Here is a 55317-nt window from a genome sequence, read left to right as displayed (position 1 = left end):
CCAGCGCACCGCGGGCCAGTTCGTCCCACAGGAACCAGAAGCGGTCCTGGCCGGGCGTGCCGAACAGGTAGAGCACCAGGTTCTGGTCGATGGTGATACGACCGAAGTCCAGCGCCACCGTGGTGGTGGTCTTGCCCTCGACGCCGCGCAGATCGTCGACGCCGGCGGACAATTCGGTAATGAGTTCTTCGGTGCGGAGCGGAGTGATCTCACTGATCGCCCCCACCATCGTTGTCTTACCCACGCCGAAGCCGCCCGCGATGAGGATTTTCACCGAGGCGGCCATGGGCTGGGCGGTATCAGAGTTTTCGAATGCCATCGAGTACCGCTCGCAGAATGTTGAGGTCACCGGGCGCGGCCTCGGGGGAGGCCGGGGCCCGGAAGTTGAGGATGTTGTCTGAAATCAGGTCCCCCACCAGGATTTTGGTCACCGCCAGCGGCAGCCGCAGGGCGGCCGAGACCTCGGCCACCGACAGCGGCAGCCGGCACAACCGGACGATTTCCGCGTACTCCGGTTCGACACGACGCAGCGGTGGGGCGGCATTGGGTACCACCACCACCGTGAGCATGTCCAGATCGTGCCCCGCACCCATGGTTCGGCCACCGGTCCGTGCGTAGGGACGCACGAGCGGACCGGCCGCGTCATCGAACCACTGTTCCCCCGGCCCCGGCCTCATGACAGTCGGGGATTGCCTTGTCCGGCCAGATTGTGGCGCGGGGTGGTGGACAGGTAGTTGCCTACGCGCTGCACGGTCAGGTTCATCTCGTAGGCGACCATGCCGAGGTTGGCCTGTTCGGTGGCCTGCAGCGCGAGGCAGGCATGGCTGCCGGCGGCGGTCACGAACAGCACCGCGCGCTCGAGTTCGATGACCGCCTGGCGGACGCCGCCGCCATCGAATCTGCCTCCGGCGCTGCGCGCCAGGCCGTAGAGGGTGGAGGACATGGCACCGAAGTGCTCCGCGTCCTCGCGGCTCATGGCGGAGGAGCGGCCCAGCAGCAGCCCGTCGGTGGAGTGCACCACCGCGTGACGGACGCCTGCGAGCCGGTCGACCAGATCATCGAGTAGCCAGTTGAGATCACCAGCGTTTGAGGTGGTCACCGTCGCCTTCCTGTCGTTCCGACTGTGTGCCTTCAAAGAAGGCCTGGGACTCAGGCCCGAACGAACCGGGGTCGGCCTGGCGGCCCTGCCTGGTTCCGTTTTCGATGGCGGAGAAAAGGTCTCGGGCCTGCTCGGCCGTGCGGGTGGCCTGGACCGCCGACTCGGGGGCCGACTGCTCCTGCGCCAATTCCGGTGCGAGACTTGCCTGCCGGCGCCTACGCGGGAGCGCGGGCCGGGCGTCGGAGCCAGTGTAATGGGAGCGCCCGAATTCGCGAGACCGGAAACCGTTTTCCACCGGCGGGATGGGTTCGGCCGGTGGATTCGGATTCTGCCGCGGGTTGGTCGGCGGGTCGAACGGCGTTGCGGCTCCGAAGGACATGACCGGCGGTACCAGCGAGCCGGTGGACGGCCCGAACGGCTCGCGCTGGGGCGTGACCGGGGCCGCCGGCGCGCTGGGCGCGACGGGCGGTTCCGGTGCGGCCGGGGGCGTATAGGCCTCGTAGCCGACGATGGGCAGCTCGTAGCTCGAGATCGTCGACGCGGGGACCGCCGGCGCCGCGGGCAGCTGGGGCAGCGCGGCCACCGCCAGCGAGGCCGCGGACGGCTCGGCGGCGTCCAGCTGCCGCGGCACGACCGGGATCTCGCCGGTGCGGCCCGAGGGCTGCACGACCACGCTGTTGGGCACCAGCACGATGGCCCGGACGCCGCCGTAGTCGGATTCGGTGAGTCGCACCGAAATACCGTTGCGGGCCGCCAGCTGGGCGACCACGAAGCGGCCGAGGCGGAAGTCGTCGGGCAGCATGGCGACACCGAAATCGGGTGCGTCGCGCAGGATCTCGTTGATCCGCGCCAGCTCCTCCTCGGGCATGCCCATACCCTGGTCGATCACCTCGATGGCGACGCCCTTGCCGACCACGTTGCCGCGTACCTCGACCTGCGACTGGGGCGGCGAGAAGTGGGCGGCGTTGTCGACGAGTTCGGCGAGCAGGTGCACGAGGTCGGCGACCGCGCTGCCCGCGATGGACACGTCGGGCAGCCGCGCGATCTTGACGCGGGTGTAGTCGATGGTCTCGCCAACGGCCGAGCGCACGATCTCGAGCAGCTGCACGGGATTACGCCACTGCCGGCCGGGCTGACCGCCAGCGAGAATGATGAGGTTCTCGGCGTTGCGGCGTTCGCGGGTGGCCAGGTGGTCGAGGCGGAAGTAGATGTCCAGCAGCGCCGGATCCTCCTGCGACGACTCCGCGGCGTCGAGGATCTCCAGCTGGCGGTGCACGATGACCTGGCTGCGGTGGGCGATATTGAGGAACATCGCCTTGACGCCCTCACGGGTGCGGGCCTCGGTGACGGCGGCGCTCACGGCGGCGGCGTGGGCGTGGGTGAACGCCTTTGCCACCTGGCCGATCTCGTCGTGGCCGAAGTCCAGCACCGCGGCCTCGGCGGCGATGTCGACCGGCTGACCCGTGCGCAGCTTGGCCATGATCTCGGGCAGCCGCTCGTCGGCCAGCACCAGCGTCTCGTTGCGCAGGCCCTTGAGGCGGCGGATGATCCGGTTCGCGAGCACCAGCGACACCAGGAAGGCGAGCCCGGACACCGCCAGCATGCCGCCACCGGCCAGCGCGGAGTTGCGGGAATTGCTGTCGGCCACATCGGCGGCCATCTTCTCGTTGTGGCGGCTCATCTTCTCCCACAGGTGCAGGATCTGGGTGTTGAGCCGGGCAACGGTGTCGCGCCACTCCTGCGCGGTGAAGGTCAGCGGTGCGACCTGCGGAGCGGCACCGGGTTTCGCGGGCGGCACGGTCATGGGATCGAGTGCCCGCGAGAGCAGCACGTTCTCCATCATGACGATCTTCGTCCAGTCCGGATCGTTCATGAGGGCCTGCATATCGACGTCACCGTTGGTACCGTCGCCGCCGGCCAGCACGCCCAGGTTCACCCGGTAGGTGCCTGCCACGCGGGAGAATTCGATGGCCAGCTCGGGCGGCAGGGTGCCGCCGGCGAGCAGGACCTCGCCGACCGCGGCCTCACGGGAGAGCATCTCGGCGGCCTGCACGACCTGCAGGCCGTTGGCGACCTCCAGGGCCACTTCGGAACTGGGCGCGGTGTCGGCGACGACGCGGGTGCCGATCCAGACGAACTCGAGCAGCTTGCCGTAGAAGTAGTAGACATCGGAGATCGACACCGCGTTGGTGTCGATCTGGGTGCGCAGACCTGCCAGCTGGCGGGTCAGGGTGAGCAGCCCGCCGACGTCCCCGGTGACGGATTTCGGGCCGAGGTTCTCCATGGCGGCACTGACCGGGGCCATGCCCTGCAATGCGCTGTCGAGACGGGTGCGCGCCTGCGCCAACGACTTCGGACTCGCGTCATCGCCGCCACCCATCTGGGCGAGGGAGAGCTGGCGCTCCTGCTCCACCGCGGCGATCACTTCTCCGGTGGGCGGTCCCGCGGCGGACAACGCATCCGCCCAATCCCGCGCGTGCTTGCCCTCGACCACCAGGTACCCCGCGCCACCCACGCCGATCACGAGCAGCGCCAGGCTCGGGACGAGTGCGATGGCGAGCACGCGGGTCCGGACCCCGAGCCTCGCTCTGAACATCGGGCAAAGGTAACGGGGCGTAAGTCACATATACCCCACCGATCCCGTTGAGCGGGACTAAGATTGACTTTATCATTCATGCATGCTTGTACATCGCAAATAATGCCATCATTCAGCTATCTTCTGGCAATCGGATTCCGGGGAAGCACAGCACAATTCGCGACCCTCAAGCACGCTGGCGCGGTGCGGCGGAGAGGAAGGATCCGACCCGCTGCACGGTCAGGTTCATCTCGTAGGCGACCATGCCGAGGTTCGCGTCGGCCGCGGCCTGCAGCGCCAGGCAGGCATTGGCACCCGCCGCGGTGACGAACAGGACAGCGCGGTCGAGTTCGATCACGGCCTGCCGCACCCCGCCCGCGTCGAATCGGCGCCCGGCACCGCGGGGCAGCCCGAACAGGGTCGAGGACATGGCACAGAAGTGCTCCGCGTCCTCCCGGCTCATCCGCTCCGACCGGCCGAGCAGCAAGCCGTCGGTGGAATGCACCACCGCATGCCGCACGCCCGCGAGTTTGTCGACGAGATCGTCGAGGAGCCAGTCGAGATCACCAGCGGGGGAGGTGTTCACCATCGCCTTCCTGTCGGGGGGCGGGCGGCGGGCCGGGATCGGTCTGCCGCCCCTGTCGGGTGCCGTTCTCGATGGCCGAGAACAACTCTCGCGCCTGCTCGGCGCTGCGTTCGCCCGGCGCCGGGGCGGGTGAGTGTTCGGGCACCGGGTGCTCGGCCAGCTCGGGCGCGAGATGCTCCTGGCGGCGGCGCCGCGGCAGCTCGGGCCGGAGATCGGCGGTGACCTGCGTATCCGGTGCGGAGAAGTCCGGTTCGGGCTGGCCCGGATGCCACGCATCGAATGATGCTGCCGCCGCCCGGAATTCCGGCGACGCGGTCGCCGCCTGCGCGAGTTCGGCGCGGCGCTGCGGGGGCATGGCCTCCGGCCGTGGTTCCGCAGCGCCCAGCTCGCCCTCGATCAGCCCGGACGGGATGAGGACGATGGCGCGCGTGCCGCCGTAATCGGAATCGGACAGGCGCACCGAGATGCCGTGCCGGGCGGTCAGCCGCGACACCACGAACAGGCCCAGGCGGGAATCCGAGGACAGGCTGGTGACGGCGAAATCCGGTGGCCCGGCCAGCAGCTCGTTGAGCCGGGCCAGGTCGGGCTCGGGAATACCCATGCCCTGATCGCTGATCTCGACCGCCGCCCCGCGGCCCACCGAGACGCCGGAGATCTCGACGCGGGACTGCGGCGGGGAGAAGGAGGCGGCGTTGTCGATCAGCTCGGCCAGCAGGTGGATGAGGTCGGCGACGGACCGGCCGGCAATGAAAGCCGCAGGCAGGCGGCCGGTCTGGACCCGGGTGTAGTCGGCGGTCTCGCCGACCGCGGACCGCACCAGTTCCAGTAGCGGGACCGGATTGCGCCACTGTTCAGCTGCCGTTCGGCCTGCACGGCCTCGATCAGCTCGCGGGTGGGCACGATGCCCGCCCGCATCTCGTCGGCCCAGGTGCGGGCCTGGTGTGAGCGGTCGATCAGGGTGCCGGCGACGCCGAGGCCGATGGCCGCCAACGCCACGCTCGGTACCAGCGCGATGGCCAGGATCCGGGTGCGGACCCCGAGCGTCGGAAAGCGCATCGCTGCAACGTAACTGCGCGGCGATGCGCTCGGCGGGTCGAGTCCTTTGTGCGGGACGGGATTTGACACTGGCGAGACGAGTCCCGTAAGCCGGGAGGTTGCCGAACCCGCTGCAATTTCTTTGGAATTCGTTTACCTTCGAGCCAGCTGTGAGCTTCCCGTGAGACCAGAGTGGGCAAACTTTCAGCACTAGCTTCGTCCGCGCCCGGGACAGCGGGCCGCGCCCGGGACAGCGGGCCGCGCCCGGGACAGCGGGCCGCGCCCGGGACAGCGGGCCGCGCCCGGTGATGCGGGCGCGCGGACGGAGGAGACGAAGTGCAGCACAGGAAGCGCGGATGGCCGGTCGCCATCGCGGCCGCCACGGCCACGGTGTCGGCGGCGACAGTCATCGCCGCATGCGGATCGGACAGCAAGGCCGACAACGAAGTCCACAACATCATCTATCTGCTCGGCGACGGCATCGACGACCCGGCCGAGGTGAAGGACGGCTCTCCCGAGGCGAGCCTGTGGCTGACCTACCTGTCCGGCAACCACACCGGCGCGGACGTGCAGATCTACGCCTACGGCCCCGGCACGCAGGTGTTCGCGGCGAATCAGGACAACACCTCGCTGTACACCAAGATGCACAGGGCGCTGCTGCCGTGAGGCGGCGACCGGGTCTCCTGATGATGGGTCTGCTGATGGCGGCCGCGAGCGCGGGTTGTTCGACCGCTCCGCACGCCGCCGACCCGGCACCTGCATTCGCCCCGAGGGCGGCACCGAAGCCCGCTTCAGCGCCTGTCTCGGCGGTCACGGTCTCGCCCGGTGAGGTGCGGCTGAGCCCGGGCCCCTTCACCGATCGGGTCCAGCTGAATGGGATTCGGCTCGAAGGTGCTTCGGTGCGCGGCACTCTCGCCATCACCGCCGATATCAGTGATGTGCTGGCACTGGAGGTGCACGCGGCCTTCTACGACGCGACCGGTCATGTGGTGGGTGCGGGGGCCTTCCGGCACGCCGACGCGGAACCCGGCGGTGGCGCGCACGCACCGAACCCGGAGGGCATCCCCTTCACGGTCACCGCGTCCCCGGCCGATGCGCCGATCTCCGCCGCGGTGCTCTCGATTCCGGTATTGGTCAACGAATAGCCCGTTCCCGCATCGCTTTTCATGATCCCGCGCACGCACCTCTCGTGCGTGCGCGGGATCGGGCCCAATAGCCGGTGCTGCCTCACCGGCGATGGATCCCTGCCCGGATACTGCTGGCTGTTTGTTCGTTCCGCGTTCATGGTCGGTTACAGATTTCGCAGGTAGCAGCCAAAATCGGGGCAATCACGACATTTCAGCCCGGCTGACCATCCGGCCGGAACCCGATCCGAGCGGGCGGAATCCCGCAGTCCCGACCGGGCGCGGGAGTGGCGGAGTAGATTGTGCGTATCCGCAAGTTACTCGCAAGTAGGAGGCAATGATGCCGGTACCGGCTGCCGCGGTGTTCGAACGGTTGCGTACGTTCGCGGCCGTGGATACCACCCGGGACCATGCGACCCGAGCGATCACCGAGGTGTTCACCGGCGAGACCCTGGGCTCGGTGCCGGTCGGGACCGCCGCCGATGTCACGGCCGCCATCGCCAAAGCGCGCATCGCGCAGGCCGAATGGGCCGCGCGCACGCCCAAGCAGCGAGCCGAGGTGCTGGATCGCTACCGGGCGCTCGTGGTCGAGAACCGCGATTATCTGATGGACATCATCCAGGCCGAGACCGGCAAGGCGCGGTGGGCGGCTCAGGAGGAGGTCATCGGGCTGATGTTCGCGGCCCGCTACTTCTCCCGCGTGGCTCCGCAGTTGCTCGCCCCGCACCGTGCGGCCGGCGCGTTCCCGGTGCTGAACCGAGCCTCGGTGCGCGCGGTGCCCAAGGGCGTGGTCGGGGTGATCGCGCCCTGGAACTACCCGATGCTGCTCTCGGTGGGCGACTCGATTCCGGCGCTGCTGGCCGGTAATGCCGTGGTGGTCAAGCCCGACAGCCAGACCCCGTACTCCTCGCTGGTCAACGCCGAGCTGTTCGCGCGCGCCGGGCTGCCGCGCGATCTGTTCGCGGTGGTCCCGGGACCCGGCACGGTGGTCGGCACGGCCATCGTCGAGGACTGCGACTACCTGATGTTCACCGGTTCCTCCGCCACCGGCCGCACCCTGGCCGAGCAGTGCGGTCGCCGCCTCATCGGCTTCTCGGCCGAGCTCGGGGGCAAGAACCCGATGATCGTCACCCGCGGCGCCGATCTGAACAAGGCCGCCAAGGCCGCGGTCCGCGCCTGCTTCTCCAATGCGGGCCAGTTGTGCATTTCCATAGAGCGGCTCTATGTAGAGCGTGAGGTCGCCGACCAGTTCACCGCGAAGTTCGTCGCGGCGGTGCGGGCGGCGAAACTCGGTGCCACGTACGACTTCTCGCAGGACATCGGCAGCCTCATCTCCGAGGCCCAGCTGGAGACGGTCACCAAGCATGTGGCCGACGCGGTGTCCAAGGGGGCGAAGGTGCTCGCCGGCGGCAATGCCCGCCCGGACCTGGGCCCGCTGTTCTTCGAACCGACCGTCCTGTCCGACGTCACCGACGCGATGGAGTGCGGCCGCAACGAGACCTTCGGCCCGCTGGTGTCGATCTACCCGGTCGACTCGGTGCAGGAGGCCATCACCCGCGCCAATGACACCGAGTACGGCCTGAATGCCAGCGTGTGGGCGGGCAGCAAGGCCGAGGGCGAGCACATCGCGGAGCAGTTGCACGCGGGCACGGTGAACGTCGACGAGGGCTATGCCCCGGCCTGGGGCACCACCGGTGCGCCGATGGGCGGCATGGGTATCTCCGGCGTCGGCCGCCGCCACGGTCCCGACGGTCTGCTCAAGTTCACCGAACCCCAGTCCATCGTGGTCACGCGGTTCCTGAACCTGGACGCCCCGCCCTTCATCCCGCAGAACAGGTGGCAGCCGTTCCTCATGGCCATCGCCCGCGGCATCCGGTTCCTGCCGGGTCGCTGATCCTCCCGCTGGACCACCCGTCCGGCGTGCGTACACTGTACCCGTCGGAAGGGTGGTCGAATGCCGGAGAATCCGCTTGCCGCGCCGGGCGCGTGGGACCAGGTCGCTGAGAGTTACGACGACGTCGTATCGGACATGATGCGGCCGTTCGCGATTCGCGCATTGGAATCGGCCGAACTGAGCGGCCGGTCCCGGGTCATCGATGTGGCCACCGGGCCCGGCGTGCTGGCGTTGCTGGCCGCGCCGCGGGTCGCGGAGGTGGTCGCGGTCGACTTCTCCGAGGCCATGATCCGGCGGCTACGGCGCACCATCATGCAGGCCGGGGTCGGCAATGTGCTCACCGGCGTCGGCGACGGGCAGGATTTGCGCTACGCCAGTAACACTTTCGACGCCGCGTTCTCGATGTTCGGGCTCATGTTCTTCCCGGACCGGGCCAGCGGGTTCGCCGAGCTGCACCGGGTGCTGCGGCCGGGCGGCATCGCGGTGGTGTCGAGCTGGGCCCCGATCACGGACTCGCCACTGATGACATTGCTCTTCGAGGCGTTCCAGGCCGGGATTCCGGGATTCCCCGCGCCCCAGCCGAATCCGGAGAGCCTGGAGAATCCGAATCTGTTCGAGAAGGAGCTGCTCGCGGCCGGTTTCACCGAGGTGGTGCTGCGGCCGCACGCGGAATCGTTCAGCTACGACAGCGCCGAGCAGATGTGGGACCGGCTGACCCGGGGCAGCGCACCACTGCAGGTGACCCGCCGGCGCACCGACAAGGCCACCTGGGCAGCCCAGGAAAAGGTCATGATCGACTATCTGCGCGAGCACTACGTGCCGGGCACACCGCTGTCGACGACCGCGTGGCTGGGCACCGGTCGCGTTCCGCGATAAGGACTTTCCGGTTCGGAGCTGTCCGAAGGCTCTGGAGGTTTACGATGGCGCGGCCGACCCGGAGAAACCGGCCGCGCCACCTTCCTTCATCCGGCCAGCTCGTTGCCGCGCAGCGGAGCGGGCGCCGCTTCCAACGCCGCTGTCTCGGCATCGGTGAACAGGCGTGACCGGATGACGAATCGGACTCCCTCGGGGGCCTCGAGGGAGAAACCACCGCCGCGGCCGGGGACCACGTCGACGGTCAGATGGGTGTGGCGCCAGTACTCGTACTGGTCGGCGCTGATCCAGAACGCCGTGTCCGGGAAGACGCGGCCGAGCAGCACATCGGCCGCGCCCACCCGGAATTCGCCCAGGGGGTAACACATCGGGGAGCTGCCGTCGCAGCAGCCGCCCGACTGGTGGAACATCACCGGACCATGGTGATCGATGAGGTCCTGCAGCACGTGTGCGGCGGCCTCGGTGATGGTCACCCGGGATACGGAACCTGCTTTCATCACGCTCCTCGCAGACCGTCCGGCCCGTCCGACTCCGAATTACCGACAAGTTCCCAATGAACCGAATTGCTTGCGGTTCAGAAGAATCCGAGCTTGTTCGGGGAGTAGGAGACGAGCAGGTTCTTGGTCTGCTGATAGTGGTCGAGCATCATACGGTGGTTTTCCCGGCCGATGCCGGACTTCTTGTAGCCGCCGAACGCCGCGTGTGCGGGATAGGCGTGGTAGCAGTTGGTCCACACCCGGCCGGCCTTGACGGCACGGCCCACCCGGTACGCGGTGCTGCCGTCACGGGTCCACAGGCCCGCGCCGAGGCCGTAGAGCGTGTCATTGGCGATGGTTACCGCTTCGACCTCGTTGTCGAAGCGGGCCACCGCTACCACCGGACCGAAGATTTCCTCCTGGAAGATCCGCATGTCATTGCGGCCCTCGAAGATCGTCGGTTCGATGTAGTACCCATTGGGGAAGCCCTCCACCTTGCGCATCTCGCCGCCGGTGAGGACCGTCGCGCCCTCTTTGCGGCCGATGTCGATGTAGGACAGTATCTTTTCGTACTGGTCGTTACTGGCCTGCGCGCCGATCATGGTCGTGTCGTCGAGCGGATTGCCGCCCTTGATGGCCTTGGTGCGTTCGAGGCAGCGGGCCATGAACTCGTCGTAGATCGACGAGTGGATCAGCGCCCGCGACGGGCAGGTGCACACCTCGCCCTGGTTGAGCGCGAACATCACGAAGCCCTCGACGGCCTTGTCCAGGAAGGCGTCGTCGGCGGCCATGACATCGGGAAAGAAGATGTTGGGGCTCTTGCCTCCGAGTTCCAGGGTGACCGGGATGATGTTCTCGCTGGCGTACTGCATGATGAGCCGGCCCGTGGTGGTCTCGCCGGTGAAGGCGACCTTGGCGACGCGCGGGCTGGAAGCCAGCGGCTTGCCCGCCTCGACGCCGAAACCGTTGACCACGTTGACGACTCCGGGCGGCAACAGGTCGGCGATGAGCTCGATGACCAGCAGCAGCGAGGCCGGGGTCTGCTCGGCGGGCTTGATGACCACGCAGTTGCCGGCCGCGAGTGCGGGGGCCAGCTTCCAGGCGGCCATGAGGATCGGGAAGTTCCACGGAATGATCTGCCCGACCACACCCAGCGGTTCCTGGAAGTGATAGGCGACGGTGTCGGCGTCGATCTGGGAGAGATGGCCCTCCTGCGCGCGCACCGCGCCAGCGAAGTAACGGAAGTGGTCGACCGTCAAAGGCAGGTCGGCGGCGAGGGTTTCGCGGACCGGCTTGCCGTTCTCCCAGGTTTCGGCGACAGCGAGCCGCTCCAGGTTCGCCTCGATCCGGTCGGCGATCCTGTTGAGGATGTTGGCACGATCCGTCACCGACGTGGCACCCCAGGCGTCGGCCGCCCGGTGCGCCGCCTCCAGGGCCATATCGATGTCCGCGGCACTCGAACGTGCCACCTGGCAGAAGGTTTCACCGTCGATCGGGGAGGGATTGTCGAAGTATCTGCCCTCGATCGGGGCTTTCCACTCGCCGCCGATGAAGTTGTCATAGCGGCGGTTGAAGCTGACGATGCTCCCGTCGGTGCCGGGTTTTGCGTAGATCATGGCGCGGCTCCTGATCCCGTATCTGCGGTGACGGGGGCCACTATGAACCGCGAAGGTTGGCGGGAGGTTGGCGTGGGGTTGGCGAAACGTTGCTGAGTCACTGCCGTCGAATACAACTGCGGTGACGGACATTCCGGACAAGGCCGACATACTCGTGGCACGGCGCGCACCTGTGCACGCGCTGCGACATCGACTACGCGCGCAAGGCGGTGTGTAGGCGTGCGGTCGCCAGCGCGCGGCGGCTGTCGCCGTGCGGGAGCAGGTGCAGGGCGTGCTCGTGGATCTCGATGTCGTCCGGGCAGCGCTGGCCGAAACGCAGGGCGTGCTCGGGGTTGTGGTCGGCCAGCACGGCGGTGCGTAGGCAGACGTCGAGGTGTTCGCGCCACTGCACGATGCCCGGAACGTCCGAGTCGGGCAGCAGCGGACCGCGATACAGCCGGACGGCAGTGGTGAGGTCACCCGCTTCGAGGGCGGCGAGCAGCTCGACCGCGTCGCAGGCGAGGGGTTCGGTGAGCATGTACCGACGGTCGGCGATGCGGCCGTCGGTGGCGGCGCGCAGGCGGGAGACGTCGGCCTTGAGGGTGCTGGAGGACACCAACCGGTCGCCATAGACGGCCTCGTGCAAGCGTTCCGGCGTGAATCCCTCGGGCTCCAGGGCGAGCAGGGTCAGGATCTCCAGCTGCCGGGGTCGCATCGCCATCTGCTTGCCCTGCTTGTAGAGGCGCGGTACCCCCAGCGACTCCAGCCGGGTATCACCGGCGGGGCGGGACTGTTCGGCATGCACTCGGGCTTCGATGGCTGTCACCAGGGCTCGGACCGTTGTGAGGATGAGCGGATGTGAGCGATCCCAATACGTCGACAAATCCAGCACGCCGAGCTGACGACCGTCGGCGGCGCGGATGGGCGCACAGTAACAGACCCAGCCGTGCAGCGCCTCCACCAGATGCTCGGCGGCCCAGACCGAGGTGGGTCGGCCGGTGTGCAGCGACAGCGCGACACCGCTGGTGCCCATGTACGGCTCGTCCCAGCAGCCGCCCGGCGCGAGATTGACAGATTCCGCCCGCCGCCGGACCGAGCGATCGCCACAGCTGAAGAGCACGGTCCCCGTGTCGTCGGTGACCACCGCGACCATGCCCGAATCCTCCGACAGCGCCCGGAGCTCACCGGCCATCTCGGTGATGGGCGTGCGCAACGGCGATTCGGCCCAGCGCGAACCCAATTCGTCCCGATCGGTTCCGGGCGCCACCGCGCGCGTCGGATCCACGGTGCGCAGCGACCGCGCCCACGACTCCGCCACCTCGTTGCGCAACACCACCTCGGTGCCGGGCGGGCGGCCCGAGGAGGCCGTGGTCCACCGCACCCATGCCTTCTCCAACTCCGCACGCTGGTGCGAAGCGACTGGCAGCTGTGTCATGGCGCAAACTCCTCGCGGTGCGACCGGACCGAGCGATATCCCATGATGGCGCGCGGTCGCATCGCGCGGGCCGCATTCACCGCAGTCCGTGCGCTAGTTCGTTCCGGGCGGCTTCGCAGCCTTCGCCGCCCCGGTTCCGCGCCCTCGAACGGTTCCGGATTCCACTGGTAGACAAGAAGTCATGGTCCTCCCTTTCCGCTTCGGCGTGAACCTGCTGACCCCCGTATCCCGCCCCGAATGGATCGAGAAGTGCCGTCGCGCCGAGGGACTCGGCTACGACGTCATCGGCGTGCCCGACCATCTCGGGCTGCCCGCGCCGTTCCCGGCGCTCATGCTGGCCGCGGATGTCACCGAACGGCCGCGGCTGAACACCTTCGTGCTCAATACGCCCTTCTACAACCCGGTTCTGCTGGCCCGGGACGTGGCCGGTCTGGATCAGCTCACCGGAGGGCGGTTCGAGCTGGGGTTGGGGGCCGGGTACGTGCGCGCCGAATTCGAGGCCGCCGGAATGCCGTTCCCGTCGGCGGGCCGCCGCGTCGCACACCTCGAGGAGACGGTCACGACGCTGCGCCGCCTCTACGCCGATCCGGCGTATCAGCCCCGTCCGGCGCAGCCTTCCGGGCCGCCGCTGCTCGTGGCCGGCTGGGGTGAGCGGGCGCTGCGGCTGGCCGCCGAGTACGCCGACATCGTCGCCTTCACCGGCGCGAGCTCGGCCGACAGCGGGCTGCTCACGCTCGCGGACGCCGACTCGACCGCGAAGAAGACGGACTATGTGCGCGGGCTGCTCGGAAACCGCGCCGGCGCCGTCGAATTCAACCTGCTCGTCCAGGGCATCGCCGCACCCGCCGATCGCGAGGCCACGGTCGCCTACCTCACCGAGCACCTGCCCTTCGGCTACACCGGCGCGCTCGAGGACCTGCCCGTGCTGCTGGTCGGCACCGCCGCGCAGATGGCCGAGGCCCTGCGTGAACGCCGGGAACGCTTCGGGTTCAACTACATCACCGTGCTCGAGCACAACATGGACCGGTTCGCGCCGCTCATCGAGCTGCTGAAGGGGGAGTGATCCCCGCAGGACTCAGGTGCCCGGGACCGCGTCGGGGGCGATGAACATGTAGCTCCGCTCCTCCACCCGCTGCTTGATGCGCCATTCGCCGTCCACGCGCACGAAGGTGTCGTGATACCAGAGCCCGCACAGCATGAGCTGCCGCGTGCCGTCGGCGGCGGTGACCAGCATGGGGTTGTGGCACATGGTGCGGGCGGTGGCGTTATCGCCCTCCACGCGGATGGAGGAGTTACTGATCATGTGCTGGAAGGCTGAGAAATTCGGCATGACGGTGGCGAGGAACTTCTTGGTGGATTCGACGTCACCGGCCGGGCCGCCCATGGCGGTGTAGTCGATGTGCGCGTCGGGGGTGAAGATTTCGTCCAGCAGCTCCCATTGGTGGGTGTCCACGGCGTGGGAATAGCGGACCATGAGGTCCTCTATTTCCAGACGGTCCGAAATCTCCTGCAGGGACAGCATGGTGCCTCCGAGTGGTGCCGATAACTGTTCAGGGACGGTGGGCCAGCGTACGGCGAGGCGGACGTCGATCTTGCCGTTTCCGAAAGATATTGCAGGCGAATGGGAACCGTCGAGGCCAGCGGCCCGGCAATGGTCCGGAGCAGCGGGTTTGCTCACCGCTGACCTACCGGTCGCTACCGCGAACTACCGGCGTCTACCGATTTCTGCCCCTCAAAAGAGGAGGCAATCGTGGAGCGCATCTACCGCGAACTACCGCCCACTACTGCCGCTTTCGGCCCGACCCTCGACCACCAGCAGCGCTTGTGCAGGTGGCGAACTCGGTCGGCTGACCATATCTCGAGCGGCCCGTATCTGGCGTTTGCAGAACAGCGTCGCTGGCGTGTCGCCGGTCCGACGCGCCAGCAAGATTCCCGGGTTAGCAATCAGACAGCAACCCCATCGAGTTGGAGTGCGTCGATGGGAGGACGGAACTCGTGAGCGCCCGGTGCACGCGCGATGCCGATGGTGCGGTGACCGATTCCGGGTCGAGTCCCCGGACTCGCTGGCCCCGTACTGCAAACGCACCCACAATGCGCCGCCGGATCTCTCGCCGCGGTGTCGGTACTGGTCGCGCCAGATTCAGCGCGGCTGGCTGCCCAATCGGTCGATTTCGCCGCTGGGCTACCACATCTCCACCCTCTGGTTCGGGGTTTACATCTGGGAGTGCGTGAACGTGCTGTACCCGCTCATCGAGGAGCGCCGGCGGGCGCTGGGAGGCGCGGCATGACGATCACTGAGGGCTCCCTGCTGCTGTGGTTCGCCAAGTTCGGCCACCTCACGTTTCAGCAATGCGAGAAGTGCATCCGCGCTCAAGACGAACGCGACCCTCTCGGCACACGCCATCGTGCCCTAGGGCGGATACTCGCCGCCCGCATCAAACCGCTCTGGCCTGTACCGGACGACGATGGGGACCTACCGCGCTGGGTGTGTATCGACTGCCCCGCCTGCGGCCAACACGTGCGTGCGGATGACGGCGAGGAGTGGTGTTTCATTTGCCGCTGGCAGTTGAAACAGGTTGAGGATCATGTGGGCCCACCAGTGGAGACCGGGTTCAAGATCGACGACAGACTCAACAGCCGATCGCTGCTGCTACACCACGCTATTGGACGCAACCGGGCGAACGGTATTCGAAGCGGACGCATTGGCCCAGGCTCTTGAAATCCAACCCCTTCCTTTTCGGAAGTTCTCCATCCTCGGCTACTTTGGCCACTTGGACAACATCTTTCGTGATGGTTACGGCATCGAGGTCACACTGCGGGGAGGATGGCTGGACCAGATCGACGCCGCACGTCGTGTGATTCATCGGCAATGCAATGGGTACCGCATTCGCGGGCTTGAGATGAGGTTCCCTGGAATAGCCGGAGGACGCGTCGCCTCTGCCCGCCCACGGCGCGACGCCGCCGGTCCGAGCTAGACGCGGAATAACCGTCGCCCCTCCGAAAACGAAGCTGCCCCAGCCAAGTTCGGCTGGGGCAGCTTTCGGCGTTTGAGGGAGCCTACATATTCACGACCAGCATGATCAGGATCCCGATGAGGAACCCGATCAGCGCAATAAGCATCGTTGCGTAGATGATTCCGCGCATGACGGCAGTAGCGATCTGATCCATCGGCACCCGAACCACATAACCGGTTGCACGGTTGGAGGCAGGTGCGCTTTGCGCCTCCCGGGATTATTGCTGCACGTTCGCAGTACAGGCCGACTTGCCGACTTGCGGAAGGTCGAGCGGGCCCAGAATGTCGTGGCTGGGGCCCAGGGTGGTCACGGCGTTGCGTTCGGCATCGGCGCGGGTGGGGCCGACCGCCCACACCGACGGATATCCCTGATACCTGGCGACAGCGGCACATTCATCCTGGAACCGCAGCACGACCACGCAGTTCGAGGACCCACAATCGTTCAACGCGGAGGCATCCGCGTTGCCCTGGTCGGAAGCGACTCCCCACCCGTACCGCACCATTTGACCAGTCGCTCTGTCGATGGAGGCCGCCAGGGCGCCGAACGACGTCGGCGCCGGACCCGGCCCCTCCTCGTCCGCGTGTGCGATCGTGACAGTGCTCGCTGCGAGCCCCGCGAATGCGACTACTCCGAATCCGATCCTGTGCGACAAAGACATTCGATAACTCCCTGGTATTACTTTCCTGCACCGGCAACCCAGCACCGGACCCTCGGCTGATATCGGTCCGCAGCGAAACCCTCTGCTCGCCACGAAAATTGGCACAAGCAACGTGCCGGTCGAATTTGTACCATCTGGATGGGATCAGCCGAACCCATCCGAATAGGTCGCCGAATCGGTCGTTGCCCGGACGCGACATCGCGTCCGCCGCAGGCGAATCAGGTCAGTTCTTGGGGAAGTTCAGTTTGCTGAGCTCGATACGGTACCGCCCCGGCGGGATGGCCGCCTTCAACCCGTGTGACGGAGCGGTGCTGACGCTGCAAACGCCCGTGCCGCCTCACGAACGCGCGCCAGGCATCGGAGCGACGGTGCCGTGCGCTGCGGTGGTGGTCGCAGGAACAAGCCCCGCCATCGGTGCCAGAGTTGTGACCGGAGCCGACGCAATCGACGTTGTCGCCGCGGTGTTCTTGGTCCCGGCACCGAGCGCGCTACCGAGCACTCCGACCGCGAGAAGTCCTCCGACTACGAACACCCAGACGGGGATCTTCTTCTTCGGCGGAACCGGCGGCATGGGCGTGCCGTGCAGACTGGGCACGAAAGGCCGCTGCGGTTACTGCTGCGGCGGATACTGTTGCTGCGGAGGCTGATACGCCATCGGCGACCTTCGATGTTTGTGGGCGCGCGGTGTGCGCGGCCCCTTGGTAGGTTGAATCGGCGCGCTGCTCCCCGCGCGCCGTGGCGCAGATGCTGCCCGAGAGTCAGCGACTTCGCAGCAATGGCACGCAGATTGGCACGATACGTCTGTTTGGACCTGCGCCGCGGCGCGGATTGTCGGCCCGCGGCAACAGTTCGTGGCAACGTCGTGGCCGCGCTTATTCCGGCCGGCGTCCGGCCCGACTGTAGGCTCGATAGCTTCGTCGAATTTGGACGAAGCTATTTGCCCACGGCCGTGTTCCTTACGACGCCCTAGTAGCCCATTCTCCGGGTCCATGCGATCGCTGCGCCGTTATCACCTGAAGCGACTGAACGGGTGTAACGCAGCGGCGGAGCCCACCGGTGGCGGCGGATTCCGATCCGGGGCCGGATGACCCAGCCGCCGTACTCCTGCCGCGTCACGGTCCCGCTGCCGTTGTCTCCGGGTTCACGCCGCTGGGGAGTGAGCACGCGGACCAGGTGATAGCGGGTCCAGAACAGGCGGTGGTTCACGGGTGTTGTCGCTCTCACTCGCAGCTGCGTATTCATGGGACACAAGCGAGGGGTCGGTGCGCTACTGCGGGTCGACGATGTTGGTGCCGTCGGCGAGATGGATTACGACGACGGGTCTTTCGGGGTCTTCGTCTTTCTTACCGAGCCGGGCGCGGACAGCGGCCAGGACGAGACCGTCGGCGGCGACCTCGACGCGGTCGGTACCCAAGCTGGAGGCTACGGTGACGGCGATTGCGTCCTCGGCGGCGTATCCGGTCAGCCCGAACCAGCCGATCTCGGTGTCGGTCCGTCCGGAGTGCTTGGTGCGTTTACCGTCGAGTGGACGGCCGGGCGCGGTAGTCGTCGCACGTGCGGGTTGCCGGTAGGTCGACCCGTTCATGACGCCGGGCAACCGCCATTCCTCACCGTCGTGTTCGACGAACACAAGCACGCGGGCTTCGCTGTCGCTGTCGAACGGGCTGGCGGTGGCGATCAACACGGCCACAGTGTCGTCGCGATCGATGGCGGCGACCAGGCGGGCCGCCTTGCCGTCCGCGGAGAACGCACCGACGGCGAGGTCGATGGCCGGGTGCGGCAAGGTTTCCATATCGGCCTTTCGTCAGTGTGGTTGCTCGGCACCGGAACTTGGGTGGCGAGCAACCACACGTCGCCTGCGCGTATTCCGGTCGGCCCTCTAGTAGCCCATTCTCCGGGTCCATGCGATCGCTGCGCCATCGTCACCTGGTGCGACTGAACGGGTGTAGCGCAGCGGGGGAGCCCACCGGTGCCGGCGGATTCCGCTCCGGGGCCGGATGACCCAGCCGCGGTACTCGCGCCGCGTCACGGTCCCGGTGCCTTTGTCCTCGGGGTCACGCCGCTGGGGGGTGAGCACGCGGGTCAGGTGGTAGCGGGTCCAGAACAGACGGTGCGAGAGGCTGGTTCGGGCCGACTCGATCGTGTGGTTCACAGCGTTGTCGCTCTCACTCGCAGCTGCCGGTGTTGAGGATGTCAGTGTACTTGTCGACCGGTGGGAAAGTGCCCTGGTAGCTGACCCAGAGGATCGCGTGGCCACGGTAGGACGACATGGTTTTGCATTCCAGGTCGCGGGCGCCGATGTTGAGGAACGGGTCCGGCCGGGTGCTGTCGCCCGCAGTAGCGGTCGTCACCCAGTTCGCGCCGTCGTAGTACTCGACGCGCAGGTCGATGTGGAAGGTGTCCGGCTTGGGCATACAGGTCACCTGTCCACCGGTGACGACCGCGCCGTGCTGGACATAGATCCCGTTGGCGAAGGTGAAATAGCACGGGTTGTCGATCTTGTGAGCGGAGGCGTCGGTGGCCGGGAGCATGAGTGCCCCCGTGGCGACGCTGACACAGGTGAGAGCGATGCGGGTAAGCGTGTGCCGCACGGGATTTCCTTCTCTTGTGGTTGTCAACTGTTCTTGGCGCGGTGTGTGGCCAGGTATTCGCGGGCAGTCGTCACGCGCGGGCACGGCGGATCGCAGGTGGCGTGGATCTTCGCGATCCCCTCGGCGAGTCGTTCAGTGATGTCGAAGATGAATCCGCGCTCGCACCAGTCGTTGACCCATCCAGGCTGATTCATGCCGTCACCTCCGACGCTCGGCGCAGTGCGGCGTGGAATTGCTTGCAGGTGTGACCGTGTCCGGCGTGGTCGGTGAGAACGAACCGCGCCTCGTCAAGGCTTTCGATCGATGCCGGTTCGTCGGTGCAGAACAGGTGGCGTGTCCGCCACAGGTCTGCCATCTTGGCGTTCATCGCGTCCTCGGCTTGATGGCACCGGTGCCGGTGAGGGTGTCGAACGCGGCTGCCTTGCGTGCGCATTCCGCTGTGCTGCATTCGATGTGGAGTTGCATGGTCGCGTGGGCTTTGATGGCGCTGAGTGCGCTCGTGGGCGCGTCATGGATCGACGCTGCGAGCCACGCTGTGGCGGTGTCGGGGGAGTTGGGCGTTTGCCAGTGTCTGCCAGCGGCTTTGGGGTCGCGCAGCGGCAGCAAAAACAGGCACGCGGTCGCTACTGTGAGTGCTGCGGTCAGGCCGATCAACACTGCGCTCGTCAACATCGGAACCTCGAGGGCTGTTCGGTTTCGGTGGGGTTGCGTTCGAATGCCGGAGACGTCGCCGGCCGATGCGTGGGTATGGCTACGAACGCAATCGAACCGGCGACGTCATCCCCCTTGCGGGGTCTGGGGCTACCCGGCAACTGGGAGCTGTGTCTCCACCATCTCACTAATTGATGTCCCAAAACAGGCCATTCAAGGGGACATCGTGTAGACATTTTTTGTCTCCAAGGGGACATATGCGCCCAAGTAGGGGGTAAGCTTGTAACCATGACGTCCCCGCCGCCCCCGCTTCGCATCGCGCGCATGAGCCTCGGCTACCGGTCCCAGGAGGATCTGGCGAAGGCACTCAACGAAATTGCTCGAAGCATCGGCCTGCGCATCTCGGTCACCAAAAAGACCATCGGCCGCTGGGAATCGGACGCACCGCCGTGGCCGCAGGCCGATCACGCCCAAGCGTTGGAGGCACTGTTCAATCGCCCGATTACTGAGCTCGGGTTCAGCTCATCGCGCAGGTCTGGCTCCGAATCGGCTCGCCCGCAGGCGATAAAAAGTCGTGAGACGTGGGCTTCTCGCCATGCTGGCGCTGCGCCTGGGATGCTGCCCCCATCGGTGGCATCGGATTTCATGTCCTCGGCGGCCGCGTACCGCCATATGTATTGGTCGGTGCCGGCCGACCGTCTCCAGCGGCTCGTGGCCGAGCACGCCGCGCTCGGATGGGACCATCTGGATCAGACTCCTGGCGCTGCGCGCTCGCTGATGGCGCGGGCCGTCGCGGAGACCAGTCTCCTCTCAGGTCGGCTGGAGTTCTTCGATCTGCAGCAACCCGAACTGGCGAAGCCGTCTTTCGCGCTAGCGCTCCAGGCCGCGAGCCGCGCCGATGACGCGTTGCTGGGTGCTGCAGCGTTGGCGCACATGGCATTCGCGCCCGCCTTCTCCGGCGACACCGATCGCATCGAGGAAGCGCGTGAAAGCCTGCGCGCCGCAAGGATCTTCGCCGACCGCGGCGATGCTAGCGCGGAGATGATCGCCTGGCTCGACGCGGTCGAGGCCGAAGTGGAAACCAGGATCGGCAACATCGACCGGGCACTCGAACTGCTCGAGCATGCCGAGCAGATGTACGCCGAGCACGACGAGGACGAGACCCCAAGCCCCGTGTGGCTGGACTGGTTCTCACCCGCGAGGCTCGCAGGCTTCAAGGGCAACACGCAGATCGCCGCAGGCCAAGCCGCGGCCGCGCGCGAAACGCTCGAGCAGACACTGGGGGGTCTGCCCATCGAGGCGATCAAACAGCGTGCCGTGGTCTACGCCGATCTCGCCGCCGCAGCGGTGCTCGATCGCAACCCGGAGCAGGCGTGCGAGTACCTCGGAGAGTCGCTCGAGCTGCTCGGGCAGCATTGGTACGCCACAGCGATGGATCGTGTGAAGGCCGTGCGGCAGACGCTGCGCGAATGGGATTCGCTGCCGAAGGTCCGCGAGCTCGACGACAAGCTCTACACCTGGCACACCATGATCAGGTCGCGGACCGCCTAACCGTTCTCTGCGGCAACGATTTCCGGCAGCTCGTGGAGGTCGTGGATCTTCCAATCGGACAACTCGGCAACCTCCGGCTTGTCTCGCTGAATCCAACCCCACGGGCCACGCTGGATGTACGCGGTCCGCATACCTGCCGCCTTTGCTGGGGCGATGTCGTTCTCTACTCGGTCGCCCACATAGATGATCTCGTCAGCCGGACAGGGCGCAGCCTCGACGACCCTTTCGAAGAACGCGACCGACGGCTTCTCGACACCCCAATCATCCGAGGTAGCAATGAAATCCGTCGGCAGATTCAAACCGCGCAGGATCTTCCCCGAGCGAACAGTCTGGTTGCCGACGATTCCGACCCACACTCCCATCCCCTGCAGCTTCGACAGCGCCGGCCGCACGTCGGGGTAGAGGTCGTCCTCGCCATAGGTCTCCGGTTGACCGGCCTCCGCTCGTGCTTCGCGTTCCGCGGTCAGGTCGAATCCGGGGCGGAAGACCTGAAACGCCTCGCGGTAGTCACGCCCGAGGGCGATGACCGCACCGAACACCGACACAAAGGTGTGGCGGGGGACCCCGAGCCAATCTGCCCATGTCCCGTACTCGCGCGTCTCGTCAACGAGTGTTTCCCCAACATCGAACACGACTGCCCCAATCATGGAGGTCACGCTACCGTGGGTGGGTCAGTGCGCCGGTCCGCAGGGCGGTGGCGGGTGCCCACGCGGGAAGGATGCGCCCGCTGGTCATTAACCCGATACAGAAGTGGGCGTGACTCGCATTGGCGTTACCGGGCATATGAACATCACCGCAGGATCGGTCCCGCTGGTCTACTGGGCGATCGCCAGCGTCCTCGCTGAAGCAAGCGACCCAGCCGATCTTGTGGGCATCAGCTGTATCGCCCGCGGTGCCGACAGCGTGTTCGCGCAGGCCGTCCTCGCTGCGGCCGGCCAACTCGAGGTCGTTCTGCCTTCCAGGAACTACCGCGAACGAAAGGTGAAGCCGGACCACGCAGACCTGTTCGGCAAGCTGATTGCCCGGGCCGCCACGGTACGGGTCATGGAGTTCGACGATACGGGTAGGGAAGCATATGAAGTCGCGAACGAGGCGGTCGTGGCCACCCGCGACCGCCTGATCGCAGTGTGGAACGGCATGCCCAGCGAGAAAGGCGGCACGGGCACGGTGGTCGATTTGGCCATTGAGAAGGGTGTTCCGGTCGACATCGTGTGGCCGGATGCCGCAGCGCGCGGCTGATCTGGAGAACACGTAGCGAGCACGTAATTGCTTCGTCCCCCGCCTTGAGGATGAAGTGGTCTGACCGCGCCGCGTTCACCCGGGAATGACGGTGCCGTCTCGGCCATAGGGCCGGGGCGGCGTTTGTCGTTTGTTCGGATGCCGCCGAGGTGCCGGCCATGTCGCTGATCGAATTGAATCGGGACGGTCAGTTGCGCAAGACATTTGTCTCATGCACATGCGCTAGTCTGTCCGGCTTGGGAAATCGTGAGGATCTGCTCGCCGACACGCGGCAGTGCCTGTTCGACAAGGGTTATGCCCGTACCACCGTGCGCGATATCGGGGGTGAGCATGGCCGCCATCGGCTACCACTTCGGGACCAAGGAGGCGCTGCTCACCGCTGCCCTCGTCGAAGCCACCCGGGAGTGGGGCGACGAACTCGCGAGCACGCTGGGCGACGCGGCCAACCCGGACCCGGATCCACTGCGGCACTTCGCCTCTCGTTGGGACGCGGTCCGTGAGTCCATCACCGCGCACCGCGGGCTGTGGGGAGCGACCTTCGACGCGCTCTCCCATCCCGAGACCCGGGCCCAGCTGGCCGAGCAGACCGACGAGTCGCGGTCGGGGCTGGCCCGGCTCTTCGGCGACACCGGTGCGGGCGACACCGGCCGGACTGTCGGCGCGTTCTATCAGGCGCTGCTGGTGGGGCTCGCGGCGCAGGCGCTCATCGACCCCGAAACCGCCCCCACGGGAGCGGAACTCGCCGAGGGGCTGCGCCGGATCGCCGGGCTGCCGTGGGCAGTAGGCGACCCCGCGCCCCGTCGCCGATCCGGAGTGGGGCAGGGTGAGGCGGTGCCCAGCATTGTATTGGACCGGGTCAGTCTCGGCCACGGATCGACCTCGGTACTCGTCGAGGTCGATGCCACCTTCGCGGCCGGGCGCTGCACGGCCGTGGTCGGACCGAGCGGGGCAGGCAAGACGACCCTGCTGCGGCTGCTGAATCGGTTCGGGGAGCCCGACAGCGGCAGGGTGCTGCTGGACGGGATCCCGGTGACCGACCTGGATGTGCTGGCGCTACGGCGGCAGGTGGGGTTGGTGCCGCAGCGTCCGGTGCTGCTCACCGACACGGTCGCCGAGGAGGTGCGCGTGGGGCGGGCCATCGATTCCGAGCGGGTGGGCGAATTGCTCGGGGCGGTCGGCTTGCCCGACGGGTTCGCGGCCCGCCGCTGCGCCGAGCTGTCCGGGGGTGAGGCGCAACGGGTTTGCCTGGCGCGGGCGCTGGCGGTGGAGCCGCGGGTGCTGCTGCTCGACGAGCCGACCTCGGCGCTGGACGGGGCGTCGGCGGTGGCGATCGGTGCGTTGATCCGAGCGCATGTGGCGACCGGCGGCAGCGTGGTGCTGGTCAGCCATGATCCGGGATTCGTGGCCGAGGTGGCAGACGAGGTGTGGACGCTGGCCGGCGGTCGGCTCACGCGCGGCGCGGAAGCGGGGAATCAGCCATGACCCAGGGACTTTCGGTACCCGACTGGACGGGCGTCGGCGCGTCGCTGGTCCTGGTCGCGCTGGCGGCGGCCATCGCCTACCGGCAGCAGCTGCATCTGACCCGCGAACTGCTGATCGCGGCGGCCCGGGCCGGGGTGCAGCTCGTCGCGGTGGGCGCGATTCTGCTGATCCTGTTCCGCCACACCGGATTGCCGGGCGCGCTGGGCTGGGTGGTCCTGATGATCGTCATCGCCGGGCAGGTGGCCGGGCGACGCGGGGCGGGGCTGCCGCACGCGACGCGCTCGGCGACCATCGGCGTGGCGTTCGGCGCGTCCATCACCCTGGGCGCGCTGATCGCGCTCGGCATCATCTCCACGCAGGCGCGGGTGGTGGTGCCGGTGGGCGGCATGATCGTGTCGTCCGCGATGCAGTCGACCGGAATCGCTCTGCGCCGCCTGGTCGAGGACGCGCGCCGGGCCCGCGATGCCGTGGAAGCGCGGCTGGCACTGGGCCTTTCGGCGTACCAGTCGTTCCTGCCGAATCAGCGTTCGGCGCTGCGCACCGCGCTGATCCCGGCCATCGACTCGACCAAGGTGGTCGGTCTGATCAGTCTGCCGGGCGCGATGACGGGTTTGATCCTGGCGGGCGTGGATCCGCTGACGGCCATCCGCTATCAGATCGTCGTGATGTACATGCTGCTCGCGGCCACGACCCTGGCCGCGCTGGCGGCCACACGGGTGGCCGAGCGGACCCTCTTCGACGGTGCGCAGCGCCTGGTCCGGCTGCCCGACTGACCACCGTCAAGTCCGCAAAATCCTAATGAGTGAGATTTCAAATGCGAGCTCAAACGTCCGAAATGCCGTTATCGTTACGATGTCGTCGGTAAATGCTTGGGGGATAGGTAGTTTCGTATGGAAGCGATCGAGTTCTTCATGCCGTTCGACGCCGCAGGGGTCAATCCCGCGGAGCCGGAAGCCGAAGCGGGGATGTGGTCCTGGCTGGAGGCCTACGGGCTGGTTCCCACCGAGCCCACCCGGCGGCGCATGGAACGCACCCGTCCGGCGCGCATGTACGCCCTCTGGTGTCCGAGTGCCGACGCCGACGAGCTCACGCTGCTGAGTCAGTACACCGCATGGGCTTTCATCGTGGACGATCAGTTCGACATCGAAATTCCCGATCCGCGCCGATGTCTGGAGGCCATTACCGCCATCGAGGCCGTACTGGACGGTACGACAACACCTTCCGGCGTGCTGGCGGTCGCCTTGGCCGAGCTGTGGCCGCGGCTGTGCCATGGCCGGTCGGCGGCCTGGCGGCGGAGCGTACGCCGGGAGATCCACGACTGGCTGTGGACCTACTACACCGAGAGCGTAGGCCGGCTATCGGGCAATCTGCCCGATCTCGAGACCTACCGCGCGCATCGGCGAGACGGCGTGGCACTGTTCGTGTTTCTCGATATCAGCGAACGCGCCGAGGGCGTGGACCTGTCCGCCGCCGTCCGCCACCTGCCCGCCATGCGCAGCCTGCGGATGGCGGCCGTCGAACACATGGGCCTGTTCAATGATGTGCTGTCGGTTGCCTCGGACGAGGCATCCGGCTACCTCTACAACTCGGTACTGCTCGCGCAGTATCACCACGGACACAATAGAGCTCAGGCCCGGCAACTGGTCAACGGCATGCTCTCCGAATGCGTCGAGCGCATGATCGAGGCGGTGCAACGCCTGCCGACCGAGCTCGACGATGCCGGCCTCACCGGCCGCGAACGCGCGGACGCCCTGGTCACCGCCCATAATTACACCGTCTATGTGCGTGCCAACCACGACTACCACTACCAGGCGGCCCGCTACACGAGCGCACCCGCGGAGGCGCTCGAGCACGGCCTGCCCCTGACCTGAAGCAGGAAACCATCCGGCGTTGCCGAAATGAAATCCGCGGGCAACCCTCAGGCTTCAGACTGTGATGCGACCATGAGCTTCTTCTGAGCATGGCTGCCCAGCCGCCATCGGGTGGCTGCGGCAACCGTGTCCGAGCGAGCGGGGCCGATTATGCGAGCGTCGAAACCGATCCGATTCACCGCAGGACAGCACGCCGAGGGCAAGCGCCGGTGGGGCCTGCCCCGTCCGGCCGCGGCCGCACTCGCCGACCGTGACGAAACCTGCGCCCGCGCACCCGAATCCCTCTCCCGCCCGGTCGACGTGGACACCGAGCGAAGAGCTCGCAAACGCCTGTCCGAGGCCCGGGTCGCCATCGATCCGGTGCTGCGCTCGGCGGTCGGCGCGCTGGCCGAGCCCCTGGATGTGATGGCCGGGTACCACTTCGGGTGGTGTGATCCCGAGGGACGGACCGTCACCGGCGCGCAGGGCAAGGCGCTGCGCCCGGCCCTCACCTTCGCGGCGGCCGCGGCCTGCGGCGGCGCGGTCGAGGAGTCGGTGCATGCCGCCGCGGCCGTCGAACTGCTGCACAACTTCTCGCTCGTCCACGACGACGTCATGGACACCGATCCGTTCCGGCACGGCCGGCCGACGGTCTGGCGCATCTGGGGCGAGACCAATGCGACGCTGCTCGGCGACGCGCTGCAGGCGGTCGCGCTCGGCGTGCTGTGTGACGGCGCGCCCGAGACCGTCGCCTCCGAGGCCGTCATCCGGCTGGCCAAGGCCACGGTCACGCTGTGCCGGGGCCAGTACGCGGACTGCGCCTTCGAAACCCGGCCCACCGTCAGTGTCGACGAGTACCTGGCCATGGCCGCCGGGAAGACCGGCGCGTTACTCGGCTGCGCCTGCGCGCTGGGTGCGCTGTGCGCCGGCGCCGACCACCGCGTGGTGTCGGCCATGCACACCTTCGGCATCGAGGTCGGGCTCGTGTTCCAGCTCGTCGACGATTTCATCGACATCTGGGGCGATCCGAAGATCACCGGAAAACCGGCGCACAGCGACCTGATTCACCGCAAACAGTCCTTCCCGGTGGTGTGCGCCCTGGAATCGGATACCGCGGCCGGCCGCGAGCTGGCCCGCCTCTACCACGCCCGCCATCCCATGACCGCGGCCCGCGCGGCCCGGGCGGCGGAGCTGATCGAGCAGGCGGGCGGCCGCCAGCGCACCCTGCGCCGCGCGGCCGCCGCCCTGGACGCCGCGTTCGCGGCCCTGCCCGCCGATCTCGCCTCGGACGATCTCACCGCCCTCGCCCAGCTGATGGCACACCGCGATCACTAGGCCGCCGGGAGCGCCAACCCGATGTCACCGGGGTGGTGGCGGTGCTGTCGGAGGTACCGAACCATTGGAGCGACGGGCGAGTGCCGGCCCCACCCCGTTCGGCCCGTCGCGAACGAATGCGCTGATGCCAGGACGGATCCGTACCCTCTGGCGGATGAGCACACCCTCGGCGACCTCACCGTGGACACCCTTGCGCATCAACACTTTTCGCGCCCTGTGGATCGCCTCGATCGCTTCCAACGTCGGATCCTGGATGCACCTGGTCAGCGCCTCCTGGCTGATGACCACGCTGACCGGATCGGCCGCGCTGGTGGCATTGCTGTCCACCGCCAATGCCCTGCCCAGTTTCGTGCTGGCCCTGCCGGCGGGCGCGCTCGCCGACATCCTCGACCGTCGCCGCCTGATCCTGTTCACCCAGGCGTGGCAGCTGGTGGTGGCTGCGCTGCTCGGCGCACTCACGCTGTCGCACAGCGTGAATCCGACGCTGCTGCTGACCGCGACGCTGCTGCTGGGCACCGGCGCGACGCTCGGCATGCCGGCATTCAGCTCGATCACCTCCGAGCTGGTGCCCGCCGCGCAGCTGCCCGCCGCGATCAGCCTCAACTCGGTGGCGATGACGGCGTCCCAGGCGATCGGACCAGCCATCGGCGGCGTGCTGGTGGCCGCGGTCGGCTCCGGCGGTGTCTTCCTGCTGAATGCCGCGTCGTTCCTGGGAGTGCTTGCGGTGGTGTATGTCTGGCGCCGCCGACCCACCGCGACAGCACTGCCGCCCGAGCATCTCACCACCGCCATGCGCACCGGCCTGCGCTATGTGGCCAATGCGCCCGAACTGCGCGCGGTGCTGGTCCGCGCCGCCGCCTTCGTGCTCTGCTACGGCGCGCTGCCATCCCTGCTGGCCGTGGTGACCCGGGTGCGTCTGCATCAGACGGCGACCACCTACGGTCTGCTGCTCGGTGTACTCGGTGTTGGTGGCGTGTGCGGCGCACTGGTGCTGCCGCGCATCCGGCACCGCTATTCCCCCGATCGGATCGCGCTGGCCTGCAGTCTGCTCTACGCCACCTGCCTGCTGATGCTCGCGCAGCTGACCGCCTTCCCACCCGCGCTGCCGGTGCTGTTCCTCGCCGGCATGGCGGGCATGGGTGTGATGTCGACGCTCAATATCGCGGCACAATCGGTGCTGCCCAGCTGGATTCGCGGTCGTGGACTGGCGGTGTTCCAGCTGGTGTTCCAGCTCGGCTTCGCGGTGAGCGCGGCCGGCTGGGGTGCGGTGGCCGGCACCGCGGGACTGCCCACGGCACTCACCGCGGCGGGGGTGGCGCTCGCGGCGCAGACGGTGCTGGGCCTGTGGTTCCGGCTCGCGGCCGCCGAGCAGGTCGATGTGCAGGCCGCGCACGTGCTGGAACCGTACGTGCCGCTGTCCCTGGCCCCCGATGACGGCCCGATCATGCTCACCGTCGAGTACCGCATCCCCGCCGAGCACCTGGCCGACTTCCACGCCGCCATTCCCGACCTGCGGCGTTCCCGCCGCCGTGACGGGGCCATGCACTGGGCGATGTACTCCGATCCGGTCGACCCGGACCGTCACGTCGAGACCTTCATGAGCCCGTCGTGGGTGGAGCACGAGCGCCTGAGCCAGCGGGTCACCGGGACGGATGCACTTGCGGTGCAACGGATTCGGTCCTTGCACGTGGGCGAGGAGGATCCGGCGCTGCGGGCGCTGGTGAGCGACCGGGTGCATCGGGGCTGAGGACAGCGGCGGGGCAAAAATAAAGTACGTGTAACCCTGGGATACACGTACTTTATTTTTCGGAAGAATCTTTGATGAGGTAGGCGAACTGTATCAGAGCCTCCGGATGCGTGCCATCCAAGCCGCAACATCCACCAGGCCCGCGGGGGACACCTCGAGGCCGACCACCTGATCAGCGACGGTGGCGATGACCCGGCCGCGGTAGCGGGTCGGTTCCAGGCTCTCCAGTTCCCAGCCGGCGCCGAAGGATTCCCGGATCACCGTGTCGCTGATGCGGGGGCCGAAGCCGGGTTCGGCGTCGGAGAGCGCCAGGAGGTGGACCACGCCGCCGGGCTTGCAGATCGCGTGCAGGCTGCGGACGTAGGCGGCGCGGGCCTCGGGCTCGGTGCCGAAGACGTGGAACAGCGCGCTGTCGACCACGGTGTCGAAGGCGGGCGCGGAGCCCGGAGGATCACCCGCGAAGTCGGCATTGCCGCCGAGGGCCAGGGCGTCGGCGACCTCCAAGCGGACGGCCGGGACGCCCTGGGCGGCGGCATTCGCGCGAGCGTATTCGATTGCGCTGGGCGAGAAGTCGACGCCCAGGACATCGTAGCCGAGGCGGGTGAGCAGGATGGTGTGTTCGCCCGCACCGCAGCCCGGCTCGAGGACGCGGCCGCGGATCTCACCGGCGCGTTCCAGTGCCACGATGGCGGGTTGCGGTTCGCCGATCACCCAGGGCGCGGTGTCCTCGTCGTAGACGGAGTTCCAGATTTCTACCGGTCGAGTCATGGTTCCACCCTGCAACCTCGAGCGCACTCGAGGTCAATCCCCGGATAGCCCCCAACCGGAGCGCGCCGACCGCCCACAATGTGGACATGCCCAAGTCTTGCCTGCTGCTGCAGCTGCGACCCGAGCAAGCGGCCTCCGACCAGGAATACGAAGCGATCCTCGACGCGGGAGGGCTCGCGGCCACGGACGTGGTGCGCGTCGAGATGAATCGCGGCATGCCCGATCTCGAGCTCGAGGATCACTGGGCGGTGATCGTCGGCGGCGGGCCGAGCAACCTCAGCTACCCCGAGGCCAAGAAATACGACTATCAGCGGGTCTTCGAACCCGAGCTGAAGAAGCTGCTCATCGAGATCGTGCGCCGCGACATGCCGTACCTGGGCGCGTGCTACGGCTTGAGCATGCTCGCCGACGTGCTGGGCGGGCCGGTCGGCACCGAGCGCTACGGCGAGACCCCCGGCGCGACGACCATCGAACTCACCCAGGACGCGGCGAAAGACCCACTGCTGCACGGACTTCCGGAGACATTCCGGGCGTTCGTCGGGCACAAGGAGTCCTGCCAGGATGTTCCCCCGGGTGCGGTGCTACTCGCGAGTTCGGCCGTCTGCCCGGTACAGGCGGTGCGGGTCGGGGAGAACGTCTACGCCACCCAGTTCCATCCCGAACTCGACGGCCGGGGCCTGGCGCTGCGCATCGAAATCTATCGGCACGAAGGCTATTTCGACCCGAGCGAGGCAGACTCCCTGACCGAACTCGGGCACCGCGAGCACATCACGGTGCCGCAGGAGATTCTGCGGCGCTTCGTCGCCCGGTACCGGGCGTGAGGACAGGGCGGACAGGCGCGGAACCGCGCCGTGTCAGCACGGCGGTGGCGGCGAAGAGGGCGAGCGTGAGCCAGATGTAGGCGTTGTGGTCCAGGACCGCGAAGGGGCCGCGGCTCGGGAGGTCGAAAACGCTGCCATAGTGGAGGTCCAGCAGCTCGAAGACGCCGCCCGAGCTGACGAGGAAGACGGCGAGCAGGCCCGCCACGGTCGGCAGGGAGCGCTGGCGCAGGGCGAGATCGGCCAGGTAGATGAGCAGGGGAGCCAGCCAGACCCAGTGATGGATCCAGCTGTACGGCGAGACGACCGTGCTGGTCAGACCACACAGGACCACGGCGGGAAGTTCACGGCCGGTGACCGAGAGACGGCGGGCCAGGACCAGACAGACCATCGCGATGACGAGAGCGGCTGCGGCCCACAGCAATTGGATGCTGCCGGCCGCGCCCAGGGTACGGGCGAGCATGCCGCGCAGGGATTCGTTCTGCGGGTTCTCGGGGACACCGACCCGGGCCGGGTCGGCGAAGGCGCCGCTCCAGAACGTCAGCGAATCCTTCGGCAGCACAGCCAGGCCGATCACCATGGTGGCGACCAGCGCGCCGGTGGCGGTGGCGGCCGCCCGGAATCGACGAGTCACCAGGAGGTAGACGATGAAGAACGCCGGGGTCAGCTTGATGCCGGCCGCGATACCGGTCAGCGCGCCTTTGCAGCGGGAGGAATCTGGCAGCGCCATATCGGCCAGCACCAGGAGCAGCAGCAGGATATTGACCTGCCCGAAGGCCTCGGTCTCCCGGATCGGCTCACAGAACAGCAGCAGAGCGGCGGCGGCAGGGCCCACGATCAGGATGCGGCGGTCGCGCCGATAACCGAGCACCGACAGTGCCGCCCAAACAGATCCGGTCAGCATCGCGAAATTCGCGAGTCCCCCGGCCCAGGTGAAGACCGGTCCGTGCAACCACGCCAGCGGCACGAACATCAGCGCCGCGAACGGCGTGTACACGAACTCCCACACCCCGCGCGTGTGCCCGCGCAACGGGGTGTCGTACACCGAAACATCGTGCACCACACGGTCTGCCGCGATCTGATACACGCCGAGATCGACCAGGTGCAGCATCGCGCGGGGCGCGGCCAGCAGCTGACCGAGGTAGTACCACCCGGCCAGTCCACCCAGCGTCGCTACCAGCCACACCACGACCAGCGGAATCGAGCGCCGTTGCGGCGCAACCTGATTCGTGGCCATCACCTGTTCGGCCGTCGACAACGGCATCCACACACCCCCGCTTCCGGGCTTCCGATTGCCCGCCCCACCGTAGTGACGGGCCCACCCGATCGCCAGCCGGCCCCGGCGCGTGTTGACCGTGCGGGAGTGTCGAAACTGCCGGTTGCGACCGGTCGGTGTGCGGCTATGGGTCGTGCCGATCGGCGGCTGACCTTGGCCGAGGTGCACCGATGACACCCTGGCCAACCGCTCGATGGCGTCGCGGGGCATTGTCTCCGACGCGCCACTGTCGCCCGCCCGACGCGGCGTGACGAACATCGTTGTTGTGGCGGGCGTGAAGCGCCCGGCCCGGCGTCTTCAGCGCCGCCCGCAGCTTGTCCTCGAATGCGTGCAGTGCGGCCGTCGAGACCGGCAGGGTAGGCGGTTTTTGCGTCGGCGCGGGGTCAGCGCCCGCGACCGCTCCTGAGGGAGTCGAGGGACTGGCTCAGGCACGGAGAAGGACCTTCAGGGAACGACGGTCATCCATGGCACGGTAGGCGTCGGGGGCGTCATCGAGGGGGAGTTCGGTATCGAAGACCCTGCCGGGGTTGACGGTCCCGTCGAGGACCGCCGGGAGCAGGGTTTCGATGTAGGCGCGGGCGGGTGCGGGGCCGCCGGTGAGAGTGATGTTGGGGCCGAAGAGGTCCCAGCCGACCGGGGCGTTGTCGTATTGCGGAAGGCCCACGCGGCTGATCACGCCGCCCGGGCGGACCACGCCCAGGGCCTGTTCGTAGGCGGGCATGTGGCCGACCGCTTCGATGACGACGTGGGTGCCGTCGCCCCGGGTCAATTCGCGCACCGCGGCGACGCCCTCGGCGCCGCGCTCGGCGACCACGTCGGTGGCGCCGAATTCGCGCCCCAGATCGGTGCGCTCCTGGTGGCGGCCCATGAGGATGATCCGGGATGCACCCAGCTGCCGCGCGGACAGGACACCCATGAGGCCGACCGCGCCGTCACCGATCACGGTGACCGTGGTGTCCGCGGTGACTCTTGCCTTCACGGCTGCGTGGTAGCCGGTGCCGTACACGTCCGACAGTGTCAGCAGCGACGGGACCAGCGGCGATTTCTCTTCGACCGGTACCGGGACGAGGGTGCCGTCGGCGAGCGGCACCCGCACGGCCTCGGCCTGGCCACCGCGCACGTCGCCCGCGTTCCAGAAACCGCCATGGCGGCAAGAGGTTTGCAGGCCCTCACGGCAGAAGTCGCACGTGCCGTCCGACCAGGCGAAGGGGGCGATCACGAAATCACCCTTCCCGACCGTGCGGACCTCGCTTCCGACGTCCTCGACGACGCCGACGAACTCGTGCCCCATCGATTCGCCCTGCTCCGACACGGGCATGTTGTGGTAAGGGTGCAGATCGGAACCGCATACGCAGCTGCGGACGACGCGGACCAGGGCGTCGGTGGGGTGTTGAACCACGGGATCGGGAACGTCGATGACGCGGACGTCACCGGCACCGTACATGTAGGTCGCTCGCATGAGACTCCCTCGCTCGATACCGATGCCGGTCAGGGTTGCGGGAAGTGCGCGGCAGCAGTCCGGCCCTTCCCGATGGGCGGGTTGTTCAGGCGTTCCATGCGGTCTCCTCCGATCGGAGGTGACGTCATAGCCAATTATTTGCCACCTGCCGATTCCGCTGCCGGCCGACCCGGTCTGTCCCGATGGTTCGCGGTTCAGGGCCGCTCGTAGCGGCCGGTGAGTCTGCCGCGAGCGATCACGTGCCCGGTGACGGCTGCGAGCACGGCGGGCAACGTTGCGCCATCAGTCAATCCGCTCGGTTGGTCGAGCGCCAGGAACTGGAAGACGTAGCGGTGCGGTCCGTGACCGGGGACGGGGCGTGGACCGGCGTAGCCCCGGCGGCCGAAGCTCCCGGTGCCCACTCTGAATCTGCTGCCCGTCTCACCGTCATTCGAGCCGAGCGCTCCCTCCGGGACGCTGGTGATACGCGGATCGATTCCGGTGAACACTCCGTGCACAACCGGACGACGCAGAGGAGCGTCGGGGTCCTCGATGATCAGGACCAGTTCGACGGCCTCGACCGGCACACCCGACCAGTGCAATGGTGGGGATACGTTGTCTCCCACGCCTGTTCCCGCGTGCAGGCGCGGAATGTCCGCGCCGTCAGCGAAGGCGGCACTGCCCACCGTCAGGGTTTCGGGTGCATGCTGAACGGCCGGATCGAACCACGCGGTGCGGCCGATTCCGGCTCGCACCGGCCGCAGCAGTCTTCCGATCAAACGAATTGCCATGGCTGGTCCGATTCCGTGGGGTCGATTGCGGTCACGACAGGAAGCCCTGCTCGGCCAGGCGCGCGAGAATCCCTCCGCTACTGATGATTTCCAGCAGTAACGGGGGCAGGGGGCGGCCCAGGCCACTGATGCCGGTGGACTCGTTTCTGTACGTTCCCGTCGCGAGATCGACAGTGCCGGTCTGGCCGTCCTGGAAGTGCTCGGTGATTCCGGGCGCGGTGATCGCGGGCAGTCCCGCGTTCACGGCGTTGCGGAAGAACAGCGAGTTGAAACTCTCCGCGACCACGGCGGCGACGCCCAGCTGTTGGAAGAGGGCGGCGACCGGGCGGGAGGAGCCGACGCCGAAATTCGTTCCGGCGATGACGATATCGCCGGGGGTGACGAGATCGGTCCAGCCTGGGCGTACCTGGTAGAAGATGTGCCGGGCGGCCTCGGGCAGCTCGAGCTTCATGGCGAAGGCCGGGTACATCGCGTCGGTGTCGAGGGAGTCGCCGAAGACCCAGACGCGGCCGGTGATGGTGGTGCTCATGCGGTGACGCTCCGGGGGTCGGTGATGTAGCCGGTGATGGCGGAGGCCGCGACGGTGGCGGGTGCGGCCATGTAGATCTCGGCCTCGGTGCTGCCCATGCGGCCGGTGAAGTTGCGGGTGCTCGAGGTCAGGCAGACCTCGCCGGGTCCGACCACGCCCATGTGGTAGCCGAAGCAGGCGCCGCAGGTCGAATTGGTCACCACCCCACCGGCATCGGCGATGTCCTGCAGGTATCCCAGTCGCATGGCGTCCCGGTAGACCTGCTGGGAGGCGGGCGTGACCAGCAGCCGGACGCCGGGGGCGACGGTGCGGCCGCGCAGGATCTGCGCGGCGATGCGGAGATCGTCGAGCTGGCCGTTGGCGCAGGACCCGATGAACGCCTGGTCGATGCGGCGGGGCTCGACCTGCGAGACCGGAATCCCGTTGCGGCTCACCGTGCCCGGGCGGGCGACGTACGGTTCGAGGCCCGACAGGTCGATCGTGCGGATGTCGGCGTATTCGGCGTCCGAATCCGCTGCGGCGGCAACGAAATCCGTCACCCCGCGCGCGGCGAGAAACTCGCGCAGCAGCTCGTCGACACCGAAAGTGGCGAAGTCGGCGGAGATTTCGGCGGCCTGGGTGGCGATGGTGCGCCGATCGTTGAGCGGGACCGTCGGGAGGCCCGCCCCGCCGAATTCGAGATTCTGGTTGGTGGCGTCGCCGTAGGTGTCGGCGAGATAGAGGAAGACGTCCTTGCCGCTGACCTCGGCCGGGAGCGCGCCGGTGAGCTCGTAACGCACCGTGGGGGCGAGCTCGAACCAGGTGGCGCCGGTGCACAGGATGGAATACACCTCGGCCGGGCCGAGTCCGCGAGCAGCGGTGTTGTACGCGCCGCCCGCGCAGGTGTGCGAGTCGGTGCAGGCGAGCACCTCGCCGGGGCGGGCCAGCCCGTTCTCGGCGATGACCTGGTGGCAGATGCCGTGCCGGCCGACATCGTAGAAGTGCTCGATCCCGAAGTCCGCCACGAACTTCCGTGCCTTCGGACCGCCCGCGGCATCCTTGAGCGACGGTGCCGGCACGGCGTGGTCCATGACGACCGCGACCTTGCGGGGATCATGGATGCGGCGGGGCTGCTGCCACAGCGTGGCGAACTGCAGATCGATCAGGACGCACATGTCGACGTCGACGGTCACGATGTCCCCGGGCCGGACCCGCGGCACACCGGCCTTGCGGGCCAGCAGATTCTCGATCATGGTCATGCCCATGGGTCAGGCTCCTTCACGGTAGCGTTCGCCCAGCTCCGACCATTCGGCCAGACCGACGAGGTTGAAGAACTCGGCAGGTTTCGCGGGCAGCAGCGGCCCGGGATCGCGGCCGGCGAGGTCGGCCAGGCCGGTGAGCATCGCGTATGCCGCGGCGCCCAGCGGGAGCGAGGGGTGGATGGCGATCGAATAACCCAGTTCCCGCAGACGCGTGGCGGATTCGATCGGGGTGAGGCCGCCCAGGACGAGATTGATGAGCAGGGGCGCCGACACCTCCCGCGCTATGCGCTCGATCTCGGCGGTGCCCTGCGGCGCCTCGACGAAGATCACGTCGGCGCCCGCCGCCGCGTAGGCGTTGGCCCGGTCGATGGCGGCATCGATACCGAGCGGGCCGCGGGCGTCGGTGCGGGCGATGACGACCAGGTCCGGATCCGTGCGCGCCTCCAGTGCGGCGATGAGTTTGGTGACGAACTCCCCGGCCTCGATCAGCTCCTTGTCGGGCAGGTGCCCACACTTCTTGGGGAAGGCCTGGTCTTCGAGCTGGATCGCGGCGACCCCGGCGGCCTCGTATTCGCGCACGGTGCGAACGACATTGAGCGCGGTGCCGTATCCGGTGTCGGCGTCGGCGAGCAGCGGGATGTCGCCGAGGACGCGCACCAGTATCCGGGCGCGCTCGACCATTTCGGTCTGGGTCACCAGCCCGATGTCGGGGAGCCCGAAACCGCTGGCGGCCACTCCCGCACCGGTCAGGTACGCGGCGGGGAAGTCCAGCCGGCGGACCAGGGAGGCGGACAGGCCGTCGAATACGCCGGGGGCGACGATGATTTCGGCACGGTCGGCGAGGGCGGCGCGTAGTCGCGCCCGCGATGGGGTGGTCACCGGTGGTGATCCTGTTCCAGGTTGTCGAGGGCCCCGGCGACGGGCGCGGCGAGCAGGTCGGCCAGTTCGCGCAGATCGGCGAGTTCGTCGATGCCGAGTACTGCCCGCTGGATGGCGTCGAGCCGCTCGGGCGAGACCAGGGGACCGACGAGGGAGCGGTACTTGGCGACGAGTTCGTCGTCGGGGACCGGGTCGGCGGGGCCGCCGTGCGGCTGGACGATCCGCTGTGCGAGCACCGTGCCATCGGTGAGGGTGATCGCCAGGTCGGTGGCGAAACGTTCGTGGACAGGGCCGTTCTGGATGTTCTCGTCCAGCTTCACCTCGACCTTGCCGAGCAGCTCCCAGACATCGTCGGCGTCCAGCCGGGCCGGGGTGAACTGCGGCGGCAGCACCTGGCCGTCGAGCAGCGCGACCGCCGCGGCATAGCCGAGATTCATCTGCGCGCCGATGGCCGTCAACGGCCGTACCGGCTCCCACCAGCCGTGGTGGTAGACGGTGTGGCCGACGCGAATCTCGATGTGCGCGACCGACTTCGGGTCGATGTGGTGGCGGGCGCGCAGCTCCAGCGCCGCCTGGACGGTGCCGTGCAGCCCGCCCTGGACCGCATACGACTTCACCATGATGAGCTCGGTGTGCCAGCCCTCGCCCAGACCGGCGATCACCTGGGCGGGGTCCGGGTCGTGGCCCTCGCCGAAGACCGACAGGTAGCCGCCGTAGGGCCGATCGAAGACCTGGCTGATCCCGGTATACCCGGCAGCTGCCAGACCGGCCGCGTAATAGCCGTTGCGGGCGGCGAATCCGTGCTGCATGCGCTTGGACATCGCCTCGTACTGGGCGGCCATCAGACCGGCGGACTGGGTACCCGCCATGCCGAGCGCGTCCTCGAGCCGGGCGGCGTCGAGCGCCCGCAGCTTCCCGGCAACCATTGCGGCGGTATGGGTTCCGAAGACCGGGCCGCTGTGCCAGCCGCGGGAGAGCATCTCCGAGCCGTGCAGGGCCAATCCGACGCGCGGACCGACCTCGAACCCGGCGATCGCGGCGGTCAGGGCCGCGGCGCCGGGGATCCCGCCGAGCTGCTGGGCGGTTGCGAGCAGGACCGGCAGGATCAGGGAGGTGCTGTGCAGGGGCGCGAGCGGATGGAAATCGTCGAGCTCGAAGCCTTGGATGAAGGTGCTGTTCAGCAGAACCGCTGCGGGCCCGCTGGTGGTGGCCCCGGTTCCGATCACGGTCGCCGAGCCCGCGCCTTCCAGGTCCAGCACCGCCGAGGTGGCGACCCGGGACCAGGGCAGCTGCGCGCCCACCAGACCGCAGGCCACACCGTCTAGCAGCAAGTGCTTGGCGCGGGTCCGCACCCGCTCGGGGATCTGCTCGGGCGTCAACTGCTCGACCCAGCGGGCCAGCGGTCTCGTGACGCCCGTCGTCGATTCGCTCATGTCCTCAGTGAACGGCAGGCCATCCGCCTGTCCACGAAATTGCGGGGGAGTCGCACAATGGGTGCATCCAGTGCGGGAAATCGAAGGAATGGATCTGAGTCATGCGGGAGAGCAACCTCGACGAGGTCGACCTGATGCTGCTCGACGCGTTGCACGCCAACCCCCGGGTCAGCTTCGAACGGCTGGGTCCGGCCCTCGGAGTTTCAGCGGCCACGGCCGCCCGCCGGTGGCAGCGACTGTCGGAGTCCGGGCGCGCGTGGGTGTCGTCGGTGCCCGGTCCGCAGGTGGCGCTGGTCGGCGCGGTGTGCGAGGTGCGGGCACAGCCGGGCCGGGCGGTGGCCGTCGCCGCCGGGCTCGCATCGATCCCACAGGTCATGAGTGTCTATGGCACCGACGGCGATTTCGACCTGCACACCCTGGTATTGGCCGACACCCCCGCGGCCTTGAGCACCCTGCTGCTCGAGCGGCTGCCCGCGGTGCCCGGCATCGCGCGGGTGCGTTCCACCGTGGCGCTGCGGTGGCACAGCGGCGTGCACTGGCGTCTCGGCGCGATCGACAGCGATCAGCAACGATCGGTCGCCGAGGAGGAGAGTGGCGAGTCGCGAAAAGCGATGCGCTACCGCACTTTCGAGCCCGGCGACCGGGACCTGTTCCTCGCCCTCCAACACGACGGCCGGGCCAGGTACCGGGATCTGGCCCGCGAACTGAATACCTCCGAGCATCTCGTGCGCCGGCAGCTCGATGCCCTGGTCCGCCGCGGAATGCTGGCCTTCCGAACCGATTTCGCGCGCGGCGCGGGCGGCTGGCCGACCGAGTATGTGCTGTGGCTGTCGGTTCGGCACCGGGACTTGGACACAGCGGGGACCGAGATCGCCTCCTGGCCGGAAACACGGATCTGCCTGTCCACGGTCGGACGGGCGAACATCATGGTGATGGCCCAGGTGCATCGCATCGCGGACCTGAGCGCCATCCTCGGCCGGATCGCCACCGCACTGACCGATGCGGTCGTCATCGACCAGCGCCTCGTGCTGCGGGCGTTCAAGTCGTGGGGGCGGCTGCTCGATGGTTCGGGGCACGCGGTCGGCGTAGTGCCGGTCAACCCGTGGGCGACGGTGGCGGACGCCTGAGGCGTGTGGATCGGGAGCCGTTGCCGTGCAGCGGCTCCCGATCGCTCAGCCGTCGTGGACGGCGATCAGGCCCGGGATAACACCGAGATAGGCGGTGCTGTCCGATCCGATGGCGATTCCGGCGTAGTTGTTGTTGAATCCGGGGCCGGTACCGGTGAGCTGCTTCCATACCGTCGCTCCGGTGCGGAAATCCAGGGCCGTGAAGTACCAGGGATCGCTGGCCTCGGTGCCCTTGGTGTAGGTGTAGATCAGGCCGGTGGCCAGCGACAGCTTGGGCACGACGGTCGGTGCCGCCTCGGTCGTGTTGGCCCACACCTGGTGGCAGCCATTGCCGTCGGGGTCGATGTCGATGCGGGCGAAGCCGGGTGTGGTGGTCTTGCCCAGCAAAGCGGCCTCGGGACCGGTGTAGCCGTAATTGTTTTCGACGATCAGCGCATTTCCCGCGCTGATCAACGAGTTCTCGGTATCACTGGCGCCCGCCTCGAACACCGGTACGACGCACACCTGCCGCTGCGCCGTTCCGGGCGCGGTGCGGTAGACCACGACGTTCATCGGATCGGCGTTGTCGGCGATGGCGACATAGCCGCCGGACAGAAGGGTGGGTGTGGTGCCCGTGCCGTCGTCGACCTGGCCTGGCTTGTGCTGTCCACTGTTGGCGTAGGTCACCCGCCAGGTGACGGCGGGTGCGCCGCCGGGCCCGGCATCGAAACGCAGCAGCTCGCGGTTGGTGGCGATATAGACATCACCGTCATTACCGACGGCGAAGGAGTTCTCGATCTCGCCCTCGGCGCCGTCGCCGAGCCGAATCACCTGTGCGACACCGGTGTTCAGGTCAAGGGTGCCGACCACACCGTCGGTCCGGGTCACGAACCACAGCAGCCCGTTGCTGTCGGGCAGCGCCGAGTTGAAGGTCTCCCCGGGCCGCAGCACATCGGTCAGGTCGTAGTCGTGCGCGAGAGCGAAACCGTCGCCGCCGGCGTTCTCGGCGAACACCCGGATGTGGCCGTCGCGGGAGGCGATCACCGCGCGATCTTCGTTGTCCAGATAGAAGTAGGCGCCGCCGGTGAAATTGCCGAAGGCGCCGGGCCGCAGGAACGCGCCCGGATCACCGGGTAACGCGCTGCGGCCCAGCACATTCAAGGTGACCGGGTCCAGCAGGTACAGCGCCGGGGACGGGCCGATGCAGGTGGTGACGATGCGCCCGGCGCGGTCGAAGGTGATCGACCCGCACTCCCCGCCGACCACCGCCGACACCACGCGGGGGTCGTGCCCCAGAGGTCCCGGGCGGGTGCTGGTGTTGCTCATCCATCCGTCGTCGTGGATACCGGAGCTGCCGTTGGGCGCGAGATAAGGATGTTGCGGCACCGGCGGCACATCGGTGACCGGCTGTGCCACAGCCGGATTGCCGATGAATCCGGGCGGCGACCCCGGTACCGCGGGGATGGGGACGGCGCCCGCGGTACCGGCCACGGTGGCGAGCAACCCGGCGGCGGCGCCGGTGACGAGGTTGCCCCGCACGCTATTTCGCACCGATACCGTCCCGCAGGAAGTCGAAGAGCTGCTCCCCGAAGGGTTTCGCGGTCTGGGTGTTGTAATCGTTCCATCCGTCCTGCTGGGCCTGCTGCAGGTAGGAGGGTAGCGGCTGGTGCAGTTCGGTGCTGAGCGCTTCGTCGTGCAACCGGCTCATGGTGTCGCGCAGGTCGCCGCCGACGGCCGCGACATTGTCCAGCTCGAGCTGTCCGTCGCGGGTGGAATAGTCGTAGAGCTCGTATTCCTCCTGCTCGGCCGGGTTGATCTGCGCGGAGCCCGGCACCCAGTGCGAATAGCGGACGAACTTGGCGTCCGCGGTCCGCAGTGCGATCACGTGACCGGGTGCGTCGTCGTTGAACCGGACGGCCGCCTCCTCGATGGAATGCTCGTCGGTGGTGTGCAGGATCCACGGCCGGCCGGGTGCGCCCGGATCGGCGGCGACGGCGGCGATATCGTGCCGCCCGGCCAGGTGCGCGTAGCGGTCGTCGGCCCGCCACCCGGTGCCGCCGGTGCCGATGGTGAGCAGCAGCGCGGCCAGGTCGACGCTGGAGGTCAGCTGATCGCGGGTGCCGGGTCCAGGGGTGAGCTGACCGCGCGGATCGTGGATGAACAGCGGTACGCGAATGGCCTCGTCGTAGGCACCGCCGCCCTTGCCATGGAGGCCGTGCGAACCGGCGTAGTCACCGTGATCGGAGGTGAACACCACGACGGTGTTGGCGGCGACCTCCGGCTGGGTCGCCAATTCGGTGAGCACGCGCCCGATCTGGGTATCGACCTGCTGCTGGAACCAGAGATAGAGGTTGCGCATGTCGATCCACTCCTGATCGGCCCCGGGCGTGCCGTAGGGCGCCAGCCCGAAGGTCACCGCCGAGACCTCCACCAGGGCCTTCTGTAGCCGCGGCTTGCGCGACAGCTGTTCGAGGCTCTCGAAATTGCCCGGCAGGTCGTTGATCCAGCGAGGAATGTTGTTGAACGCCAGCGTGCGTCGCGTCCAGCGCGGCCACCACTGGATGTCGTGCGGGTTGACCAGTGACACCGTCGTGCACCAGGGGCCCTGTTCCGCATCGGTATTGAACCAGTCGACGAACTGGTCGACTATGCGTCCGTCCATCTGCAGGCCCTGTTCGGGCGCGCCGTTGGGCGAGGGGTAGGTGCCGCCGTCGAATCCGTAGCGGTCCAGGCCGCCCGGGGTGGTGTCGGCGTAGTGGCCCAGGTGCCATTTGCCCCACCAGGTGGTGCGGTAGCCCTGCTCGCGCAGCATGGACCCCCAGGTCGGGAAGCCCGCCGCCAGCTCCGACTGCGAGGTGGACAGGCAGCCGGTCTGATGCGAGTACAGACCCGTCACCAGCACGCCGCGCGAGGGCGTGCAGTCGTTGGCGGCCGTGTAGTGCTGCTCGAAGGAGACCGACTTGTTCCGCAGCGCCGCGATGTTCGGCAGGATGGTGTCGAGCACCGACTGCTCGGGGAACCACATCGGGGTGCGCATCTCGTCGACCAGGACCACCAGGATATTGGGCCGGTCCGGATGGTTGTCCATGCGTCGCGGGGTCGCGGCGGCCGGGCCGGTGGCGGCGACCGCCGCGGCGGTGGCACCGGCCATGGCTCCGGTGCCGAAAAATCCTCGCCTGCTGATCATTTCGTGGATCCTCCGGTGGTGTCGGGAGCCGGGGTGGCGGCGATGAACTCGGCCACCACCGTCGCGAGCTGCGGGCCGCGATCCTCCTGCAGGAAGTGACCGGCGCCGGTGATCGTGATGTGCGGCTGACCGGCAGCACCGGGCACCCGCTCCTGGAAGGGGCGGTGGCCGCCAGCGGTGATCGGATCTCCGTCGGAGAAGGCGGTGAGCACCGGTTTCCCGAAGTGCGCCAACTGTTCCCACGCGCGCCGGTTGGCGGGGCCGGCCGGGTCGTCGGGGTGGGTGGGGACCAGCATCGGGAAGGCGCGCGCGCCCGCCTTGTAGGTCTCGTCGGGGAACGGGGCGTCGTATCCGGCCACCACCGCGGGGGACAGCTCGGTGCGGCAGCCGCCCGCGATGATGCCACCGACAGGGAATTGCGGTGTCTCCTGGGAGAACCGCTGCCAGGCGGCGAAGGCATCGGTCAGTTTCGCCTCACCCGTGGGCAGGCCGGTATTGGCGACCACCACCCGGGCGAAGCGGTCGGGATGCTCGGCGACCAGCCGCAGGCCGATCAGCCCGCCCCAGTCCTGGCAGACCAGGGTGATGCCCGAGAGATCCAGGTGATCGAACAGCGCCTCGCGCACCCATTCGACGTGGCGGGCATAGGTGTAGTCGGCACGGTCGGCGGGCTTGTCACTGCGGCCGAAACCGATCAGATCCGGTGCGACACAACGTTTCCCGGCCGCCACCAGCACCGGGATCATGTGGCGGTACAGGAAGCTCCAGGACGGTTCGCCGTGCAGCAGCAGCACGATCTCGCCGTCGCGCGGGCCCTCGTCGAGGTAGTGCAACCGCAGCCGGGTAGCGCTGCCGTCGCCCGCCTCGACCTCGAGGTAGCAGGGTTCGAAGGGAAAGTCGGGCAAGGCGGCGAACCGCTCGTCCGGTGTCCGCAATGCGTCCATGAGGGCGACGATAATATTGTTGCATGCGGCGTGCAACTACCCTTCCGCGTGTGTAGGGTTGCCAATGATGGACGGACGGACCGCACGTGGAGCCAAGAACCGTCAGGCGGTGCTCGACGCCGCGCTGGCACTGATGGAGGAGGGCAATCTGCAGCCCACCGCGCAGGCGGTGGCCGAACGCGCGGGAGTCGCGACCCGCTCGGTGTATCACCACTTCCGCGACCTGGAGACGCTGTATCTCGATGCCGCACAGACACAGATCGCCCGGCACTGGGTACTGCTGATGGAACCTGTCAGCGGCGACCTGGACGAGCGTATCGATCGGGTGGTCGCACTGCGGGCCGAACTGTTCGAGCGTGTCGCGGGCACCCGCCGCGCCGCCCTGCTGCGTGAACACGAATCCGTCGTCCTGTCCGAACGACTGGACGAGAGCCGCGCCGCGCTGCGCGCCCACCTGCGCACCCAGCTGCCCGAGCTGGCCGATCTCGACCCCCCGGCCCGTGAGTCCGCCTACGCCCTCTGCTCCTGGGAAACCTGGGACGTCCTACGCCGCCATCAGCGTCTGTCCGTCACCGACGCCCGCGCCGCAGTAGGCACAGTCCTCACCCGCCTGCTCACCGGCTGAGCGGGCCGTCGAAGCAGGGCCACCCCATGTCGATCACGCCCGACCCCGACCGGTTCACCCGCTTCGCCGCCGCCACCGACGAGGGCCCCGTCGTCATGCTGAACCTCATCACCTTCCAGGACCGCACCGAATACGCCGCCTACGGCGCGGCCGCCCTCGCCCTGGTCGCACAGCAGGGCGGTCGCCTCCTTTGGCACGGCGAACCGCAGCAGACCCTGATCGGCGACGCCGACTGGGACTGCGTCGCCCTTGTCGAATACCCCAGCCGCCGAGCATTTCTCGACATGGTGACCGCCCCCGAATACCAGCGCATCCACCAGCACCGCGAGTCTGGCATCGCCCGCACCGAGCTCATCGCCTGCCACCCTCTCGCCACCCACTGACCGCATCGGGCAAGATCCGTGGAATATTCTCGAACCTGTCCCTCGGCGGTCCCGGAGGAAGGACAGTCCCATGGAATCCGACGACTACACCCGCACCCGCCGCAGTCTCCACGGTGTGGCCGAACTGCTGATGGCCGGCCCGCAGTACCGCGCCCACGGCACGATCAAGCTGCGCCCAGCCCCGGGCGGATTCAGCACGATCCATCCCCCACTGGTCGCTGTGGACGGCGACCTGCTGCTGGTCGACGGTTCGGTGGCCGGAAAGCTCAGCGGCACAACCTTTGCCGAACTGGCCTCCCACGCCGGCATCGACGCCGGCGCCCCCGCCGACCTCTACTCCGACAGCTCCGGCTGCATCCTCACCGACACCATCCGCGTCGACCTCGACCACGCCCAGACCATCGCCCGAGCCTTCGACTGGGGTGATCGAGCCCTCCGCCGCCTGAACCCCACCGAAACCCCCGTCCTCTGGCCCGAACACTTCGACCTCGGCATCACCGCAGACCGCATCAACTTCGGCGTCTCACCCGGCGACCCCCATATCCCCGAGCCCTACGCCTACGTCGGCCCCTGGGACCCCCACACGGGCCCCTTCTGGAACGAATCCTTCGGCGCAGCACACACCCTCACCGCCCTGGGCACCGCCGACGCCCTGTTCGCCTTCTTCACCGAGGGCTACCACCACGCCACCGAATCCTGACCACCCGCGTGCTCACCCCGCTCGTGGAGAACAACATCCGCTTCTTCCAAACTCAGCGCGACGGTGCGGATGTCCTACCCGATGCCCCGCACCGCAAGCCCTCACGTCTGGCCGACCGCCACGCAACGGTCTACGCCGCCCCTCGGTAGAACGAGGACGGCACCGAACCGCTCGACGCGAAGCTGACCCCGGTGGGTGGTCCAGTCGATGTCTCCGGTGGCTGGTCCGACGCTCTGCCAAGTCCTTGCTGGACAAGGCCGCTGCCATCTACACCCAGGCCGACACCTCACCCGAGGGCGAACTGATCACTGCGGCAGACCGTGGAACCCTCGACCGACTTCACCTCCACCGCCATGCTGGCCTTCGCATTGTCCCAGGGGTGAACCGGCCTCCGAGCTGTTCGCGCGGCGGGCGAACGACGAGGTAGCCGAGCGGAGCCGGTTCGGGTACTCCGCAGCGAGGGGCTGCGGCCACCTGGGTCAGCTGTGCGGCGAGCTGACGGGAGTTGCCCGGGGACGGCCGGAGTACGCGGCGGCCGGAACGACCGCCAGTGCGAGTATGCCACCGGCGAAGGCCAGCGTCGGATAGCTGGTGGCGGCGACCATGAGTCCGGAGCCCATGCCGCCGGTGGCTCCGGCGATCGCGATGGATACGTCCACCGCGCCTTGGGTTTTCGCCCGGGTGGCCAGCGTGACAGTGTCGGTGATGATCGCGGTGCCCGCAACGAGCCCGAGGTTCCAGCCCAGCCCGAGCAGGGCCAGCGCCAGCGCGAGCAGAGCGACCTGGTCGCCGGGTGCGAGGCCAGCGAGTACTCCCGCGGCGAGGAGCGTCACACCGGATGCGGCGGCGACGGGCAGGCGGCCGTAGCGGTCGACGAGCCATCCGGTCACGGGGGAGGGAAGGTACATGGCACCGACGTGGATGGCGATCACCGCCCCGGCGGCGGCGGTGTCGTGGCCGTGCGCGAGCATGTGGACCGGCGTCATGGTCATGATCGCCACCATCACCAGTTGCGTCAGCGCCATCACGAATCCACCGGAGGCAATGGCCTTGCCGGAACCGTCAGCGGACGAGATTTCCGCGGGGCTGGGCGCGGCGATGGAGTCCGTCGCGCCGATCTGCCGCGCCAACAACAGCGGGTCCGGGCGCAGCCACATCGCCAGCACCAGCGCGGCCAAGCCGTAGGCCAGCGCGGCGAGCAGGAAAGGCCCCGCCAAATAAGGAATTCCCACGGCTCGGGCCAGAGTGCCGGTCGGGGCGGCGAGGTTGGGGCCGACGACACCACCGAGGGTGGTGGCCACCAGCACGGTCGATACGGCACGCCCGCGGTGCGAAGCGGTGGCCAGATCGGCTCCGGCGTAACGGGCTTGCAGGTTGGTGGCGGTGCCCGCGCCGTAGACGAACAACGCGACGAACAGCATCACCGGGTTGTCCGCGACGGCGGCGGCGATGACACCAAGGCTGCCGATCGCGCCGGTGAAGTAGCCCGCGGCCAGGCCGGGGCGGCGGCCGCGGGACTGGGACAGCCGGCCCACGGCGACGGCGGCGAGCGCGGAGCCGGCGGTGAACAGGGCGCTGGGGAGGCCGGCCAAGCTGGTGGAGCCGAGCATGTCCTGGGCCAGCAGTGCGCCGACGGTGATCCCGGCGGCCAGTCCGGCCCCGCTGAGGATCTGCGCGGACACCAGCACGGTCAGGACACGACGTTGAGCGCGGACCGTATCGGGAAAGTGAGAGCTGGAGATGGTGGGGGCGGCGCTATGCGACACGAGAGGTCTTTCCTGGTGTTGATGGCCCGGGCACACTTCGGTGGAGTGGCCCGGCGATGGATCAGGAGCGAATGTTCCAGCGAGCCAACCAGTCTCGCCCCTGCTGTTCGTTGTCCTGGTGGTAGACCACCGGCGGCTCTCGCAGGTTCACCTGTGGGGCCGGTGGTGTCAGGAAATTGGCTTCGCCCTTCGCCACCAAGCCATTACCGAGTTCCACATGGCTTCTCGTTTCCTCCTGAACACCCGCACCCGTGTCCGGCGTCGAGCTTCTGCCGTGTACAGGGAGGCCGTTGTAGCGTTCGGGGCCGTAGGGCCGCTCGTGCAGCACGAAGCGATAGTTCACGCGTGTTCTCCCTGCTAGATCCGCTCCCGGTCGGCGGGGCAAGTCGGTGGCGAATACAATCGCCATGTTCGATGTTGTTCCAAGGAACTATGGAATAAGCTATTCCAAAGAGTATTGGAGAAGCAAACGTGAGTGAGTCGATCGATCGCAACGCCGCCCTGTTCGATGAGATCGCCCGCGTCGGCAAGGCGCTGGGCAACGGCCGACGGTTGCAGATCCTGGACCTGCTCGCCCAAGGTGAGCGCACCGTCGAGGCGATCGCCACCGCGACCCGTATGAACCTGACCACGGCTTCGGCGAATCTGCATTCACTCAAGGCCGGCGGTTTGGTGCAAGCGCGCCGCGACGGCACTCGCCAGTACTACCGTCTCGCCGGAACCGATGTGGCCCGCTTGTTCGCGCTGGTGCAGACCGTGGCCCAAGCCCACCTGGCCGACGTCGCCGTCGCAGCGGCCGCCGTGCTCGGTGCGCCCGAGGACACCATCACCCGCGATGAACTCATCCGCCGCCGTGACGCCGGGGAGATCACCCTCATCGACGTTCGCCCGCGCGAGGAATACGACGCAGGTCATATTCCCGGCGCCATCAGCGTCCCCGTCGCCGAACTGGTTGCCCGCCTTGCCGAATTGCCCGCCGATCGCGAGATCGTCGCCTACTGCCGCGGGGCCTATTGCGTCATGGCACCCGACGCGATCCGTATCGCTCAGCAGTCCGGGCACGCAGTGAAACGTCTCGACGAAGGAATGCTGGAATGGACACTGGCCGGGTTACCGGTCGACAGTGTCGCGTCGGGCAGCCGCTGACCGCGCTGGAACATCCCCTCCTCCACAGCACGGTGACCCTCGACGTCTTCGAGCTCAACTCCACCGCCCGCGCCCTCTACGCCCACTCGAGGCTGTAGTCGTACATTTCCGTCGTTGTCCGCCGCCACGGTGATCGAACACTGGAGAACCGTTGTGCAACAGTATGATCGATGCCCAAACAGCCGGGACCGGTTGGTTCGCAACCAAACCCTCGATCAAAGGCTCAGCAGGGGCGTCAGGGGCGCGCGTTGCCCGACAACCATTGCTGTGCAAAGGATTCAAGATCGCCAGAAGGGCGCATCCCCTTCGATCGTTACGAATCCGTCACTCGCACAGCACATCCGGCCGCCATGCTCGCGTCATGCAGGGCCGCCTGCACTCAGTGAAGCACTGATTCTGTTGGGGCACAGTCGATTGCGGATATCTGCCAATTTCGGACGCGTGACCAGAATTTAACGATATTTCGGTCATGAATCCCCCAGGTTCGGCGTAGCGTGCCTTGAACATTCACCGAGGGTTCCCGGTTCTGAGAGTCTCGGCAGGCAAGCAGGCAAGTACCGCCGATTCCTGGTCGGTCGGTGCCATGAACATGATGGCGGACAATGTGATCGATGATTCGGCATCGGCCCCGACGGCACCGGACACGCAGCCGGCCCATGGTGCGCGGCTGGCCCTGAACGGCGGTGATCCGGTACGGCGCATACCCTGGCCGACCTATGACCGGGGCGCGGTGTGCGTCCATCCCGAGGACGAGGAAGCGGCGCTGCGCGCGATTCGCAGCCATCTCTATTTCCGATACGACCATCGCCCGCCGCATGAGACCGAGTGCGCACGATTCGAGGCGGAACTGTGCCGCTACTTCGGGACCGCACACGCGCTGGCCACCTCGAGCGGTACCACCGCGCTGGCGCTGGCGATCATGGCCTCCGGAGTCGAACCGGGAGACCTGATCGCCTGTCCCGGTTTCACTTTCGCCGCCACGCCCAGCGCCATCCTGCTCGCCGGATGCACGCCGTTCCTGGTCGACGCCGACGAGAATCTCCACCTCGACGTGGACGATCTGCGCCGGCGGTGGACACCGCGAATCCGGGCGATCGTGGTGGTGCACATGCGTGGCTTCGCCGGGGATATGGGTGCATTGCTCCGATTCGCGGATGAGCGGGGCGTTCCGGTGTTCGAGGATGCTGTCCCGGCGCTCGGCGCGCAGTTGAACGGACGCAAACTCGGCACCTTCGGCCTGGCGGGCGCCTTCAGCACCCAGTCGGACAAGTCGCTCAACAGCGGAGAGGGCGGCTTCCTCATTACCGATGACAGCACCCTGTTCGCCCGGGCCACAGTGCTTTCCGGCGCATACGAGGGCCGGCTGCGGCGGCATTTCGCGGATGGTCGGTCGCCGCTGGCCACCGATCTGGAGCTGCCGCTGTACAGCTTCCGCATGGACGAGATCCGGGCCGCGCTGCTGCGATCCGAATTGGAACGGCTGCCCATCCGGCTGGCCGCCTTCCGCGAGAATTACGACTATGTCGCCGCGGAGCTGGCCGACCTCGACGGCATTCGAATCCGGCAGCCGGTGGCGCCGGGCGCGTATCTGGGCGAGGCCTTCATCTTCCAGGTTGCCGAGGGTCGCGCGCAGTGGTTCGCGCGTGCGCTGTGCCAGGAGGGTATCGAGGCGCGCAACCTCGGCTCGGACTCCGATCACAATATTCGCGCCTTCTGGAATTGGCGATTCCTGTTCCGCGGCAAGGACACCGCCGCCGTGCAAGCATCCCTGCCCAATGCGACCCGCTACCTGCAACGGGCCGTGGACATTCCGCTGTCTTCGACGCTGTCGCGGGCGGATTGCGATGATCTCGTCGCCGCGGTACGGAAGGTCGCGGCCGCCCTGACCACGACGGAGGTCGACCCGAATTCCTCGTGGGCAGGGCGACCATGACGGCCTCACCCGACACCGGAACGCTGCCGCGGCTCGCGCTCGCCGGGGTGTTCGGCGGATTGTTCTGCGGCTATCTCGGCTTGTCCGCGGCCATTCCGGCGCTGCCCGACCATGTTCGCGACCGGTTCGGCGCGGGCGATCTGAGCGTGGGACTCGTGGTGACGGCCACCGCCCTGACCGCGCTGCTCACCCGGCCCGTGTTCGGCGGGCTGGCCGATCGGCACGGCTATCGGCGGGTCATGCGGTTCGGCGCGCTCGCCATCGCGGTCGGCGGGCTGTTGTACTTTCTGCCGCTCGGCCTGGCCGGGCTGATCGTGGTGCGGCTGGTGGTAGGTGTCGGCGAGGCCGCGCTGTTCGTGGCGGGTGCGGCCTGGACCGTCACGCTCGCGCCACATGATCGCCGCGGCCAGCTCATCGGGCTCTACGGGGTAGCCATGTGGGGCGGCATCTCGGCGGGGACGGCGCTCGGTGCGACCCTGCGGCACTTCGGGATCGGGGCGGTGTGGGCGCTGTGCGCGGTCGCGCCGCTCGCTGGACTCGCCCTGATCACCATTGCCGGGCCCGAGCCGGATGTCGCGCGGTCGAGCAGGGGTCGCGGGCTGATGTTGAAGCCCGCGGCGCTGCCCGGTCTGGCCCTCGCCCTCGCCGCGGCGGGCTATGTAGGACTGGCCGCTTTCATCATCCGCGACCTGCAAGTACGCGGGATCGGTTCCGGCGCCGTCGTTTTGGCCGTCTTCAGCGCGGTGTACGCGGGTACGCGGCTGGTCATCGGAAAGCTGCCGGACCAGCTCGGACCGCGGCGTGTGGGCACCTGGTCCGGTATCGGCGAGGCGGCCGGGCTGCTGATCGTCGCGTGGTCGCCGAACCTGCCGGTGGCGGTGCTGGGCGTCATCGTCATGGGTGTCGGCTTCTCACTGCTGCACCCTTCGCTGGCGTTGATGGTCATGAACAAGGCCGAGAGCTCGAAACAGGGTGCGGCACTGGGGGCTTACACCTCGTTCTGGGATCTGGGGCTGTTCGTCTGGGGCCCGGCGACCGGTGCCATCGCGAGCGGGCTCGGCTATCCCGCCGTGTATCTGGTCGGCGCGGGCTGCGCGTTCGCCGCCGCGGTCATGGCCTACACGATTCGGCAATCGGTCACCAACCGAGTGGGAGAGGAGGCGGCAGATGAGCAGCGCGCCCCCGGTCAAGGTTCTGTGCGTCACCGGATGGTGCCGCAACGGCAGCACCATTCTCGGCAACATCCTCAATGAGATTCCGGGCGTATTCCACGTCGGGGAACTGCATTTCCTGTGGAAGAACGCCGCCGGGCGCGGCGTCAATGAGCTGTGCGGCTGCGGGCACAAGCTCGTCGACTGCCCCTTCTGGTCCACCATCCTGCCGGTCGGCAGACCCGACGGGGCCACCCTGGAAGACCACGCGGACACGGTGATTCGGTACCAACTCGGCTACGTCCGCACCAGGCACACGTGGCAGGTGCTCGGGCGTGGCCTGCGCAATGAGCCGATTCGCGCGCATGCGGACCTGCTGACCCAGGTCTACCGCACCATTGCCGAACGCAGCCGGTCGCGGGTGATCGTCGATACCTCGAAGATGCCGGGGGAGGCGGCACTGCTGTCGTACCTCGACGGGATCACCCCGTACTACCTGCATCTGGTGCGCGATCCCCGGGCGGTCGCCCAATCATGGAGCAAGCCCAAGGAATACGTGTACGCCATGTCGGCGGGTAAGAGCACCGGTTACTGGAGCGGCTTCAACCTCGCGTCGCACGCGATCGGCCGCCGGTATCCGCGGCGGTCGCTGTTCCTGCGATATGAGGACTTCATCGCCGATCCGGCGGGGACGATCGATACGGTACTACGACTGTGCGAGATCGATCCAGGGGCCAACCCGATGACCGACCGGACGATCGAGCTGCACGCCAATCACACGGTCACCGGGAACCCGGACCGGTTCAACACCGGCGTCACCGTCATCCGACCGACCGACGACTCGTGGCGCGGCGCGCTGCCGAACTCCGCCAAGGCGACGGTGACGGCGCTGTCCTGGCCGCTGGCGATCCGATACGGGTATCTGATCCCCGGTCGACATGGGAGAGGTTGAGCGACAGTGGATCTGGGGCTGACGAACAAGGTCGCACTCGTCGCGGGCGGATCGAGCGGTATCGGGCTGGCGATCGCCGAAGAGCTGGCCGCCGAGGGCGCGCATGTCGCCATCGGAGCCCGCGACCCGGGACGACTGGCCGCCGCCGAACGCGCGATCAAAGCGATGGCACGTGGGCGAGTCCACGCAACACGCGTGGACATCGCCGACCCTGAAGCGGCTCTCCGCTGGGTCGACGAGGTCGCCGCGGAGTTCGGTGGACTCCACATCGTCACCGTCAGCGGCGGCACACCGCCCACCGGGAGCGCGACGGCCTTCGAGGCATCCGCGTACCGGGAGGCGGTCGACACGGTCCTGATGCCCGCGGTCCAGCTGGCGTTGGCGGCCTTGCCGCACCTGCGGAATGCGCGGTGGGGCCGCGTACTTCTGGTGGCATCGGAGACCGCGGTGGTCCCCATCGGCGGACTGGCCCTGTCCGGAGTGAGCCGGGCGGCGATCATGAGGTTCGCGCAGGCCCTCGCCGCGGACGTCGGGCGTGACGGCGTGACCGTCAATGTGCTCGCGCCGAGCGCGACCCGCACTCCGCTGCTGGAACGGGTCCTGGCGCAGGGCTCCGCGGACGGGCGGATCGAGGCGGAATTGGCCGCTGTCGGCAGCAAGACCGCGGTGGGCCGTATCGCCCAGCCCGACGAAATCGCCGCCCTGGCAGCGTTTTTGGCCAGCGAACGGGCTAGCTACATCACCGGCACCGTCCAGTTGATCGACGGCGGCTCGAGCGTGCTCGGCGCGTCCTCATCGCATTACACCGTTTCCCAGGAGGAGACATGCTGAAGGCAGATTCGATCAAACAGACCCTGGCGCAGGTCGTCGCGGACCGCAAACACGAGCTGTCGCCGGGCCGGATGTTCGTCGAGGCCTGCGGGCAGCACGGGCTGGACGCGGCGGTCGAATACGACGTGACAATCACCGATTCCCTGACCAGCTCGCGGCGCAAACCCCGCAATCCGGCCCGCAATATGCTCAAGACCATCGACCTGTCGCGCGATCCACGCCAGTTCTATTGGCACGAGAGCGCACCCGCTCCGGGCGACACCGCCATCGTGGGCGCGGACGTCCGGCGCGAGCTGGCCAGCAGATTCCACAAGTCGCCGATTCCGCAGCTGCTCACCACCACGGCGTGGGTGCAGGTCCCGCCGGATCTGTGGAAGGACCCCGACACCTTCGAGAATTTCCTCAACTACCGCCTGATCGTGCGCTTGTGCACCGCCGAGAACCACACCATCATCAGCGGCGAGGGCGGGCTGCTGGACATGCCCGAGATCGAGCGGATGACCGAGCGGGGACCCTTCACCTCGACAATCCTGCGCGCCTGCAATGAGATCGAGCAGATGGGCGGCACCGCCGACGGCATGATCATCAACCCGGTCGACTACTACCGTGCCATGGGCAGTGGCCGGCTGATGAACGACCTCGAACAGAACGGTGTGTTCATCGTCCGCACCAGGCTGGTCGAACCGGGAACCGCCATCGTCGGCGACTTCGGCCACGGCGCACAGCTTTTCGACGCGGGACGTTCGGTGATCCGATTCGCCGAGCCGCCCGCGGGTACCTTCACCGAGCCGGGGATCGCGCTGAAGGCCGAGATCTACGAGCGGGTCGTGGTCAATCTGCCGACGAACTTCTTCGTCGTCAGCGTCTAGGTCGCGCTCATGACGCTAGAGGCGGGAACTCCCGTGCGCGAGGACCCGGATGTGGTGGTCATCGGCGGGGGAGTCGTCGGCCTGTTCTGTGCGCAGCAGTTGCGTCGGCGCGGGGCGACTGTCACGGTGCTCGAGCGCGGTGCGCTGGGCGGACCGCAATCGTGCTCGGCCGGCAACACCGGATTCGTCGGCACCCACGGTGCCGCACCCCTGGCCGAACCCGGCATGCTCGCCATCGCCGTTCCGGGTGCGACGGATCCGGACGCGCCCTGGTACATCGAGCCGCGCCTGGACACCGAATTGTCGCACTGGCTGCGGCATTTCCGGCGCGCCTGCTCGGCCGAGGCCGCGGCGAACGGATTCCGGGTGCTGATCGGGATGAAGACGCGCAGTCTCGCGATCCTGCGCGAGCTGTGCGCTTCGGAGAACATGGCCGCTCTGTTGGAGGCACCGGGCATCGTGCTGGCTTTCAAGACCCCGGCGGGCTTCGACGAGGCGAGCCGGACCGTGGCGCGCACTGTTGCCGGTGGTGTCCCGCTGCGAGTCCTCGGATCCGGTGAGCTCGACGAGCTCGCGCCGAAGACGACATTCGATATTCACGGCGCACTGTACAACCCCGAGGGTGCTTATCTGCGCGTTCCCGAATTCCTCGTCGAATTCGGCCGGGTCCTGCGCGGTTCGGGCGTAGAGATCCGCGAGCACACCGAAGTCACCGGTTTCGGCATACGGGATCGGAATATCGTGCGGCTCAACACTACTCGCGGGGAGCTACGCCCCGGCAATGTGGTCATCGCCGCGGGCGCATGGAGCGGTGAGTGCGCCCGCATGGCGGGAATGGATCTGCTGCTGCAACCGATCCGAGGTCACAGCCTCACCGTGGCCATGCCGCCGAGCGCGCCCGGCTTGCCGGTGCTGCTGAGCGAGGCCAGAGTGGCGATGGTCCCGCTCGGCGACCGGCTGCGGATCGGCGGACAGCTCGAACTGACCGGGATGAGCTGCGCGGTCTCCGAACACCGGCTACGGACGCTGCGGCGCGCCGTGCGCGAATTCCTGCCCGACTTGGAGGAGACATCGATCCTGCAGAGCTGGAGTGGATTGCGGCCGTGCACCCCGGACAGCCTGCCCCTGATCGGTCCCGCCGGCGATCTCCGCAACCTCCTCGTCGCCGCCGGACACGGCCATATCGGCATGGGGCTCGCGCCCGCCGGCGGTGAACTCGTCGGTCAGCTCCTGGCGGGTGAGCAGCCATTCACCGACCCGATCCCGTTGCGGCCGAATCGTTTCGGCACACCCACCTGAAGCGGCGACAGCATGGCAGACAGAATGGACGTGACGATCGGTGTCCTGTGTCTCGACACGGCGTTCACCAAGCTCCCCGGCCACATCCGCAATCCGGCGACCTTCGACTTCCCGGTCGTCTACCAGGTCGTCTCCGGTGCGACCCCGCGCCGGGTGGTGAACGAGGCGGATCCGACCCTGCTCGAGCCGTTCATCGACGCCGCCCGCAAGCTCGAATCCGCAGGCGTGGACGCGATCACCGCCGCCTGCGGATTCCTGGTCCTGTTCCAGCAGCGGCTGGCCGATTCCGTCCGAGTCCCGCTCTACAGCTCGAGCCTCATCCAATTGCCCATGGTCCACCGCATGCTCGCCGCCGATCGCACCGTGGGCCTGTTCGTCGCCGACGAACAGGCCCTCACCCGCCGCCACCTGGAAGCCATCGGCGGCGAGTCCGTTCCGATCT

Annotated in this window: 59 protein-coding genes (2 of these 59 only partly in view); 28 read left to right on the top strand and 31 right to left on the bottom strand. The window is 67.9% G+C overall.

Annotation, left to right across the window (positions count from 1 at the left end):
- The 7 genes from AB0L60_RS10905 to AB0L60_RS10875 form a co-directional block, all read right to left on the bottom strand.
- Nucleotides 1–286 carry the 5' portion of an ATP/GTP-binding protein gene (locus tag AB0L60_RS10905; protein WP_364610655.1) on the bottom strand. It extends 272 nt beyond the left edge of the window, so 286 of the gene's 558 nt are visible here — the first part of the coding sequence; its start codon is at nt 284–286; its stop codon lies beyond the left edge, outside the window.
- 13 nt (nt 287–299) lie between these two features.
- Nucleotides 300–677: a DUF742 domain-containing protein gene (locus tag AB0L60_RS10900; protein ID WP_354832682.1), complete on the bottom strand. Its 378-nt coding sequence runs from the start codon at nt 675–677 to the stop codon at nt 300–302.
- Entirely contained in the window at nt 674–1099 is a 426-nt protein-coding gene (locus AB0L60_RS10895; RefSeq protein ID WP_040857697.1) for a roadblock/LC7 domain-containing protein, read from the bottom strand. Before AB0L60_RS10895 ends, AB0L60_RS10900 begins: the two co-directional genes overlap by 4 nt.
- Nucleotides 1077–3695 carry a nitrate- and nitrite sensing domain-containing protein gene (locus tag AB0L60_RS10890; RefSeq protein WP_364610650.1) on the bottom strand — a complete coding sequence of 873 codons (2619 nt, stop codon included), beginning with the start codon at nt 3693–3695 and terminating at the stop codon, nt 1077–1079. Before AB0L60_RS10890 ends, AB0L60_RS10895 begins: the two co-directional genes overlap by 23 nt.
- A gap of 166 nt (nt 3696–3861) precedes the next feature.
- A complete protein-coding gene (locus AB0L60_RS10885) occupies nt 3862–4260 on the bottom strand; it encodes a roadblock/LC7 domain-containing protein (protein ID WP_364610647.1) in 399 nt (132 codons plus the stop codon).
- On the bottom strand, nt 4238–5077 hold the full coding sequence (locus AB0L60_RS10880) for a sensor histidine kinase (protein ID WP_364610644.1): 840 nt from the start codon (nt 5075–5077) through the stop codon (nt 4238–4240). Before AB0L60_RS10880 ends, AB0L60_RS10885 begins: the two co-directional genes overlap by 23 nt.
- The gene (locus tag AB0L60_RS10875; protein WP_364610641.1) at nt 4960–5316 is read right to left on the bottom strand and encodes a hypothetical protein; all 357 of its coding nucleotides are present in this window, start codon (nt 5314–5316) and stop codon (nt 4960–4962) included. The genes AB0L60_RS10880 and AB0L60_RS10875 overlap by 118 nt, the downstream gene beginning before the upstream one ends.
- A 315-nt stretch (nt 5317–5631) precedes the next feature.
- Here AB0L60_RS10875 and AB0L60_RS10870 point away from each other — a divergent pair, with 315 nt between their 5' ends.
- From AB0L60_RS10870 to AB0L60_RS10855, 4 genes are all read left to right on the top strand, one after another.
- Nucleotides 5632–5961 (top strand): alkaline phosphatase, encoded by a 330-nt coding sequence (locus AB0L60_RS10870; protein WP_364610638.1) that lies wholly within the window; start codon nt 5632–5634, stop codon nt 5959–5961.
- A 233-nt stretch (nt 5962–6194) separates the two neighbouring features.
- Nucleotides 6195–6440: a hypothetical protein gene (locus AB0L60_RS10865; RefSeq protein WP_364610635.1), complete on the top strand. Its 246-nt coding sequence runs from the start codon at nt 6195–6197 to the stop codon at nt 6438–6440.
- Between the two features lie 319 nt (nt 6441–6759).
- Complete coding sequence (locus tag AB0L60_RS10860) at nt 6760–8313, top strand: succinic semialdehyde dehydrogenase (protein WP_364610632.1); 1554 nt, start codon at nt 6760–6762, stop codon at nt 8311–8313.
- A gap of 60 nt (nt 8314–8373) precedes the next feature.
- Complete coding sequence (locus tag AB0L60_RS10855) at nt 8374–9189, top strand: methyltransferase domain-containing protein (protein WP_364610629.1); 816 nt, start codon at nt 8374–8376, stop codon at nt 9187–9189.
- Between the two features lie 86 nt (nt 9190–9275).
- Here AB0L60_RS10855 and AB0L60_RS10850 read toward each other — a convergent pair whose 3' ends face one another.
- From AB0L60_RS10850 to AB0L60_RS10840, 3 genes are all read right to left on the bottom strand, one after another.
- The gene (locus tag AB0L60_RS10850; RefSeq protein ID WP_354832666.1) at nt 9276–9683 is read right to left on the bottom strand and encodes a DUF779 domain-containing protein; all 408 of its coding nucleotides are present in this window, start codon (nt 9681–9683) and stop codon (nt 9276–9278) included.
- 77 nt (nt 9684–9760) lie between these two features.
- Nucleotides 9761–11278: an aldehyde dehydrogenase family protein gene (locus tag AB0L60_RS10845; protein ID WP_354832664.1), complete on the bottom strand. Its 1518-nt coding sequence runs from the start codon at nt 11276–11278 to the stop codon at nt 9761–9763.
- Nucleotides 11279–11471: 193 nt separating this feature from the next.
- Nucleotides 11472–12692 carry a transcriptional regulator gene (locus tag AB0L60_RS10840; protein WP_364610624.1) on the bottom strand — a complete coding sequence of 407 codons (1221 nt, stop codon included), beginning with the start codon at nt 12690–12692 and terminating at the stop codon, nt 11472–11474.
- Between the two features lie 181 nt (nt 12693–12873).
- On the opposite strand from AB0L60_RS10840, the gene AB0L60_RS10835 reads away from it, so the two are divergent.
- A complete protein-coding gene (locus AB0L60_RS10835) occupies nt 12874–13755 on the top strand; it encodes an LLM class F420-dependent oxidoreductase (RefSeq protein WP_364610621.1) in 882 nt (293 codons plus the stop codon).
- Between the two features lie 12 nt (nt 13756–13767).
- On the opposite strand, the gene AB0L60_RS10830 is transcribed toward AB0L60_RS10835, so the two are convergent.
- On the bottom strand, nt 13768–14214 hold the full coding sequence (locus AB0L60_RS10830) for a nuclear transport factor 2 family protein (RefSeq protein ID WP_364610618.1): 447 nt from the start codon (nt 14212–14214) through the stop codon (nt 13768–13770).
- Nucleotides 14215–14698: 484 nt separating this feature from the next.
- On the opposite strand from AB0L60_RS10830, the gene AB0L60_RS10825 reads away from it, so the two are divergent.
- Together AB0L60_RS10825 and AB0L60_RS10820 are read left to right on the top strand one after the other, a co-directional pair.
- Nucleotides 14699–14980 carry a hypothetical protein gene (locus AB0L60_RS10825; protein WP_364610615.1) on the top strand — a complete coding sequence of 94 codons (282 nt, stop codon included), beginning with the start codon at nt 14699–14701 and terminating at the stop codon, nt 14978–14980.
- Nucleotides 14977–15411, top strand: coding sequence for a hypothetical protein (locus AB0L60_RS10820; protein WP_364610612.1), 435 nt, complete (start codon nt 14977–14979; stop codon nt 15409–15411). Before AB0L60_RS10825 ends, AB0L60_RS10820 begins: the two co-directional genes overlap by 4 nt.
- 512 nt (nt 15412–15923) lie before the next feature.
- On the opposite strand, the gene AB0L60_RS10815 is transcribed toward AB0L60_RS10820, so the two are convergent.
- The 6 genes from AB0L60_RS10815 to AB0L60_RS10790 form a co-directional block, all read right to left on the bottom strand.
- Nucleotides 15924–16364: a DUF4189 domain-containing protein gene (locus AB0L60_RS10815; RefSeq protein WP_364610609.1), complete on the bottom strand. Its 441-nt coding sequence runs from the start codon at nt 16362–16364 to the stop codon at nt 15924–15926.
- A gap of 1267 nt (nt 16365–17631) precedes the next feature.
- Nucleotides 17632–18156, bottom strand: a complete 525-nt coding sequence (locus AB0L60_RS10810; protein WP_364610606.1) for a hypothetical protein — start codon at nt 18154–18156, stop codon at nt 17632–17634.
- Between the two features lie 373 nt (nt 18157–18529).
- Nucleotides 18530–18955: a hypothetical protein gene (locus AB0L60_RS10805; protein ID WP_364610602.1), complete on the bottom strand. Its 426-nt coding sequence runs from the start codon at nt 18953–18955 to the stop codon at nt 18530–18532.
- 23 nt (nt 18956–18978) lie between these two features.
- Nucleotides 18979–19149 carry a hypothetical protein gene (locus AB0L60_RS10800; protein ID WP_364610599.1) on the bottom strand — a complete coding sequence of 57 codons (171 nt, stop codon included), beginning with the start codon at nt 19147–19149 and terminating at the stop codon, nt 18979–18981.
- Entirely contained in the window at nt 19146–19322 is a 177-nt protein-coding gene (locus AB0L60_RS10795; RefSeq protein WP_364610596.1) for a hypothetical protein, read from the bottom strand. Before AB0L60_RS10795 ends, AB0L60_RS10800 begins: the two co-directional genes overlap by 4 nt.
- Nucleotides 19319–19624: a hypothetical protein gene (locus AB0L60_RS10790; protein ID WP_364610593.1), complete on the bottom strand. Its 306-nt coding sequence runs from the start codon at nt 19622–19624 to the stop codon at nt 19319–19321. The genes AB0L60_RS10795 and AB0L60_RS10790 overlap by 4 nt, the downstream gene beginning before the upstream one ends.
- Nucleotides 19625–19930: 306 nt before the next feature.
- On the opposite strand from AB0L60_RS10790, the gene AB0L60_RS10785 reads away from it, so the two are divergent.
- Nucleotides 19931–21157, top strand: coding sequence for a hypothetical protein (locus tag AB0L60_RS10785; RefSeq protein WP_364610590.1), 1227 nt, complete (start codon nt 19931–19933; stop codon nt 21155–21157).
- Here the strand turns inward: AB0L60_RS10785 and AB0L60_RS10780 are convergent.
- Nucleotides 21154–21804 (bottom strand): HAD family hydrolase, encoded by a 651-nt coding sequence (locus AB0L60_RS10780; RefSeq protein WP_364610587.1) that lies wholly within the window; start codon nt 21802–21804, stop codon nt 21154–21156. The genes AB0L60_RS10785 and AB0L60_RS10780 overlap by 4 nt on opposite strands.
- A 109-nt stretch (nt 21805–21913) precedes the next feature.
- Here AB0L60_RS10780 and AB0L60_RS10775 point away from each other — a divergent pair, with 109 nt between their 5' ends.
- The 6 genes from AB0L60_RS10775 (at nt 21914) to AB0L60_RS10750 (ending at nt 28810) form a co-directional block, all read left to right on the top strand.
- Nucleotides 21914–22396, top strand: coding sequence for a hypothetical protein (locus tag AB0L60_RS10775; RefSeq protein WP_364610584.1), 483 nt, complete (start codon nt 21914–21916; stop codon nt 22394–22396).
- 330 nt (nt 22397–22726) lie between these two features.
- Nucleotides 22727–23878, top strand: coding sequence for an ATP-binding cassette domain-containing protein (locus tag AB0L60_RS10770; RefSeq protein WP_364610888.1), 1152 nt, complete (start codon nt 22727–22729; stop codon nt 23876–23878).
- Complete coding sequence (gene fetB / locus AB0L60_RS10765; RefSeq protein ID WP_357005905.1) at nt 23875–24651, top strand: iron export ABC transporter permease subunit FetB; 777 nt, start codon at nt 23875–23877, stop codon at nt 24649–24651. The genes AB0L60_RS10770 and fetB overlap by 4 nt, the downstream gene beginning before the upstream one ends.
- Before the next feature lie 117 nt (nt 24652–24768).
- Nucleotides 24769–25749 carry a hypothetical protein gene (locus tag AB0L60_RS10760; protein WP_364610580.1) on the top strand — a complete coding sequence of 327 codons (981 nt, stop codon included), beginning with the start codon at nt 24769–24771 and terminating at the stop codon, nt 25747–25749.
- A gap of 150 nt (nt 25750–25899) precedes the next feature.
- Nucleotides 25900–27063, top strand: coding sequence for a polyprenyl synthetase family protein (locus AB0L60_RS10755; RefSeq protein ID WP_364610577.1), 1164 nt, complete (start codon nt 25900–25902; stop codon nt 27061–27063).
- Between the two features lie 154 nt (nt 27064–27217).
- Complete coding sequence (locus AB0L60_RS10750) at nt 27218–28810, top strand: MFS transporter (protein ID WP_364610574.1); 1593 nt, start codon at nt 27218–27220, stop codon at nt 28808–28810.
- Between the two features lie 93 nt (nt 28811–28903).
- Here AB0L60_RS10750 and AB0L60_RS10745 read toward each other — a convergent pair whose 3' ends face one another.
- Nucleotides 28904–29578, bottom strand: a complete 675-nt coding sequence (locus tag AB0L60_RS10745; protein ID WP_364610571.1) for a class I SAM-dependent methyltransferase — start codon at nt 29576–29578, stop codon at nt 28904–28906.
- An 86-nt stretch (nt 29579–29664) separates the two neighbouring features.
- On the opposite strand from AB0L60_RS10745, the gene AB0L60_RS10740 reads away from it, so the two are divergent.
- Complete coding sequence (locus AB0L60_RS10740; RefSeq protein WP_364610568.1) at nt 29665–30399, top strand: glutamine amidotransferase; 735 nt, start codon at nt 29665–29667, stop codon at nt 30397–30399.
- Here the strand turns inward: AB0L60_RS10740 and AB0L60_RS10735 are convergent.
- The 7 genes from AB0L60_RS10735 to AB0L60_RS10705 all read right to left on the bottom strand — a co-directional run bounded on the left by AB0L60_RS10735 (nt 30347) and on the right by AB0L60_RS10705 (nt 37983).
- Nucleotides 30347–31660 carry a glycosyltransferase 87 family protein gene (locus AB0L60_RS10735; RefSeq protein ID WP_364610565.1) on the bottom strand — a complete coding sequence of 438 codons (1314 nt, stop codon included), beginning with the start codon at nt 31658–31660 and terminating at the stop codon, nt 30347–30349. The genes AB0L60_RS10740 and AB0L60_RS10735 overlap by 53 nt on opposite strands.
- A gap of 436 nt (nt 31661–32096) precedes the next feature.
- Nucleotides 32097–33131, bottom strand: a complete 1035-nt coding sequence (locus AB0L60_RS10730; RefSeq protein ID WP_364610562.1) for a zinc-dependent alcohol dehydrogenase family protein — start codon at nt 33129–33131, stop codon at nt 32097–32099.
- A gap of 194 nt (nt 33132–33325) precedes the next feature.
- A complete protein-coding gene (locus AB0L60_RS10725) occupies nt 33326–33901 on the bottom strand; it encodes a YbhB/YbcL family Raf kinase inhibitor-like protein (protein WP_364610559.1) in 576 nt (191 codons plus the stop codon).
- Between the two features lie 31 nt (nt 33902–33932).
- Nucleotides 33933–34418: a 3-isopropylmalate dehydratase gene (locus AB0L60_RS10720; protein ID WP_364610885.1), complete on the bottom strand. Its 486-nt coding sequence runs from the start codon at nt 34416–34418 to the stop codon at nt 33933–33935.
- An 8-nt stretch (nt 34419–34426) separates the two neighbouring features.
- Nucleotides 34427–35674, bottom strand: a complete 1248-nt coding sequence (locus tag AB0L60_RS10715) for an aconitase/3-isopropylmalate dehydratase large subunit family protein (RefSeq protein ID WP_364610556.1) — start codon at nt 35672–35674, stop codon at nt 34427–34429.
- A gap of 3 nt (nt 35675–35677) precedes the next feature.
- Nucleotides 35678–36550 carry an isocitrate lyase/PEP mutase family protein gene (locus AB0L60_RS10710; protein WP_364610553.1) on the bottom strand — a complete coding sequence of 291 codons (873 nt, stop codon included), beginning with the start codon at nt 36548–36550 and terminating at the stop codon, nt 35678–35680.
- On the bottom strand, nt 36547–37983 hold the full coding sequence (locus tag AB0L60_RS10705; protein WP_364610550.1) for an MmgE/PrpD family protein: 1437 nt from the start codon (nt 37981–37983) through the stop codon (nt 36547–36549). Before AB0L60_RS10705 ends, AB0L60_RS10710 begins: the two co-directional genes overlap by 4 nt.
- Nucleotides 37984–38084: 101 nt before the next feature.
- On the opposite strand from AB0L60_RS10705, the gene AB0L60_RS10700 reads away from it, so the two are divergent.
- The gene (locus tag AB0L60_RS10700) at nt 38085–39110 is read left to right on the top strand and encodes an Lrp/AsnC family transcriptional regulator (protein ID WP_364610547.1); all 1026 of its coding nucleotides are present in this window, start codon (nt 38085–38087) and stop codon (nt 39108–39110) included.
- 45 nt (nt 39111–39155) lie between these two features.
- Here the strand turns inward: AB0L60_RS10700 and AB0L60_RS10695 are convergent, their stop codons facing one another.
- The 3 genes from AB0L60_RS10695 to AB0L60_RS10685 are packed head-to-tail and all read right to left on the bottom strand — an operon-like array spanning nt 39156 to nt 43220.
- Nucleotides 39156–40628, bottom strand: coding sequence for a hypothetical protein (locus AB0L60_RS10695; RefSeq protein ID WP_364610544.1), 1473 nt, complete (start codon nt 40626–40628; stop codon nt 39156–39158).
- A gap of 1 nt (nt 40629) precedes the next feature.
- The gene (locus AB0L60_RS10690; RefSeq protein WP_364610541.1) at nt 40630–42276 is read right to left on the bottom strand and encodes a sulfatase-like hydrolase/transferase; all 1647 of its coding nucleotides are present in this window, start codon (nt 42274–42276) and stop codon (nt 40630–40632) included.
- Nucleotides 42273–43220, bottom strand: a complete 948-nt coding sequence (locus tag AB0L60_RS10685) for a haloalkane dehalogenase (RefSeq protein WP_364610538.1) — start codon at nt 43218–43220, stop codon at nt 42273–42275. The genes AB0L60_RS10690 and AB0L60_RS10685 overlap by 4 nt, the downstream gene beginning before the upstream one ends.
- A gap of 67 nt (nt 43221–43287) precedes the next feature.
- On the opposite strand from AB0L60_RS10685, the gene AB0L60_RS10680 reads away from it, so the two are divergent.
- The 4 genes from AB0L60_RS10680 to AB0L60_RS10665 all read left to right on the top strand — a co-directional run bounded on the left by AB0L60_RS10680 (nt 43288) and on the right by AB0L60_RS10665 (nt 45077).
- Nucleotides 43288–43845: a TetR/AcrR family transcriptional regulator gene (locus AB0L60_RS10680; protein ID WP_364610535.1), complete on the top strand. Its 558-nt coding sequence runs from the start codon at nt 43288–43290 to the stop codon at nt 43843–43845.
- A gap of 26 nt (nt 43846–43871) precedes the next feature.
- The gene (locus tag AB0L60_RS10675) at nt 43872–44228 is read left to right on the top strand and encodes a DUF1330 domain-containing protein (protein WP_364610532.1); all 357 of its coding nucleotides are present in this window, start codon (nt 43872–43874) and stop codon (nt 44226–44228) included.
- Nucleotides 44229–44298: 70 nt separating this feature from the next.
- Complete coding sequence (locus AB0L60_RS10670; RefSeq protein WP_364610529.1) at nt 44299–44928, top strand: hypothetical protein; 630 nt, start codon at nt 44299–44301, stop codon at nt 44926–44928.
- 8 nt (nt 44929–44936) lie between these two features.
- Entirely contained in the window at nt 44937–45077 is a 141-nt protein-coding gene (locus AB0L60_RS10665) for a hypothetical protein (RefSeq protein ID WP_364610526.1), read from the top strand.
- Between the two features lie 330 nt (nt 45078–45407).
- Here AB0L60_RS10665 and AB0L60_RS10660 read toward each other — a convergent pair whose 3' ends face one another.
- Both AB0L60_RS10660 and AB0L60_RS10655 read right to left on the bottom strand, forming a co-directional pair.
- A complete protein-coding gene (locus AB0L60_RS10660; RefSeq protein WP_364610523.1) occupies nt 45408–46694 on the bottom strand; it encodes an MFS transporter in 1287 nt (428 codons plus the stop codon).
- Between the two features lie 61 nt (nt 46695–46755).
- Nucleotides 46756–47037, bottom strand: coding sequence for a hypothetical protein (locus AB0L60_RS10655; protein WP_364610520.1), 282 nt, complete (start codon nt 47035–47037; stop codon nt 46756–46758).
- Nucleotides 47038–47165: 128 nt separating this feature from the next.
- Here AB0L60_RS10655 and AB0L60_RS10650 point away from each other — a divergent pair, with 128 nt between their 5' ends.
- From AB0L60_RS10650 to AB0L60_RS10615, 8 genes are all read left to right on the top strand, one after another.
- Entirely contained in the window at nt 47166–47840 is a 675-nt protein-coding gene (locus AB0L60_RS10650; protein WP_364610517.1) for a metalloregulator ArsR/SmtB family transcription factor, read from the top strand.
- Between the two features lie 592 nt (nt 47841–48432).
- Complete coding sequence (locus AB0L60_RS10645) at nt 48433–49773, top strand: aminotransferase class I/II-fold pyridoxal phosphate-dependent enzyme (protein ID WP_364610514.1); 1341 nt, start codon at nt 48433–48435, stop codon at nt 49771–49773.
- Nucleotides 49770–51026, top strand: coding sequence for an MFS transporter (locus tag AB0L60_RS10640; RefSeq protein WP_364610511.1), 1257 nt, complete (start codon nt 49770–49772; stop codon nt 51024–51026). Before AB0L60_RS10645 ends, AB0L60_RS10640 begins: the two co-directional genes overlap by 4 nt.
- Nucleotides 50941–51876, top strand: a complete 936-nt coding sequence (locus AB0L60_RS10635) for a sulfotransferase (protein WP_364610508.1) — start codon at nt 50941–50943, stop codon at nt 51874–51876. Before AB0L60_RS10640 ends, AB0L60_RS10635 begins: the two co-directional genes overlap by 86 nt.
- Before the next feature lie 6 nt (nt 51877–51882).
- Complete coding sequence (locus AB0L60_RS10630) at nt 51883–52707, top strand: SDR family oxidoreductase (RefSeq protein ID WP_364610505.1); 825 nt, start codon at nt 51883–51885, stop codon at nt 52705–52707.
- Nucleotides 52701–53576, top strand: coding sequence for a family 3 encapsulin nanocompartment shell protein (locus AB0L60_RS10625; RefSeq protein ID WP_364610502.1), 876 nt, complete (start codon nt 52701–52703; stop codon nt 53574–53576). Before AB0L60_RS10630 ends, AB0L60_RS10625 begins: the two co-directional genes overlap by 7 nt.
- 9 nt (nt 53577–53585) lie before the next feature.
- The gene (locus AB0L60_RS10620; protein ID WP_364610499.1) at nt 53586–54875 is read left to right on the top strand and encodes an FAD-dependent oxidoreductase; all 1290 of its coding nucleotides are present in this window, start codon (nt 53586–53588) and stop codon (nt 54873–54875) included.
- Between the two features lie 12 nt (nt 54876–54887).
- On the top strand, nt 54888–55317 hold the 5' portion of the coding sequence (locus AB0L60_RS10615; RefSeq protein WP_364610496.1) for an aspartate/glutamate racemase family protein. The gene runs 296 nt beyond the window's last position; only the first 430 of its 726 coding nucleotides appear in the window; its start codon is at nt 54888–54890; its stop codon lies beyond the right edge, outside the window.

This window comes from Nocardia sp. NPDC051981 (assembly GCF_040680715.1).
Lineage (GTDB): Bacteria > Actinomycetota > Actinomycetes > Mycobacteriales > Mycobacteriaceae > Nocardia.
The sequence above is the reverse complement of the archived record's forward strand: the minus strand, read 5'-3'. Positions and strand labels throughout refer to the sequence as shown.

What these genes read in the sequence shown, in the direction of transcription:
- AB0L60_RS10900 (WP_354832682.1), bottom strand. Translation starts at nt 677, where the DNA reads ATGAGGCCGGGGCCGGGGGAACAGTGGTTCGATGACGCGGCCGGTCCG.
- AB0L60_RS10890 (WP_364610650.1), bottom strand. Translation starts at nt 3,695, where the DNA reads ATGTTCAGAGCGAGGCTCGGGGTCCGGACCCGCGTGCTCGCCATCGCA.
- AB0L60_RS10875 (WP_364610641.1), bottom strand. Translation starts at nt 5,316, where the DNA reads ATGCGCTTTCCGACGCTCGGGGTCCGCACCCGGATCCTGGCCATCGCG.
- AB0L60_RS10860 (WP_364610632.1), top strand. Translation starts at nt 6,760, where the DNA reads ATGCCGGTACCGGCTGCCGCGGTGTTCGAACGGTTGCGTACGTTCGCG.
- AB0L60_RS10855 (WP_364610629.1), top strand. Translation starts at nt 8,374, where the DNA reads ATGCCGGAGAATCCGCTTGCCGCGCCGGGCGCGTGGGACCAGGTCGCT.
- AB0L60_RS10850 (WP_354832666.1), bottom strand. Translation starts at nt 9,683, where the DNA reads ATGAAAGCAGGTTCCGTATCCCGGGTGACCATCACCGAGGCCGCCGCA.
- AB0L60_RS10845 (WP_354832664.1), bottom strand. Translation starts at nt 11,278, where the DNA reads ATGATCTACGCAAAACCCGGCACCGACGGGAGCATCGTCAGCTTCAAC.
- AB0L60_RS10840 (WP_364610624.1), bottom strand. Translation starts at nt 12,692, where the DNA reads ATGACACAGCTGCCAGTCGCTTCGCACCAGCGTGCGGAGTTGGAGAAG.
- AB0L60_RS10835 (WP_364610621.1), top strand. Translation starts at nt 12,874, where the DNA reads ATGGTCCTCCCTTTCCGCTTCGGCGTGAACCTGCTGACCCCCGTATCC.
- AB0L60_RS10830 (WP_364610618.1), bottom strand. Translation starts at nt 14,214, where the DNA reads ATGCTGTCCCTGCAGGAGATTTCGGACCGTCTGGAAATAGAGGACCTC.
- AB0L60_RS10820 (WP_364610612.1), top strand. Translation starts at nt 14,977, where the DNA reads ATGACGATCACTGAGGGCTCCCTGCTGCTGTGGTTCGCCAAGTTCGGC.
- AB0L60_RS10815 (WP_364610609.1), bottom strand. Translation starts at nt 16,364, where the DNA reads ATGTCTTTGTCGCACAGGATCGGATTCGGAGTAGTCGCATTCGCGGGG.
- AB0L60_RS10810 (WP_364610606.1), bottom strand. Translation starts at nt 18,156, where the DNA reads ATGGAAACCTTGCCGCACCCGGCCATCGACCTCGCCGTCGGTGCGTTC.
- AB0L60_RS10800 (WP_364610599.1), bottom strand. Translation starts at nt 19,149, where the DNA reads ATGAATCAGCCTGGATGGGTCAACGACTGGTGCGAGCGCGGATTCATC.
- AB0L60_RS10795 (WP_364610596.1), bottom strand. Translation starts at nt 19,322, where the DNA reads ATGAACGCCAAGATGGCAGACCTGTGGCGGACACGCCACCTGTTCTGC.
- AB0L60_RS10785 (WP_364610590.1), top strand. Translation starts at nt 19,931, where the DNA reads ATGAGCCTCGGCTACCGGTCCCAGGAGGATCTGGCGAAGGCACTCAAC.
- AB0L60_RS10780 (WP_364610587.1), bottom strand. Translation starts at nt 21,804, where the DNA reads ATGATTGGGGCAGTCGTGTTCGATGTTGGGGAAACACTCGTTGACGAG.
- AB0L60_RS10770 (WP_364610888.1), top strand. Translation starts at nt 22,727, where the DNA reads ATGGCCGCCATCGGCTACCACTTCGGGACCAAGGAGGCGCTGCTCACC.
- fetB (WP_357005905.1), top strand. Translation starts at nt 23,875, where the DNA reads ATGACCCAGGGACTTTCGGTACCCGACTGGACGGGCGTCGGCGCGTCG.
- AB0L60_RS10760 (WP_364610580.1), top strand. Translation starts at nt 24,769, where the DNA reads ATGGAAGCGATCGAGTTCTTCATGCCGTTCGACGCCGCAGGGGTCAAT.
- AB0L60_RS10755 (WP_364610577.1), top strand. Translation starts at nt 25,900, where the DNA reads ATGCGAGCGTCGAAACCGATCCGATTCACCGCAGGACAGCACGCCGAG.
- AB0L60_RS10750 (WP_364610574.1), top strand. Translation starts at nt 27,218, where the DNA reads ATGAGCACACCCTCGGCGACCTCACCGTGGACACCCTTGCGCATCAAC.
- AB0L60_RS10745 (WP_364610571.1), bottom strand. Translation starts at nt 29,578, where the DNA reads ATGACTCGACCGGTAGAAATCTGGAACTCCGTCTACGACGAGGACACC.
- AB0L60_RS10740 (WP_364610568.1), top strand. Translation starts at nt 29,665, where the DNA reads ATGCCCAAGTCTTGCCTGCTGCTGCAGCTGCGACCCGAGCAAGCGGCC.
- AB0L60_RS10735 (WP_364610565.1), bottom strand. Translation starts at nt 31,660, where the DNA reads ATGCCGTTGTCGACGGCCGAACAGGTGATGGCCACGAATCAGGTTGCG.
- AB0L60_RS10730 (WP_364610562.1), bottom strand. Translation starts at nt 33,131, where the DNA reads ATGCGAGCGACCTACATGTACGGTGCCGGTGACGTCCGCGTCATCGAC.
- AB0L60_RS10725 (WP_364610559.1), bottom strand. Translation starts at nt 33,901, where the DNA reads ATGGCAATTCGTTTGATCGGAAGACTGCTGCGGCCGGTGCGAGCCGGA.
- AB0L60_RS10715 (WP_364610556.1), bottom strand. Translation starts at nt 35,674, where the DNA reads ATGGGCATGACCATGATCGAGAATCTGCTGGCCCGCAAGGCCGGTGTG.
- AB0L60_RS10705 (WP_364610550.1), bottom strand. Translation starts at nt 37,983, where the DNA reads ATGAGCGAATCGACGACGGGCGTCACGAGACCGCTGGCCCGCTGGGTC.
- AB0L60_RS10700 (WP_364610547.1), top strand. Translation starts at nt 38,085, where the DNA reads ATGCGGGAGAGCAACCTCGACGAGGTCGACCTGATGCTGCTCGACGCG.
- AB0L60_RS10690 (WP_364610541.1), bottom strand. Translation starts at nt 42,276, where the DNA reads ATGATCAGCAGGCGAGGATTTTTCGGCACCGGAGCCATGGCCGGTGCC.
- AB0L60_RS10685 (WP_364610538.1), bottom strand. Translation starts at nt 43,220, where the DNA reads ATGGACGCATTGCGGACACCGGACGAGCGGTTCGCCGCCTTGCCCGAC.
- AB0L60_RS10680 (WP_364610535.1), top strand. Translation starts at nt 43,288, where the DNA reads ATGGACGGACGGACCGCACGTGGAGCCAAGAACCGTCAGGCGGTGCTC.
- AB0L60_RS10675 (WP_364610532.1), top strand. Translation starts at nt 43,872, where the DNA reads ATGTCGATCACGCCCGACCCCGACCGGTTCACCCGCTTCGCCGCCGCC.
- AB0L60_RS10670 (WP_364610529.1), top strand. Translation starts at nt 44,299, where the DNA reads ATGGAATCCGACGACTACACCCGCACCCGCCGCAGTCTCCACGGTGTG.
- AB0L60_RS10645 (WP_364610514.1), top strand. Translation starts at nt 48,433, where the DNA reads ATGGCGGACAATGTGATCGATGATTCGGCATCGGCCCCGACGGCACCG.
- AB0L60_RS10640 (WP_364610511.1), top strand. Translation starts at nt 49,770, where the DNA reads ATGACGGCCTCACCCGACACCGGAACGCTGCCGCGGCTCGCGCTCGCC.
- AB0L60_RS10635 (WP_364610508.1), top strand. Translation starts at nt 50,941, where the DNA reads ATGAGCAGCGCGCCCCCGGTCAAGGTTCTGTGCGTCACCGGATGGTGC.
- AB0L60_RS10625 (WP_364610502.1), top strand. Translation starts at nt 52,701, where the DNA reads ATGCTGAAGGCAGATTCGATCAAACAGACCCTGGCGCAGGTCGTCGCG.
- AB0L60_RS10620 (WP_364610499.1), top strand. Translation starts at nt 53,586, where the DNA reads ATGACGCTAGAGGCGGGAACTCCCGTGCGCGAGGACCCGGATGTGGTG.